The sequence below is a fragment of the Lactobacillus sp. ESL0681 genome (assembly GCF_029392835.1).
Classification (GTDB): Bacteria; Bacillota; Bacilli; order Lactobacillales; family Lactobacillaceae; genus Lactobacillus.
In genome coordinates, this window is sequence record NZ_CP113943.1 from 1,786,358 (window position 1) to 1,844,028 (window position 57,671).

The following is a 57,671-nucleotide window of genomic DNA, read 5'->3' on the forward strand; positions in this document are numbered from 1 at the left end:
TAGGAATTGGCGGAACCTATGCATCAGCTATGCAAGCAACTGTACATATGAAAGAAAAAACTGCCTTAGAAACTTTCTATCAAAATGCCGCTGAATATTTAACAACTGGTAATAAGCGCATTACTAGTGATTCATTGGTGATTATTTCTTCAGTGACTGGTAATACTCAAGAGATGGTTGATGCTGTTAAAAAGTTAAATGAGGTTGGAGCAACAGTTTTAGGTTTTATGGATGATCCTAAAGCAAAATTAGCTTCAATGTTAACTTACTGTATTTCATATCCAGAAAATGAACAACTTAAGTTCTTTATGGTAGGTGACCGCTTAATGTATTTGAATGGTGAATTTCCTGATTATGATGAATTTTATCAAGAAATGGATAATCATTTTGCCCAAGATATAGCTGACATTGCGGAAAGTTCAGATGACTTTGCTCAAAAATTTGCTGAAAAACATCATGACGATGAAATGCATTATTTTGTAGGTGCTGGTAATCAATGGGGAGCCGTGTATTCATACGCAATGTGTTACTGGGAAGAGCAACACTGGATTAGAACTCGGGCCATTGAAGCTGGAGAATTCTTCCATGGTGTGCTTGAAGTGATTGATCGTGATACTCCAGTGACGGTTTATGTTGGTGAGGATTCACAGCGTTCATTAAGTGAACGTGTTGCTAAATTTTTACCAGAAATTTGTGGCAATTACACAATTATCGATTCTAAAGACTATGATTTACCAGGAATTTCAGAAAAATATCGTGGAACTTTAAGTCCGTTTGTCTTCCATGCTATTAATAATCGGATTGATGTCCATATTGAACACATTAACCGTCATCCAATGGATATTCGTCGTTACTATCGTGCATTGCCTTATTAAAGAGATTTTAAAATGGGAATATTAATCTGTACGCATGGTAATTCTGCTAAAGAATTATTGCAATCAGCGGAAATGATTTGTGGTACTCAAAAAGATTGTCAAACTGTTAAATTTGAAATGGGAGAATCTTTAGATCAACTTCAAAATGATTTAAAAGCAAAATTAGATTTACTGCAAGGTCCTGTTTTGTGCCTCACCGATTTGAAGGGCGGTACTCCTTTTAACACCTTAGTTAAATTGATTAAGGATTATCCGGACATGGAAATTGTTACTGGAGTAAATATTCCTATGTTGCTGCAATTATTTATCAATCGTGAGCAAATGCCATTGGAAAAATTACTCGATTCAGTTATTGAAGCTGGGCAAACTGGTATATATCGTTACTCGAATACTACTTCAGGAGATAACGAAGAATTTTAAAAATGATTGGTGCTTTGAATTAGATTTTTGCAAATACTAAATTTATAGGATAAAAAGCAGATTAAGAATTCCTTTTTAGGGAAACTTGATCTGCTTTTATTTTCAAGGTATCAGGATAATAAGGTAATATCACCGATAAATGGCTATTTTAGGGCTTTTATCGATAAATAGAGCTAATAACTTAAATTTGAACTTGAATTCTATTTGTAAAACCGCTAACATTGTTTAAGGAAGATAAGACTTATAAATTAGGATTTTTTAAAGAAGGGAATTTTAAAATGATTGTGCTAACGAGGGTAGATCACAGATTATTACATGGTCAAGTTGCTGTGTCATGGACTTCACATCTTTCTACTGATTGTATTCTAATTGCTAACGATAATGTTGCTAATGATAATACTGAAAAAACGATTATGAAATTAGCTAAACCCACAGGAGTTAAGTTAGTTATTAAAACAATTGCTGATTCGATCAAGGCGATTAATAGTGGTGTAACTGATAAATACAAATTGTTTATCGTTGTTAAAAGTATTGACGATGTCTATAAATTAGCTGAAGCTGTACCAGCAATTAAAGAAATAAATCTTGGTGGTACACAAGCTGCAGATGGCAAGGAGTCGCTATCATCAGCTGTTTTTGTTACTTCAGATGAGCGACAAGAATTAGATAAATTAGTTGCAAATGGAGTGCAAGTGTATTGCCAGCAGGTACCAACTGAAAAGAAGAAAATTTTTGGCTAAAATATAGGAGCTATTATGAAGACTTTTCTAATTTTTTTAGTGGCGATTTTTGGTTATGCAGAATATTTTTTATTCGGACGTTCTCAAACTTATCGTCCAATAGTTATGTGTGCCTTGACAGGTTTAGTCCTAGGACAGCTATCAACTGGGATTATTATTGGTGCGCAAATGGAGTTATCTTTTATCGGAGTACAAGAGATAGGATTGTCGACTCCGCAAGATATGGTTTCGGCAAGTATCGTTGGTACTAGTGTAGCCCTACAAACCAATGGCAATTTTGCGACAGCTATAACTTTTGGCTTGCCTGTATCAATGGTAGTTTTATTTGTGCAAAATCTAGTATATGTGTTAGTTTCACCGGTTTTTGTAAAAAAGTGTGAAGAAATTGCTGCTAGAGGCAAGACCAAATTATATAGTCAGTTTACTTTTTGGGGTGGTACACTGCTTCACTTTGCACCATCGATTCTTTTAGTTACTTTGACCTATGTATTAGGTAATCATTTTGCTAAATCAATTGTTAGTCTAATTCCAAAATTTGTTCAAGATGGATTAGTAGTAGCGAGTGAGATTTTGCCTGCATTTGGATTTGCTATGCTACTTGAAGTAATTATGAAAAAAGACGTTTTCCCATTCTTTTTCCTTGGCTTTTTGGTAGCTGCATACTTAAAAGTGCCAATTATGGGAATTGCTTTCTTTGGAGTGGTTCTAGTGGTAATTATGTACTTTCGAGATGAACAAGCTGAAAAAAATAATGCAAGTAATGCAGGGGTGAGTGATGATGACGACTTCTAATAAGTTAACAAATAAGGATTTTAGAAAATCTTTCTGGCGTACGTTTGCAATGGGAGCTTCTTGGGAATACAGTAAGCAGCTTGGACCAGGATATGCATATGCAATGGTTCCATTATTAGAGAAAATTTTTAAGAATAAACCTGAGAAGTTAAAAGAATCTTTAGAACGGAATACTGAATTCTTTAATGTGTCGAATTTCTGTGCTTCTACTGTTATGGGAATATCGGCTTCAATGGAAGAAAGATATGCTGAGGACGATGAGTTCGATCCAACCACGATTAGTAACATTAAAGCGAGTTTAATGGGCCCCTTTTCAGCCATTGGTGATTCATTGATGATGGGAACTTGGAGAATTATCTGTACTACCATTGCTGCTACATTTGCCTTAAAGGGTAATATAATTGGACCATTAGTTTTTATTCTTGCATATAATATTCCAACAACGTTAATTAGATGGTACGGCTTAAAATATGGTTACAAGTTTGGAGTTGGCTTTTTAGATAAACTAAATTCTTCTGGAACTATTGAAAAATTATCCTATTATTCTTCAATACTAGGAATGATTGTAATTGGGGCGATGACTTCTAATTATGTTGTGATCAATACTCCGATAAGTTTTGGACAAGGTAAAGCCAAGCTAACTTTGCAAGCTGATGTGTTTGACCAAATTGTTCCTGGGTTATTGCCACTGGTAGCTGTTTATATAATGTATAAATTGCTTAAAAAGGGTGTCAGTGTGGGATGGATAATGTTAGGCACTTTTGTACTAGGAATAGTTTGTTCATATTTTAAGATTTTAGTTCCATAAAATAATTTTTAATTTAGGAGAAAAACAAATGTTAAATGAAAAAGAATTAATTAAAGAAATTATTGATAGTAAAAAAGAAATTACAGATGTTTATTTTGCTGCATGTGGTGGTTCGATGAATGATTTGTATCCTGGTCACTATTTTATCGAAAAGGAAAGTACTAAACTTCATTCTACATGGAAACCAGCTCGTGAATTAACAATGATTAATTCTCCACATTGGAATGAACACAGTATTACATTTGCATTATCACACAGTGGTAATACTCCAGAAGTTATTGAAGCTGCAAAATTAGCTAAGAAAAAAGGCTCATTTGTGATTGCTATTACCAATGATCCTAATTCAGATATTACAGATCCTGCATTGTCTGATGAACTTTACGTTTATGATTGGGGTAAAGAAACTTCACATAAGGATGTCCCAATGGGAATGGATTATCGGATTTTAAATGAATTTTTACATCAAACTGAAGAGTCTTACCAAAAATATGATCAGATGATCGCTGGTTTAAATAAAATTGATCAAATTGTAGATAATGCTCGTAAAGTGCAAAGACCTGCAGCTCAAAAATTTGCCCAAAAATATCGTAAACAAGATTTTATGTATATCTTAGGTTCAGGTGCCAATATGTCACAAGCTTATGGCTTTGCAATTTGTTCATTAATGGAAATGCAGTGGATGGATTGTGCGTTTATTGACTCTGCTGAATTCTTCCATGGACCATTTGAAGTATTGCAGGATGATCACTTATTTATTCAGTGTGTCAATACTGGAGATACACGTGCTTTGGATACTCGTTCAAGAGACTTTATTAAAAAATATCATGGTCAGTTGGAAGTTATTGATTCAAAAGATTTTGGAATGGAAGAAATTGATAATTCAGTTGTAGACTACTTCAATCCAATAGTCTTTTATGAAATGGGTGTTTTATACCGCGATGAACTTGGTGAAAAACGTGCTCATGATACAGACTTTAGACAATATATGGGAAAAGTGGATTATAGCTATAAACCATCAATTTAAAAAAGTTTAAAAGTCATTGGAAGTTGAAAGTGCTTCTAATTGTTAGATAAATGACTAACAATTAGAAGCACTTTTTGTATACCTAAAATAAATGGGTAACTAGTTAGCTGAAAAAACGCTTTCTAATTTAAGATTAAAAGTGGTATGATTATTTATAATTAGTATAAGTATATTTTACTTACTAGAGTATTTTATAGTTAGTTTAGGAAGGAATTTAAATGAATGCTTTAATTAAATGGCTAAATAAATATGTAGTGCCGGTTGCAGCTAAGATTGGGTCGATAAGATGGCTGGTTGCTTTGCGTGATGCCTTTATTGCTATTATGCCAGCAATGATGGCTGGCTCGGTTGCTTCGGTTCTTAATTCGCTTGTAAGAGATATTCCAACTTCTTTTGGCTGGACTGGTTTTGTAAACTCAATGCAATGGCTTATCGGGATTAATTCGATGGTTTGGACAGGATCGTTAGCAATTTTAGGGTTATTGTTTTCCTATACTTTTGGCTATCATTTGTGTATTCAATACAAAGTTGAACCAGTAACTGGTGGAATAGTTACCTTAGGAACCTTCATTATGTGTTTACCTCAAAACTTTACTTTGACTTTAAAGCATACTTTGTCAAAGAACACTATCAAGGATATTGTTGCATCAGGAGCAGCTTCTGATGGAAAGAGTATCAATAGTTGGGGTTACTTTAATTTTGGTAAGTACTTTGGTTCTGCTGGTTTCTTTACTGTCATGATTATGGGAGCAGTTGCTGTTACCATTTATATTTGGTTAATGAAAAAACATATTACAATTAAAATGCCTGATAGTGTTCCTCCTGCAGTTGCAAATGCCTTTACAGGAATTATTCCAGCTGCAGCAGGTTTATATACAGTTGGAATAATTAATTATCTTTTTAGTCTTAACAATACGACAGTGATTGACTTTATTTCTAAAACAATTCAAGATCCATTGCTTAAGATGAGTCAAGGATATGGTTCAGTCGTTTTAATGGTATTACTTGTGCAAGTATTTTGGTTCTTTGGTATACATGGAACCAATGTCTTAGCTCCGGTAATGAATGGGGTTTGGTTGACTGCACAAGTAGCTAATATTAATGCTGCTCAAAAAGGTCAAACTTTGCCTTATACTTGGACCAGTAGTGACTTTGATCTGTATGCTTGGATAGGTGGAGCAGGTTCAACTCTTTTATTGTTAATTGCAATTCTGATTTTCTCTAAACGTGAAGATCAAAAAGCAGTTGCCAAATTATCAATTGTTCCTGGCTTTTTTAACATTAATGAACCAACGATGTTTGGTTTGCCAGTTGTTTTAGATCCAATTTATTTTATTCCTTTTGTGTTAGCACCTTTGGTTATGGTTTCTATTGCCTATGGGGCAGTAACTATGGGACTTGTGGCGCCAGTAAGAAACAATATAGTTTGGTCTATGCCACCAATTCTTAATGCCATTGTTGCAACAATGGATTGGCGTTCAGTTGTGTTGCAATTGTTTAATATGTTTGTTGGCTTTTTAATTTACGTTCCATTTGTTAAAGCTGCTAATAGGATTAAACCTGAAGATATTTCGTAATTATTAATTTAAGCAATTTCTTGTATTTTTATAAAATTCAGGTAGAAGATGGCAAGTATTTAATTTTAACTAAAAGCCAACACTGTAAACTAACTGTTGTCTGCATGAATATCTTAATTTTAAAGTATTTGCTATCTTTAAAAAGCGCTTTATAATATAATCTAATTAAGGATAAATTATATAAAATATAATTGTAGTAATAATGACTAAAGGAAATAAATATGACTGAAGAAAAGGAAAATAAGGTATCTAAATCAGAAGATAAAGAACAGGCAACCTTAATGGCTGCTATGGGATTAATAGCTAATGGTGGCAATGCTAAAAGCTTGGCCTTTGAGGCAATTAGGGAAGCAAAAAAGGGTAATATAGAAGCAGCAAGAGCAAAGCTTAAGGAGTCTGATGCTTCATTGCTAGATGCTCATAATTCTCAAACTGATATGCTAACTAAAGAGGCGCAAGGTGATCATATGGATGTTACGCTGTTAGTGGTTCATTCACAAGATCATTTGATGAATGCGATCACTTTTAGAGATTTGGCTGGTGAAATGGTTGATTTATATGAAAAATTATATAAATCGCGTGCTTTAAAAGATGATAATTCTAATTTGTAAAAATATTAAACTAAAAAAATAAGGTTTCCATTAATTGGAAACTTTATTTTTATGCTAGATCTTGACCATTTGTCTTAATTACCTTTTGGTACCAATAAAATGAATCTTTACGAGAACGCTCTAAGGTACCTTTTCCAGCATCATTCTTGTCAACATAGATAAAACCATATCTTTTATCCATTTGCCCCGTACCAGCCGAAACGAGATCAATTGGTCCCCATGGAAGATATCCCATTAAATTTACCCCATCAATTGCAACGGCTTTTTCCATCTCTGAGATATGTTTTCTTAAGTAGTCAACACGATAATCATCGTGAATAGCACCATCCGCTTCGACCTTGTCATAAGCTCCCAGACCATTCTCAACGATGAATAATGGTAAATGGTATCGATCAGTCAGTTGATTTAATGCAATTCGCAAACCTGCTGGATCAATTTCCCAACCCCAATCACTTCGTTCTAAAGTAGGATTTTGCGCTATCGAATTGGTTAGGTCGTTTAGGGCATCTGGTTTGACGTTTTTGGCAGAAACGGTGGTAGTTTGATAATAGCTAAAGCCAACATAATCAACTGTTCCTTCCTTGAGTACTATCCTATCTTCATCGGTAATGTCAGGGCGATAACCATTTCGGTTAATGTAAGACTCAACTTCTTTAGGATATTCACCAAAGACATGGACATCTGAGAACCAATCACGGCGTTGCTCAAATTTATCAGCTAACAAGACATCTTCAGAAGAAGGTGTCAATGAGCGAACTGGTGAATAATTAATCATGCAGCCAATTTGGAAATCAGGATTTATTTTGTGACTAACTTTTACAGCTAATGCTGATGCGACCAATTCGTAGTGAGCTGCTTGGTACATTGCTGCTTCTTTTTCTTTATCAGTCATGTCATCCTTGAAAAAAATACCAGAGTTGGTAGCCATTAAGAAGTCATCGTTATATGAAGATTGGTTATCAATTTCATTAAAAGTCATCCAGTATTTAACTGTGTCCTTATACCGTTTAAAGCAAACGGTAGCGAAGCGGATAAAAAAGTCAATTAATTTACGATTGGTAAAACCACCATATTTATGCACTAAATGCAACGGAATTTCAAAATGGGATAGAGTAACAACGGGTTCAATTCCATAATGATGACAAGTGTCAAATAAATCGTCATAAAATTTCAAACCTGCTTCATTTGGCTCTGCTTCATCACCTTGAGGAAAAATTCTAGTCCAAGCAATTGAAGTTCTGAAAGCTTTAAAGCCCATTTCAGCCATTAATTTAATATCTTCTTTGTAGTGATGATAAAAATCAATCGCACTATGATTAGGATAGTTTTTGCCTTCAAGAACTTCACTAGTAATTTCTCGATGCTTGGTTGCTGATCCAACAGTCATTACATCGGCTACAGAGGGACCTTTACCGTCTTCATTCCATGCACCTTCTAGCTGGTGGGCAGCAACGGCACCACCCCACAAGAAATTTTTGGGCATTTTAGCTGAATACATACACATTACCTCTCTAAATAATCTGTTAACGTTTCCATAATGTAATTTTACAATACATTAATATCATCCAGCAAGTTAAATATAAAATAAAAAAAGGTTTGCGATTTTTCTGTAAGCGCTTATAATAGTAACTATAGAAATTTTAAAAATGTATAGGAGATTTTGAATTATGGCAGAACAAACAATAATGTTGAATTGTGCAGCAGGAATGAGTACTTCTTTATTAGTAACAAAAATGCAAGAAGCAGCTAAGAATCAAGGGCTTGATGTAAAGATCTTTGCTTGTCCCGCTTCAGAGGCTACTCAGCATCTTGAGCAAGAGCCGATCGATTGTTTACTTCTTGGACCACAAGTTAGATATATGGAAGCCGATTTTAAGGATAAGGTTAAAGGGGCTGGCAGAGATGGTAAAGATGTACCACTAGGAGTAATTGATATGCAAGCCTATGGAATGATGAATGGCGAAAAAGTTTTAAAGCAAGCAGAAGATTTGATTAACGGTTAAACATTTTTCAGTATGGTTAAACACATCTAAGGAAAGATTTTGTATAAATGGCCAAAGATAAAGCGTATGATATTCAACAAAAAAACAAGCGAAAAGATAATTTAAAATATTTATATTTCAGTCGTTATTTAATGACACGATATATCGTAACTATCTTTTTATTTGTAAATATTTTTTGGCTGACTTTTTCATTGCCATATAAACACTGGCTAGGGATTGCTGCAGCATTGTGTATGACTCTTTGTTCAGCAGTTGCAGCTATTGAGCAATTAACTAAAATGCATAACCAAGAACTAGATGTTCCCCTGACTAGGAAGTATTTTTGGCTACAATTGGGTGTAAATTTAATTTTATTAGTACTAAATTTATTTCCGTTTGGGCGAGTATTTTTTCCTTTTTCATCTAAAAAAATAGTTACCCAATTTATTTCGTTGATTTTAATAGCTGGAATAATTTTGTGCTTAATTTGTGAATGGCGAATTGCCAAAATTAGAAAAAATCAAGATCGCTATGCTAGCGTTATTGAGACGTTTAAGAAAAATCATTAATTTATTTTAGGAGAGGTTTATCATGACAAATACTACAAATCAGTCATTTAAGGATAAAATGGCTGCTGTAATTGGAAAATTTGCCGGATCACGCTTTGTTAGAGCAATTATGGATGCAGGGTATAGTGTTATCTCGTTTTCAATTGTTGGTGCAATCTTCTTGATTTTGACAGTACTTCCTCAGGCTTTTCCAGTTCCGGGTTTTGCTGAACTGTATGCAAGCACAATAGGACGTTTTTCCAATATCTTTCAAGCGGTTTATAACGCAACAATGGGGATTTTGGCATTAGTATTTTCTGGAACATTTGCTTATTCATATACTAAAATTTATCGCGATGAAGAACATATTAACTTAGTTCCAATGAATGGATTAATGATGTTCTTGATGGGATTTTTTATTACAGTACCTGAATTAGTTTGGAAAAATGGTTCAATTCAATTTGTACAACTGTTTACCAAAACTAAGATGGTTGCGGGCGGATATGAAGCCTCAACTGGAGGTATTTATCGAATTGGGGCCGTTGGAATTTTTATTGGATTGGTCATCGCTTGGCTGACAGTGCAGGTATATCGCTATACGGTAAAGCATAATTGGCAAATTAAAATGCCAGCAGCAGTCCCTACAGGAGTGGCCAATTCGTTTAGTGCAATAATACCAGCATTCTGTATCGCAGCATTAATTACAGTGATAAACTTAGCATTGGTTTTGCTAGGTACCGATTTATTTAAAGTGTTATTTGTACCATTTTCATTCATTAGTAAGATTGCGGATACTTGGTGGGGTTTCTTAATAATTATCTTTTTAATTCACTTTTTATGGTGGTTTGGTATTCATGGTGCGACAATTATTAGCTCTTTTTACACACCAATTGCGTTAGCCAATATGGCTGCGAATGTTCAAGGCAGTTCACATGTTTTTGCAGGAGAATTTTTAAATGGTTTTATTACTCTTGGAGGTTCTGGTGCCACACTGGGGTTGGCTATTTGGCTAGTATCACGAGCCAAATCGTCACAACTAAAGGAAATGGGAAAAGTTGAAATTGTTCCGGCAATCTTTAATATTAATGAACCAATCTTATTTGGATTGCCAATTGTTTATAATATTCAATTAATGATTCCATTCATTTGTGCGCCACTAGCCTCAGGAATAGTAACATATGCAGGCTTTGCAACGGGTTTAGTCCCTAAAATCAGAGTTCAACAACCATGGCCAACACCAGTTGGACTAGGTGGATACCTTGCAACAGTTAGTTGGAAAGGTGCAGTTCTTGCAATAGTATCAGCTTTGGTAGCATTTTTGGTTTGGTATCCATTTATTAAGCATTATGATAATAAGTTACTAAAGGAAGAAAAGGAAGCTACTGTTGCACCTAAAAATTAATTATTAACAATATATTGAAAAATATTTTAGGATTATAGAAGGATACCAGAATGGTTAGTAATAAAAAATCTGACTTTTTAAATCAAAAGTTAATTCCCTTTTTTGCCAAAATATCAGGTGCGCGACACATGGTGGCTTTGCGTGATGGGATGACAGCTGCTGTTCCAATGATCATTATTGGGTCAGTCTTTATGATTATTGGTCAGTTTCCTTGGCCAGGATATCTTAAGTTTATGGCCAATATCTTTGGACCTAATTGGGCAAATGTAGTCCAGTATGTCACAAATGCATCTTTTCATATTATGGGGTTAGTGGCAGTAGCAGGTATATCATATAGCTTGGCTAAGAGTTATAAAGTTGATGCCTTTTCTGCGATGATTGTCGCAATTGCAGCATTTATCTTAACAATCCCGATGCAAACAGCCAAAGATGGTAGTTTGCTGATTCCGTTGAAAGACTTTGATTCATCTGGTTTGTTTGTAGCTTTGCTAGTGGGACTATTTGTAACGGATTTATATGTTTGGTTAGTACATAAAAATTTAATTTTTAAAATGCCAGATAGTGTTCCACCAGCTGTAAGTAATTCTTTTGCAGCACTATTTCCAGGTGGTATCTCGTTATTTGTGGTTTGGTTAATTCGGATTGGCGTTGAAGCAACACCAATGAAGAGTATTCCCAATGTGGTTACTTTCTTTTTACAGGAGCCAATGAGTAAAGTTGGCAATACTTTAGGTGGAGCAATTGTAATTGAACTAGTTATCTGTATTTTATGGATTTTTGGGATTCATGGTGCCAATGCAATTTCGGGAATTATCGATCCGGTTTTGTATGCTGCACTAGCCTCAAATGCGACTGCATTGAAAGCCGGTAAGCCAATTCCTAACATTGTAACTAAAACTTTCTTTGATGAATTTGTTAGAATTGGTGGATGTGGTGCTACCTTAGGCTTGGTGATTTTGATGGCATTTTTTGCTAAGAGTAAGGAACTGAAAGCTTTAGGAAAGCTGGCAATTGGACCTTCGATTTTCAATATTAACGAGCCAGTAGTTTTTGGTTTGCCAATCGTGTTAAATTATAAAATCATTTTACCTTTTATTTTTGCTCCAATGGCTAATATTATTGTGACTTATTTTGCAATGAAGACTGGTTTAGTAGCTAAAACAATTGGAATTTATCCACCTTGGACTACACCACCGATCTTGTCTGGGATACTAGCTACTGGTCACCTTTCGGGTGGGTTAATGCAGCTATTCAGCTTGATAATGGATACTTTAATTTACTTTGGTTTCTTCAAGAGCATTGATCGAGATAAGTTGAAGTTAGAAAAATAATTATTCTTGAGTAAGACCTGATTTGCTACTAAAAATCGGGTCTTATTTTTGTTATACTAAGTAAATTAATTTATATTATGATTGTAGGGGATAAAGTTGAAATTAGCAGTTTTTGATATCGGTGGTACTACAGTAAAAACTGGGACGTTTGTCGATGGTAAGTTAACTAATCTAAGTAGTTTCCAGACGCCGAAAACACTTGGTGATTTATTTGAGCAAATGCATCGTTTTATCGATGGCAATGATATTCAAGGAATAGCTCTTAGTGCACCCGGGGATGTCGATTGCGAGAAAGGAGAAATTAAAGGCTTCAGTGCCGTACCATATTTGCATAAGCGGCCAATTTTTGCCGAAATAAAAGCTGAGTTTGGCTTACCAGTAGCTATTGAAAATGATGCTAATTGTGCTGGAATTGGTGAAATGAAAGTTGGCAGTGGCAAGAATTTTAAAAATGTGGCCTTTATTGTGATTGGCACAGGAATCGGTGGCGCTATCTTTTTTGATGGGAAATTATATCGAGGTACGCATTTGACTGGTGGCGAATTTGGGTTTATGACCACGGCTTCTGGGAAACTATTTGCTCAAGATGGCACCGTAGTTAATGCGACTAAGTCTTACCAAGCAGAAACCGGTAAACAAATTGATGGTAAAATGCTTTTTTCATTAGCTAATCAGGGTGATAAAACTGCGCAAAAGTTGATTAATCATGTTTATGATGTTTTAGCTGAGGCAATTACTAATTTGCAGGTTGCATTTGATTTTGATGCTTTTATCTTAGGTGGCGGTGTTTCTGCTAGAGCTGATCTTGCTATTGAAGTTAGCAAGCGGGTTAAAGCAAGACTAAGCAGGTTTCAACTAAATGAAATTATGCCAGCGATTAAGAATTGTCAACAACACAATGCAGCAAATTTGTATGGCGCAGCTTATAATTTTTTGGCTGGAAATAATAATGCGTGATAGAGTTTTTTACTTTTTCATAAACAACTTCTTAGAAAAATCTGTCCCATTCTGTTAGTATAAAAATGTAAACAGAACTGTTGGAATAGGAGGAATTTTCAATGAAGTATCCTAAGACAAAAGAAGTTTTAAATCAATTGGTTGCTGATTTAACCCAAATGCATATGGTGGTTCACCAACATCATTGGTATATGCGTGGTGAACGCTTTTTGAAATTGCATCCATATCTTGATAAGGTAATGGATGAACTAGCCAATCAACAAGATTTGGTAGCTGAACGATTGATCACTCTTGATGGTGATCCAGTTTCAACTTTAAGTGATATTGCTAAAAAGACGAAGATCAAGGATGAAGAGCCTAATTGGAACGAAACGATTGATGAACGCTATGCTAAGATAATTGCTGGTTATCGTCAATTAGAGCAAGATTACCAAGAGGGCTTGGAAGTTAGCGATGAGGAAGGCGACTACTCAACTAATGACATGTTCACGACTTGTCACACTGAAGTTGAAAAACGAATTTGGATGATGTCGGCTGAAATTAATCAAGCCCCTAATATTGATAAGTAAAATAAAAATATTAAAAAGGTCAGCTTTAATTAGCTGATTTTTTAATGTCTAGCCGTAGGTTAGATTTGCTATAATAGAACTAATTTATTAATTATTTAGAAAGCAGAAAAATGGACAAGCAAGAACAAGATAAACTCAAACAAAAAGCCGCAGTTAAAGCAGCAGATCTCGTGAGATCAAAAATGAAGCTAGGCATTGGTACTGGTTCGACAGTAGCATTTTTGATTGATGAACTTGGGAAACGAAAGCAACAAGGTAATTTGAATTTATCGGCTGTGGTCACTACTTCTACTAGAAGTCAGAAGCAGTTGGAGAGCTGGGGCTTTGAAGTTGACCAGCTTGCCGCAGTTGATGAGCTTGATTTAATTATCGATGGTGCTGATCGTGTTGACGATAATTTTAACGGCATCAAAGGCGGCGGCGGCGCTCTCACTCTTGAAAAAAATGTTGCTGTAAATGCCAAAAAAGTAGTTTGGATTGTTGATGAATCCAAGCTAGTTCAGAAGTTAAGTGGCTTCGCTTTACCAGTGGAAGTTTTGCCTGTTTCGTGTGAGCAGAACTTTCAACGTTTTGCTAAGCAGGGATTGAAACCGCAATGGCGCATGGCAAACGGCGGACGTTTTGTAACGCATTATGGCAATTATATTATTGATTTAAATGTTGATCCAATTCCGGTTCCTGACGGATTAGCTGATTACTTAGATCATACTGTTGGAGTAGTTGAGCATGGACTTTTCTTGAATATGTGTGATGAAGTAGTTATTGCTAAAGCAGATGGCTCGATTGTGCAACGCCAAAAAGCATAAAATTTACCAGAGTATATAGCAATTTCAGGTCTTAATTTATAATTATTAACAAGCAACAACTGTTAAGATTTGGTATGATGGTCTTAGCAAATAATTAAAAGAGGAAAATACATGACGAAAAAACCATTGATCATTAGTACCGATCCGGGAATTGACGACGCAGTTGCAATCACGATTGCCTTATTTTCAGCACAATTGGATGTTAAATTGCTTGCTGCGACCTGGGGCAATGTAGGCTTAGATAAAACCTTAGCGAATACATTAAAATTAGAAACTTTTTTGCAGACTAAGGTACCAGTTGTTGCCGGAGCAAAACGTCCCTTATTAAGGAAGCAAATTGATGCTTCAAGTGTTCATGGTGAGTCGGGAATGGCAGGTTTTGATTTTCCAGATCCTGATCAGACTTTGTTAAAACCTGGAATTGCCGCTAACGCAATTCATGAAGTTGTAGCAAGTAGCTCAGAAAAAGTAACTTTAATGCAAATTGGTCCAGCAACTGATTTTGCGCTATATTTTAGACAATATCCTGGTGATTTAGCTAAGATTGAGCAATTAGTAATCATGGGTGGTGCAATTGGACGTGGTAACTGGGGTCCATATAGTGAGTATAATGTTGCTGGTGATCCCGAAGCTGCCCAGATAGTTTTTAGTAGTGGTATCAAGATTTTACTGGCACCACTTGAATTAGGACATCAAGCGTTTATCACGCAAGCTACACTCCAAAAAATCGCCAAGTTTGGTAAGACTGGGCAAATGCTTTACCATATCTTGACTAACTTGCATGATGAAACTGATAGTGATGGCCGCGAAATTTATGACGCTTTAGCGGCTGGAATGCTGCTTAATCCAGCAATGTATGAATTTAAGCCAGCGTTTCTTGAAGTTGATACGGGGAACTCTAAGGCCTATGGTGCATCAATCATTGATTTTGATAGCTTCTTTGGTAAGCCTAATAATGTATTAGTTGGAGTCAAGGTAGATCAAGCCGTGTTTACGGATTGGTTTGTTAAAGCGATCAGTAGAGCGAATTAGCGAGGAAACAAATGGCAGACTTTGTTTATCGTACGGTAATGCACGATATTAAACAAAATATTTTGGATAACAAATATGAAGGAATGCGTTTGCCAGATGAACGAAGTTTGGCAGAATATTATCATGTTAGTCGTTCGTCAATGAAGCGGGCGATGGAATTGTTGTCACAGCAGGGAATAGTTTTCAAAAAGCGGGGAAGTGGCACTTTTATCAATCCCTTATATTTGAAGAACCAATCGTTGTTTCGTTATGAAGGATCTAATCTGGGACTAACCGATAGTTTGAAGGTTCCAGGTAAGAAATTGGGGATTAAATTGCTCGATTTTCATGTAGTTGAGGCGACAGCTGAAATTGCTCAAGACCTGTTTTTAAATAAAAATGAGTTTGTTTATGAATTTCATCGGTTACGATTAATTGATCAGCAACCATTTTTGCTGGAAACTGGGTATGTACCAATTAAGATTGTACCTGAGTTAAAAGCAGAGCACTTAAAAAGTTCGTTGTTCAATTATTTAGAAGATACTCAAAATAAAGTAGTTACCAAAGCTTTTTTGAATATTACAGTTGAACCTTCAAGTATAGAAGATCAAAAGCTGCTTAAATTGCAGACTACAGAACCAGTTGGTGTAATGGCGGGAATCTTTTTTTTAGATGACGGCACACCATTTGAATTTTCAACAATGCGGATTCACTATCGGTACATGCGATTTAATACTTTTGTTAACTTGAATCAATAAAAAAGCGTTAGGATTTTGTCCTGACGCTTTTTATATAGAGTTTCCAGTAACTCTTAAATTTGGATACATTTATATTAAAAGAGGGGGGTATTAGTTAGCTCTTTTTTTGAGTACTGGAATAATTTGCGTATTTGTCGCAAAGTTTTGTCTAATTTCTGTTGATAACGGTGTGTCTGTAATCAACACATCAATGTTATCTAAGGGAATTGACAGGTAGGGAGAAGTATTTTGGTTGTTGAACTTGTACGATTCGGCAATTACTACAACTCGATTGGCTCGTTGAGCAGCGATTCTGATTAATTCGGCATCACTCATTTTGGTTAAATATAAGCCATCGCTTTTAACGTTGGAGGTACCGATAAATGCAGTATTGAAATTCATTCTTTTTAGAATTTCAAGGGCACTGATAGAATAACTGAAGCGGTGTTGCTTATCAATTTTACCACCTAATAAACGTACACTTGGCAGATTTGAACGCATCAATTCCAATGAATTATCGATGGAATTGGTGACAATTTGTAAATCCATCCCATTAATCAATTGTGATAATTTTTTAAGAGTAGTCGATGGACCGATAAAGTCACATTGATTTGGATGAACGAAGTGCTTTGCCATTTGCGCCATTTGGGTTTTGACTGGCGAATCAATCTGGTTTCTAGTTAAAAAATTGGGTACGTCATCGTGGCTTATTTCAAGTAAACCACCGTGTACGCGGATTGCTTGACCTGTTGAGGTCAGGCGCAATACGTCTCGGCGGGCCGTATCAAAGGAAACATTGAAGTATTTAGCAAGATCCTTAGTATCAAGTTGATGTTTTTTAGTTAATAATTGTTTAATTGCTCGTAATCGTTCTTCTTGCTTCATTGATTTTCTCCCTCAAAGTAATTTAGCATTTTTAGATCTGAAGTTTAATGGTTTACTAAGTAAACTTAGCATTTTTGTAAGTACTTTTCAGCATTTGCGTATAGTAACCATTAAGTTTATCTGCTGGATGTTTAACTTTATCACTTCGCAAAAAAATTGGAACGCACCAATTTACTAAATGGTTGAATTTTAAATAAAATTTGTTATACTGTAAGTATTGAAAAGAAGTTAAGCAATTAATTGCTAAAGGAGAAAGTAAATGGCAGTTGACTACGATTCAAAGAAATACTTAGCAAGTGTAGACGCACAATGGCGTGCAGCTAATTACTTATCAGTTGGACAACTCTTCTTAATGAGTAATCCGTTATTAAAGCGTGAACTAACAGCTAGTGATGTTAAACCCAAACCAATCGGTCACTGGGGGACGATTTCACCACAAAACTTTATTTATGCCCATCTTAATCGTGCAATTAAAAAATATGATTTAGACATGTTCTATATTGAAGGTTCGGGTCACGGCGGCCAGGTAATGGTTTCTAATGCTTATTTAGACGGTTCTTATACCGAGCGTTATCCGGAAATTGCCCAAAATGAAACGGGTATGGCTAAATTATTCAAGCGGTTTAGTTTTCCAGGAGGCTCGGCTTCACACGCGGCTCCTGAAACTCCAGGTTCAATTCATGAAGGTGGCGAGCTTGGTTATTCGATTTCTCATGCGACAGGTGCAATTTTAGATAATCCTGATGTAATTGCTGCAGTTGAGGTTGGTGATGGCGAGGCGGAAACTGGTCCGCTTGCAGCAAGTTGGTTTAGTGATAAGTTCATTAATCCTATTAAAGATGGTGCGATTTTACCAATTTTACAAATTAATGGTTTTAAGATTTCTAATCCGACTATTCTGTCAAGGATGTCTGATGAAGAATTGACCAAGTACTTTGAAGGTATGGGCTGGAAGCCATATATTGTTTCTGCATACGATGGTGGCGAATTTGCCGGTTATAAAGACCACATGCAAGTGCATGAAGACATGGCACATATCATGGATACTGTTATTGAAGAAATCAAGGCAATCCAAGCAAATGCGCGCCAAAATAATGATGATACCTTGCCGCACTGGCCAATGATCATCTTCCGTGTACCTAAAGGTTGGACCGGTCCTAAGACCGATCTTGATGGTAATCCAATTGAAAATTCTTTCAGGGCTCACCAAATTCCAATTCCTGTTGCTCAAGCTGACATGGAGCACAAGCAAATGCTGATTGATTGGCTCGAAAGCTATCACCCAGAGGAATTATTCGATGAAAATGGTGCGCCAACTGAGATTGTTAAGCAAAATTTGGTTCATGGCGATCGCAGAATGGCGATGAATCCAATTACTAACGGCGGTAAGAGTCCTAAACGTTTGAATCTACCTGACTATCGTAAATTTGCCTTAGATTTTGATAAGCCAGGATCTGTTGAGGCTCAGGATATGAGTGAATGGGCTAATTATCTAAATGAAATTGCGGAATTGAACCCAACTACATTTCGTGGTTTTGGTCCAGATGAAACTAAGTCAAACCGCTTATTTAAACTATTAGACGAACAAAAGCGGCAATGGGAAGCTGATATTCATGCACCAAATGATGAGGACTTGGCTCCAAGTGGTCGTGTGATTGATTCACAATTGTCTGAGCACCAAGATGAAGGCTGGTTAGAGGGTTACGTGTTAACTGGACGTCATGGTTTCTTTGCGACCTATGAGTCATTTGGACGTGTAGTTGATTCAATGCTTACTCAACATATGAAGTGGCTGAAGAAAGCTAAAGACCAATATTGGCGTAATGATTATCCAGCGCTTAACTTTGTGGCTACTTCGACTGTTTTTCAGCAAGATCATAATGGTTATACTCACCAAGATCCAGGTGTATTAACGCATTTATATGAAAAGAATCGTCCGGATTTAATTCATGAATACTTACCAGCTGATACTAATTCCTTACTGGCTATTTCGCAAAAAGCTTTTAGCGATCGGGAATGTATTAATGTATTGGTAACTTCGAAACAACCTCGTCCGCAGTGGTTCTCAATTGATGAAGCAACCCGGATAGCTGAACATGGTTTGTCATACATTGATTGGGCGTCTACTGATCAAAACGCCAAGCCTGATGTTGTCTTTGCTTCAACTGAAACTGAACCAACCATGGAAACTTTGGCTGCAATTGATTTATTACATCATGAATTTCCAGATTTAAAAATGCGCTATATCAACGTAATTGATGTCATGAAGTTAATGAGTCCTGAAGACAATTCTGCAGCGATTTCTGATGCAGAATTTGAGCAATTGTTCCCAAGTGATGTGCCAGTAATCTTTGCTTGGCATGGGTTCAAGGCAATGATGCAGTCAATTTGGTTTGGCCGTAAACGGAACAATGTCCATATTCACTGTTATGAAGAAGAGGGTGATATTACTACGCCATTTGATATGCGGGTGGTAAATGAGCTTGATCGCTTCCATCTAGCTAAGGACGCAGTAGAAAGTATCCCTCGCTTAGCGGATAAGAGTGCCGGTTTCATCAATAAGATGGATGCATTGCTTGCTAAGCATCACCAATATATCCGTGATCATGGTGAAGATATGCCAGAAGTTACTAACTGGCAATGGACTGGCTTAAAGTAGGTAGGATAACGAATCACTAATTTTCCCTTGTGTAAATTAGTGATTTTCTTTATAATGAACTTAACCATAAGGGAGTAACAGCAATTACTTGCGATAAGCCCAACAGCCGAAAGATTAACTTTCTGGACTTATCTTAATTAGTGAGACTTGTGTGCGTCATGCATGTAAGTCTCATTTTTATTATAGGAGGAAAAAATGCCACAGAGTTTTTATGATCAGCCAATTGAGCAGGTTGAGGCCAAGTTAGAAACCAGTACTGCTAATGGACTAAGCACTGACCAAGTTGACCAACGTCAGCAAAAATATGGTCCCAATAGTTTGGCAGGTAAAAAGAAAACCAGTATTTGGCAGCGATTCTTGGCCCAATTCAAAGACTTTATGATTATCGTGTTGATTATTGCTGCCGTATTATCTGGATTTGTTGCTCAAGAGTGGACTGATGCGGTCATTATCATGGTAGTGGTAATGTTAAATGCGATTTTGGGAGTATTCCAAGAAACCCGTTCAGAAGAAGCCATCGACGCACTTAAAGAAATGTCGACACCCAATGCTCATGTTCGCCGCGATTCGCAGATCGTCAAGATTCCTAGTACGGAATTGGTACCTGGGGATATTGTTTTACTTGAAGCTGGAGATGTTGTACCGGCTGATTTGCGGTTAATTAGCTCAAATAGTCTAAAGATTGAAGAATCAGCGCTAACAGGAGAGTCAGTACCCGTTGATAAAAGTAGTACAACTTTACAAGATGAAAAAGTTGCGTTAGCTGACCAAGTTAATATGGCCTTTTCCAATACCAATGTCACTTACGGTCGCGGCGAAGGTGTTGTCACTGAAACTGGAATGAAAACTGAAGTCGGTAAAATTGCAACTATGCTTAATAACACCGATGAAACTGATACGCCTTTGAAGCAAAATCTGAATCAATTAGGTAAGACCTTGACGATTATGATTTTGATTATCTGTGCGGTTGTCTTTGTAGTTGGCTTCTTCACTAAGCAGGGCAGTCAACCAGCTGATAAATTGGCAATTGAAATGTTCTTAGTGGCGGTTTCTTTAGCCGTTGCTGCTATCCCAGAAGGTCTACCTGCAATTGTGACAATTATTCTGGCACTTGGTACTCAGGTAATGGCCAAACACAACTCAATTGTCCGGAAACTGCCTGCAGTTGAAACTCTCGGTGCAACAGACGTCATTTGTTCTGATAAGACTGGAACATTGACTCAAAATAAAATGACTGTAGAGCAACTTTTCTATGATGGACAGACGCATTCTACGCAGCAAAAAATATCAGATACTGAGCCTGCATTACTAGCAATGATTTTGGCAAATGATACTAAAATTGGTGATGACCAAAACTTATTAGGTGATCCAACAGAAACTGCCTTAATTCAATATGCTTTTGATCAGCAGCTTGATGTATTGCAATTATTGCATGATTATCAGCGTGTACAAGAAGTGCCTTTTGATTCTGAACGTAAGCTAATGAGTACGGTTAATCAGGCAGATGATAAGTATTTTGTAGCTGTCAAAGGGGCACCGGATCAATTACTAAAACGGATCACTAAAATTGATCAATCTGGTCAAATTACACCTATTACTGATGAGCAAAAAGCTGAAATTGCAGCGGTTAATGAACAAATGGCCCAAAAAGCATTGCGGGTGCTGGGACTTGCTTATAAAGTTGTTGATCAGACATATACTGATCCAAAAACTGATAATGTTGAACAAGACTTGATTTTTGCAGGATTAGTAGGGATGATTGATCCTGAAAGACCTGAAGCCAAAACTGCTATTGCTCAAGCTAAAGCAGCAGGAATTAAAACGGTGATGATTACTGGTGATTTCCAGGTAACTGCTCAAGCAATTGCTGAGCGGTTAGGAATCTTAAATCCTGGTGAAGACGATCGAGTAATTACAGGAGCCCAACTTGACGAATTAAGTGATGCCGATTTGAGTGCGCATGTTGAAGATTACAGCGTTTATACTCGAGTATCACCTGAACATAAGGTGCGTATTGTTAAGGCTTGGCAAGCTAACGGCAAGATCGTAGCTATGACCGGTGATGGGGTTAATGACGCGCCAAGTTTGAAACAAGCTGATATTGGAATTGGGATGGGAATTACTGGGACTGAAGTTTCTAAGGGCGCTAGTGACATGGTACTAGCCGATGACAACTTCGCAACGATTGTTGAAGCAGTTAAGCAAGGTAGAAAAGTCTTCAGTAATATTCAAAAAGCCATTTTGTATTTGATGAGTTGTAATGTCGGAGAAGTTCTGACGGTATTTATGATGACTATGCTTGGTTGGGACATTTTGGCACCAGTGCAACTATTATGGATTAACCTGGTTACTGATACACTACCGGCAATTGCATTAGGACTTGAACCGGTAGAAAAAGGGATTATGGAGCGCCAACCAAGAGGAAAGAAATCTAACTTCTTTAGCGGTGGAGTTGCTAGTTCAATTGTTTATCAAGGAATCTTAGAAGGGGTAATTGTCTTAATTACTTACCAATTGGGCTTGAACTTTGGTCCTCATGTGGGTAATCCAAGCTTACAACATGGTGATGCTTTGACGATGGCCTTCTTAACTTTAGGCTTGATCCAGCTTTTCCATGCGATCAATTCTAAGTATGTTCACCAATCAATCTTTACTAAAAGAACTTTAGCTAATAAGTGGTTTAATTGGGCGATTTTAGTTTCTGCTATCATCATGGCTGCAGTTGAATTGCCATTTATGACTAAGTTTTTCGCGGTTACAGAACTTAACGGTTTACAATGGGGAATTGTTTTAGCAGCAGGAGTTAGCATGATTATTATTGTTGAAATAGTAAAATTATTTGAGCGTAAGCTAGGTAAGAAATAGAAATGTGAGCAACTCTCTTAGATAGAGAGTTGTTTTTATTTTGACGAAAGAAAAAAGCCAGCGTCTTAAAACGCTGGCTAATAATAAGTTGAGCTATTCACAAACTCCCATCATATGCAGGTGCTTCAATTTCTGTCGACCATGCATAGTAAAGAAGTCTTTTGGAGCAATGATATAGTTATTTCCTCCCTGAATACTTGATAAATCAGCAATACTTAAAGTCTTATATTTTTTCATCTAAATCATCTCCTTAATAAAAATATAGTTAGACAGCAAGTAAACCATGCTGTCTTAAATTGTCTTCTACTACTTTTTTACGCTTGCCACTAATTAAGAAATACGCTAAAGCAAGATAAATAATTGCAAAAAATAATGTTAGTTGCCAATCATAAGTTGCAGGTGCAGACATAACCATTGTTCCAGCAGTAGTGAATCCAGAAATATCAAATAAAGTATGATAGATAATACTAATTAGTAATGAACCAGTATATAAATAAATTGCAGCATATAAAATACCGGAAGTGGCAGCAGATAAAGCTTGTTGAATAGTGGCATTAAATGATTGAGTACTTAAATTTGTTAGGTGCAGGAAACCAAAAATTAAAGCGTTAAAAAATAATGCGATAATAATTTGATTTTTTTGGTCTTAAACAATTGAAGTAATAGATTTAAAATAACAAATCTTAGTAAAAATTCTTCACCTATTCCTGCTTGAATTCCTCCCAGGATAAAGTTCCATTTTAAATAAGGGACTTTGAAAGACCAACTGGTTAAAAAATTATTCCAAGAACTTGATTCGTTGAATCCATTAAATAGGCAATGATAGATGATAAAGGTAATAATCAAGACCATAGGAATAAGAGATACTTTGGAATTTATTTCCCGAATTTAAAATTGAAGTGCAACGTTAATTGTTAAACAAAAAAGGTCATGAAGACCTAAACTTGAATTGTATCAAAAAGCAAGAAAGGAAAATCTTCATGACCAATTCAAATTCTAGCATGTCTAGCCGTTATCATCAATTAACCAGTGTGCAACGTGGCCAAATTCAAGCGTTGCTTGATGCTGGCATCACTTCTCGTACAGTTATTGCCCAAGAGGTTGGTTGTCATAAGTCAACGATTAGCCGTGAAATCAAACGTGGCAGTGTACTTCAACGTGATCATAATTATTTTCTCTACAAGCATTACTATGCCGATACTGCCCAAATTTATCATGATCAAAAACGTTTAAATTGCTATAAACGCGATCCACTTAGGCATTTTTCAGTCTTCTTCAAAATGCTCTCAAGACGCTTTAAGACTAAGTTTGACGCAACCAGCATCGATGAATTCGTTGGTGAATTCAAACTGACTATGCCTGGCTATCCTTGTCCTAGTACCCCAACAGTCTATCGCTATATCGATCAAGGATTGCTCGATATAAGCAATATTGATCTACCAATGAAACTGAAGAGGCGTAGAAGCAAACGTCGTCACAATCATGGTGGACATGCGCTGCACAAGAAGCATCTAGGTGATTCGATTGAAGATCGTCCAGCAGAAGTGGAAGATCGAAAAACGCTGTTGCACTGGGAAGGTGACCTAGTTAAAGGTGTTAGGCGTAAGAATCAGCCGGCTTTAATGACCTTGACCGAACGTGTAACTCGTTTTGAAGTGGTTATCAAGATTCCAGATTACCGTGCTGCTACTTGCTTGAGGCTTCTGCAAGAAGAAATTGATCAGCATCCAAGCTGGTACAAGACGATCACGTTTGATAATGGTTCAGAGTTTGCGGATATGGTTCAAATACAGCACTGCAAGATTTACTTTGCACATCCGTATTCGCCTTGGGAAAGAGGAACCAACGAAAACTGCAATGGTTTACTTAGGCAGTTCTTTCCTAAAGGTCAAAGTATGCAAGATAAGACAGATGACTATGTTCAAAAAGCAACTAAAGCAATTAATCGTAAACATCGTCGAATCCTCCATTATCAAACAGCAGAAAAGTTATTCAAGCAATATGTATCTTCATAGACCAATAACTGTTGCACTTAATTTGACAATTCAGGTTTGGAATTTATTTTAAAAGTTGATAATTTATATCCCCAACTCTTCATGGCAAATAAGGCTATGATAGCAAAGCTAATCGTACCAAGTATGCCACTATTGCTAATGGTGGTAAGCCAGTTAGAAGTCGAACTATTGAAAATTGTGGGAGCAGAAAGAACTAAAAAATAAATTATTATTGATATTAATATTCGTCCCCAAAGATTCTTTATCTTAACTAATGATAGCTGTGTCATTGGAAGATACATAATAAGAGAGTAAAGCATGACAATAACTATACAAAAATCTAGATTTAATACATGTGATTTTTTAATGGAGATTAGTATACTAGATAAGATTGTTTGTAAAGTAAATGGAATAATACAACACTCAAAGTAGAAATTCAATTGCATCAATGTTTTATGTTTAGTTGTATTTTTTAGAAGAGTAAACTGTAATCCAGTTAACAAGAGAATAACTAAAGATATAATAAGAGAACTTTTCAAATTATTTTTTGACGCATAGTAAAAATTCAGTATAGTTATGCAAATTGCTAAAATAAATTGTATTGAAGTTTGAACTAAATGCCATTTTCTGATTATTTTATTACTAATCATGTATTTTCCTTTTTATTTTAAAAAGAAAGTGACAAGAAAAACTTTTTTTCTTGTCACTTAAATTCTCTTTTAGATACGTAACAATTCTTTACTTATTCACATATGCCTTGAGCTCAACTTTGTAATTATACTATTTTGTCTATGTCATCTTTTGGTGGCTAGCCTTAATAGGAAATTACTGGTTTAGCTTTTTTTAAATATGATTGTATCGATCCTCTGCTTAATGAAGATTGTTCGTTTGAAGTATTTATTGGCTTATCTATCTGTTTAAGTTGATGTACAGTCACTGGATACCCGATTAACATGTTTTGAATTTTATTGTTTCGGAAAAAAGCAAATGTTGGAGTACCTGAAAAAGTATAGGGCTCTAATGACTCATCAATTTTTTGTAAATCATCTTGTGTTGCATCAACAAGACTTTCTTCCATATTAATATAATAAACTGGATAATTATTTTTCCTCATGTATCTATTTATATATTTTGATTCAGCTCGACAATACTGACAATCTTTGTATCCAAAGTATACAATGAAATCTTGGTTTTGCTCTTTATTATTTACTAAACTTAAGTACTGTTGTGCAGTTATTTGTTTTGTCCGTCTGATGTTCCATTTATACTTAATAATTGAAATTTGTTGTACAAAATCCTCTATTCTACTAGCTGAAACTTCTTTAGTAGGTTCTAATGTAAAACAACCAATTAAAGTAATAAAACATAGTAAAATGAGACTTATAATTTTTTTCATTCGCCATTCTCCTCGTATTATAAATTAGATATGTAACAATTTAGTAGCTTATTTGATTAGATATTTGCGTCAGTTATTTTTTGTAATTATCAGTATTAGGTGAGAGTAGGAACATAATTCCTAAATCAAGAAGAGATAACCCCACTCCTTTTTGTTTTGGAATAAGCAAATTTAATACTCCAATACAAATCAGAAGTAGTCCTAGTAAATAATTCCAATTTTTAGCTGGTAGGGCTTGAACTTTATGATCCCTTTTTATAAAAGATGAAAGAAAAAGTAAAAGTCCAAAAATAAAGTAAATAATTGGGAAGAGAAATCTGATCTGTTTGTTAACTAAAAAATAGCTGATAATACCAATTAGAATTTGTAATATTCCAAAAACTTGCAGTCGTTGCTTATTAGTTAATCTATGTTCAAACATAATTATCTTTTTCATAATTTCAAGTTAACTGTTACCGTCTTTATCACCATGAGTTGGCGGTATAATTAAAGAAAAAATGCCAATGTCGATAAATGATAAGCTAATAATAATATTTTGTTCTAAAAATATAAATGGAAGTAATCCTGTACAAATTAAGATTACTCCCATAATTTGATCCCACTTTTGGGCAAAAGTCATTTCTTCCTTTTTAGCCGTCTTTGCTTTAACGATTTTTTTAGAAAAGGATAAAATAAAAACAAAGACACCGAAACCAAGCGCACTAACTAAATACATTAATCTAAATTCTGAATTCATATTAAAGTACCCAACTATTCCAATTGGAACTTGCAAAATACTAAAAGCTTTAAATGACTGAGCTAAGCTTAGTTTGTTTTCAAACATAAATTCACCAATTCATTAATTATAAGTGATTTTTACTAAATACTTAAATCTTATTATCACTATTTACCGTTAATGGGCACCTTGGTAACATATTTTAAATTTACTGAAGAAGGTAAAAATTTTTTCATACTTTCTTCCATTATATAAGAATATTATTTGTTATATTCCCAATAGGCACCAATTCCTGCTCCTGCAACACCACAAATGGCCATGCCCCAAGCTCCCAAGCCCTTGCAAGCTTTCAGTCCTGCTGTTGCACCAGAAAGACCTCCCAGCACAGCATCGCCCCACTTGTTTCCACCGACAATATTTAATAGACTTTGTTCGTCAATTATTTGATATTTATTCATATTTTTACCTCTCATTACTATTTAATTATTTATGATGTTTACCAAATCCGCCAGAAAGTCCTGTCGCTGCAACCCATGCAATTGCACCATAATGTGCCCCTACAAATCCGCAAGCTGGACCACAAATAGCTGCTCCTAATGCTGCACCTCCACTGGCCGAACCAGCTATACCTGAAACATTGTCCATCCAAGAATTCTTTTTGCCACCAGTAAAATGTGATAATTCATCATTATTTAGGATGGAGTAGTTCAATAAAGTTTTACCGTTTTTCATGATAAGCTCCTTTTTATATAAATTATAAATTAAAATAAAAATAAATTTTTAAGTTTTCGAAAACTTGATTTTATTGTAAGCCTTTTCAATTACACTGTCAACATTTTTTAGGAATAAATTGTTTTTTTTTTTTTATTAGTATAATTAGGAATATAAAAAGAAAGCGATTTAAGAAGTTGGGTATTTATGTATAATAAAATTTATATACAACAGGTTGATGAGACCGATTGTGGGGTAGCGGCTCTGGCGATGTTGTTCAAGCACTTTGGAATTCAAGTTTCTTTAGCCAAGTTGCGTAACTTGGCCAAGACTGATCAAATGGGAACGACAGCACTTGGCTTGGTCAAGACTGCTCAGAAGTTTGGTTTTGAAACTAAAGCAATTAAGGCAGATATGTCATTATTTGATGTCAAAGACTTACCACTACCATTTATTGCACATGTGATTAAAAATCAAGAACTTGAACATTACTATGTTGTGCTAAAAGTGGGTAAAAAAACGGTGACGATAGCTGACCCAGATGGGTCAGTTGGCGTTGTGAAAATATCCAAGGCTAAGTTCGAACAAGAGTGGACTGGGGTGGCAATCTTTATTGCACCTAAGGCTACCTATGAACCGGTGAAAGAAAAGAAAAATTCTTTATTCTCTTTTATTCCAGGCTTACTTAAGCAAAAGAAGCTGCTACTTAACATTGTGCTAGCAGCTTTATTGACCACACTTATCAGTATTGTTGGCTCGTATTTCTTACAAGCGATCATTGATACTTACATTCCGAATAACTTACAGAATACTTTGGCAATTATTGCAATCGGATTAATCGTGTTCTATGTTTTTCAAGCGATTTTCACCTATGCGCAGAATTTCCTCTTAGCAATTCTGGGGCAACGGCTATCGATTGAAATTATTCTGGGTTACATTAAGCACATTTTTAAGTTGCCTATGGAATTCTTCGCCACTCGCAATACTGGTGAGATTGTCTCCCGTTTCTCAGATGCTAGTAAGATTATTGATGCACTTGCTAGTGCTGTCTTATCCATGTTACTAGATGTTGGTATTGTGGTCATTATGGGGGTCATTCTAGGAATTCAAAGTAGCAAACTATTTTTAATTACGTTAATTTCTCTTCCTATTTATGTCGTAATTATCCTTGCCTTTACTAAACCGTTTGAACGCCTTAATCAAAAGGAAATGGAAGCTAATAGTGTAGTTAGTTCTTCAATTATTGAAGATATTCGTGGAATTGAAACGATTAAGGGCCTAAATAGTGAAGATACCCGTTATCAAAAGATTGATAGTGAGTTTGTTGACTTCCTTAAGAAGAGTTTGGCTTATACTAAGTCAGATACGTTGCAACAGGCAATTAAGTTGTTCGTCCAGTTAGCCTTAGAAGTTGTTATCTTATGGACTGGGGCTGGCTTAGTCATTCATAACGAATTGTCGGTTGGTCAATTGATGACTTACAATGCTTTATTATCCTTTTTCGTTAATCCTTTACAGAATATTATTAACTTACAACCTAAGTTGCAGAGCGCCCAAGTAGCTAATAATCGGTTAAATGAGGTCTTTTTGGTCGAGAGTGAATTTAAACAGACTAGACCAGTCAAGCAGGTTAGTCAGTTGGCAGGACCAATTGAATTAAAGAATGTCTCCTACCAATATGGCTATGGCGCAGATGTCCTACACCAGATTAATTTAACGATTCCAGCTAATGAAAAGTTAACCATTGTTGGTATGAGTGGATCGGGTAAGTCCACGTTGGTTAAGTTGCTAGTTAATTTCTTTGAGCCAAAGTCAGGCCAAATTTTGATTAATGGTCATGATTTACAGAATATTGATAAGCATACTTTGCGCAGCTATGTTAATTATCTGCCTCAAGATCCGTATTTATTTTCAGGGACAATTCTTGATAACTTAAAGTTAGGTAACCGGTCAGATACTAGTCCAGATGATATTTTGGCGGCTTGTCAGACAGCATTAATTGCAGATGATATTGCGAAAATGCCAATGCAATTTGAAACTCATCTTGACGAAGACGCAACAGTTCTGTCAGGTGGACAGAAGCAGCGTTTGGCAATTGCTCGTGCATTATTATCACCAGCTAAAGTGTTGATCTTAGATGAGTCAACCAGTGGACTAGATACTATTACCGAAAAACGACTAGTTAAGAATCTCTTGAAGTTGTCTGATCGCACCATTATTTTTATTGCGCATCGTTTATCGATTGCCCGAGAAACAGACAATATCGTGGTACTTAATAATGGTAAGTTAGTGGAACAAGGTATGCATGCAGACTTGTTAGCACAGCATGGCTATTACTATGATTTGGTCAGTGAATAAGGGGAGAAGTTAATAATGGATCAAAAATACCTAGAAAGTAGCGAATTTTATACCAAACGTTTCAATAACTTCTCCACAATGATTATTATTCCAATGGCGTTAATCATTGTAGTGGTTCTGGCTTTTTCTTTTTGGGGACAAAAGGAGATTACGATTGCTGGTATGGGTACGATTGAACCTAAACACGCGGCAGCGGTCGTGCAATCATCCTCTACTAATGTAATTAAGCGTAATTTATTACATGAAGGTAAGCTGGTTAAGCGAGGAGAGTTATTATTAGTTTACAATGCTAGTGCAGATCAACATAAGCAGCAATACTATAAGCAACAGCAATCGAATTTGCAACAACAACAGACGAGTTTAAATTTATTGAAGCAGGGAATTTCGCAAAATCAAGATGTTTTTACTACTGATGATGAATATGGTTATCGCGCTATTTTGAAGGACTATTTGGCACAAAGGCAGATAGTGTTGACGCAGAATGAGCAAGCAAATCAACAACATAAAGACCATCATCAATCTAAAAAAGATACAGATTATCAATTGCAAGAAAATAACTCCAAGCTTGATTCATTACAAATGCAGGAATTAGAGAAAGTGTCTCAGCAATTAGTTGATAACCGTCAAAAGTTACAGGAAGTTGCTGCTAATATTGATAATTTGACAGATCAAGCTAAGACTTATCGGATTAAAGCACCTAAAAGTGGAGTTTTGCATATTAATGACCAATATCAAAAGGCGCAGTATATCCCAGCAGGTAGTGAAGTAGCACAAATTTATCCGGTTTTACAAAAACAGACGGAACTGCAACTTAAGTCATACGTGTCAACAGCAGATATTTCTTCAGTAAAACGAGGACAAAAAATCCGCTTTAAAATTACCCGTAATGTTCCTAAACCAGTCATCATTACGGGTAAGATTAAACAAATTAGTGTTTCACCAGTTAATATTGATAAACAACAAACTGCTTATGTTGTGACTTCGACAGCGCAAGTATCACCAGCAACTAGAAAACTTTTAAAATACGGTATGGTAGGGTCAACTTCAATTATTACAGGCAAGAGGAGTTTCTTTAATTATTATAAGGATAAATTACTAAATCAAAATTAAAGTTTTAACACAGAATACACTAACCTAGTAGTAGCTTGATATTCAATGAGATATTAAGCCACTGCTTTTTTCTTTTAAAATTGAAGATACTACTATCTATAGATTCACCATTTACTTAAAAAATAAATTTTTATTTTTTTGAAATTTATTGAAAATTATTTTCCTTTGCTATATACTGAAAGCGAATTCAAAATGTAAGCAATTTAAAATATGATATGAAGGGGATTAGAATGAAAAAAAGGATTCTTAACAAGTATTTTGTTGTATTTTCAGTTCTACTGATTGGAATTTTAATAAGTCATAGTATGGCAGCGAGTAATGTAGAGGCGAGTGTTTTGGCTACTTCAAATGATAAAAAAGACTATCAACTATCTCAGACTTTTCCAATTGATGAAAAAGATGATAATCCTGATTTTGATACTTGGTCTTTGCTTAATAATGTTACAAGAAAGTTTTATGGATTTGCTGGACAAGGGGAAGTTTCAGTTTATTCTAATAAGCCGAAAAAATTTGGTTTATATGTTAATGGTCAAAAAGTTAACTTAAGTTCGGTCAAGTCAAATACTTGGACTAAGTTAAAAATCGGATCTTTAACCAAGAATGGCAATAATTCACTACAAATTTCAGTAAATAAAGCGATTAATGAAAAAGATATTCTTAAAGTTAGGGTTCCATATCCAACTCTAACTGACGCTTCAAAGAAAAAAGCTAATTTACAGAACAATTCGTTTGAATTATTAGATACATTAATTAAACAAGAAATTAATCATGGATTTAGTTCAGCTCAATTAGTCATTGTGCATAATGGTAAGATTATCAAGAAAAGTGCATATGGATTACTAAATAGCTATTCTGAGAATGATAAGCGATTAAAAACAGGTACTAAAGTAAATAATAATAATACCCTGTATGATTTGGCTTCCAATACCAAAATGTACGCCACTAATTTTGCAATTCAAAAACTGGTTTCAGAAGGTAAATTAGACATTGATGCAAAAGTAGCAACAATTTTTCCTGATTTTCAAGATGGAGCCAATGACGCAATTAAGGGTAAATCCAATTTAACTATTCGTGATATTTTAATGCATCAAGCTGGTTTTCCAGCAGATCCGCAATACCATAACAATAATTATGATCCAACTGGTTCTGACAAAACTAGTAAAAATATCAACCCAGTCTATACACAAGAGCGGTCTGAAGTTTTGAAAAAAATAATTGCAACTCCGCTTGCTTATAAGCCAGGAACTAAAACTATTTATTCAGATGTAGATTATATGTTATTAGGATTAATTGTTGAAAAAGTAACTGGCCAGTCTGAAGATGACTATGTTGAAAATAATATATATCAGCAATTAAATTTGACGCATACTCTGTTTAACCCTTTAAAGAAAGGATTTTCTAAGAATCAAATTGCGGCAACTGAATTAAATGGTAATACTCGAGACCATACGATTAATTTTAACAACATTAGAACACATACGATTCAAGGCGAAGTTCACGATGAGAAAGCTTACTATACGATGAAAGGTGTCAGCGGACATGCCGGATTGTTTAGTAATGCGAGCGATTTAGCTGTTTTAGCACAAACTGTCATTAATCATGGCGGTTACGGTGAAAGTAAAATTTTTGATGAGGACACTTTGGATGAATTTATAAAGCCTAAATCTACAGATTCTTCATACGGTTTGGGTTGGAGGCGTGAAGCTAGTGGGAAATATTCATGGGCCTTTTCTAACTTGTCTGATGCAAATACTGTAGGTCATACAGGTTGGACAGGAACTTTAACAGTTGTTGATCCTCGTGATAATACAGCAGTTATATTGCTAACGAATTGTCGAAACACACCGATTATTAATGCTAAAGAGACTCCGAATGATTTTGCTGGCAGCCATTATTTACTTGCTAAATATGGTGATATTGTTGGACTAGCGTATGCAGGAATTAATAATGATTCCACTTCTGCTAATAATAGTAAACTAATTAGTTTAGCTACCCAACGTTATAATGAAATTCAGAAAAATTCTGGTGATCAAAGCTATGCTGATAAAAATGATCTCCATGCGATATTTGATACTTTAAAAGCTAGAAGCAAGCGTGGAAATAGCATTGATCAGTTTTTAAAATCAAAGCTTGGTAAGCAAATAAAAGATTATGTTTTAGATAACTAACATTCTTACTTTAAGAAGGAGAAAGAACAATGAAATCAAGAAAATATTGGCTTTCAGCATTAGCAGTATTACCTCTAGGATTATTGTTAACTGGTTGTGGACAGAAAAAAGCTGCTGCTGATTCTGCGGTTAAACCGAATCAAAGTCAAGTTGTAACGACAACAATGTATTCGAAAAAACTCCATATGGATTGGGATTATGATGTTTATTTGCCTGCAGGATATAACGCAAATAGTAACAAGCGTTATCCAGTCCTCTATATGATGCATGGAGTTGATGGCAATCACCGAAATTTGCTAGAACGCTTTAATTCGCAACAGATTTTGGATGGGTTAATTCACCGTAAAAATGAAAAAATGATTGTGGTTTTTATTGATGGTTTTAACAGCTTCTACATCAATCAAAAAAATGGTGGAATGCAAATGGAGAGTGCGATTGTTGATGACTTGATCCCAACAATCAATAAGCTATATAAGACTAAGACTGATCCAAATAGTACCGCAATTGGTGGTATTTCTATGGGCGGTTATGGTGCTGCTCGTTTAGCTTTGAAGTACCCAACTATTTTTAATAAAGCAGTCTTAATTTCTCCAGCGGTTTGGCGGCATTTGCCTAAAGATAATCCAATTAGAATGAGGATGCATGCTTTTATGGACGGTGATGTTAGCTGGTCTGATAAATTTTATAATTCGGTTTTTCCAACTAGATATATAAACTCTGATTCGCGCAAGGTAAAGTTATTTGTAGAATCGACTTCAGCTGATACGACTGTACCAATTAAAGATGTTTCTATATTTGTTAAAGAGCTAGAGACTAATGATGTTAATGTTAAGTTCGTTAAGGATTCTGGCGATAATCACAATTGGACTTACTGGACTAAAGTTGCACCAAATGCTTATGGTTGGGCTTTAGATCAATTAAATTAAAGGGTAACTACAATGAAGAAAGATAGCGAACAAATTTTAGCCAAAAAAATTCTGGATTCAGTGGGAGGTAAAGAAAATGTAAAAGCAGTTATTTCTTGTATGACTCGCTTGCGTCTAACTCTCATTGACAAATCTAAGGATAATATTGATGAACTAAAGAGTACAGATGGTGTTTTGGGTGTTGTTAGTCAAGATAATGATTTGCAAGTTGTACTTGGACCTGGGAAGGTAACTAAAGTGGCGGCAGAATTTTCTGCTTTGGCTAATTTGGACTTGGGACAAGACGACGATGATGTTGGCAATTTAGATGATGTTAAAGTACAAGCCCAGAAGAATAAGGCTACACAAAAGGCTAAGCATGATAAACCTCTTCAAAGAGGATTACACCATATTGCCAATGTATTTGTTCCATTACTACCAGGTATTATTGCTGCAGGACTAGTTAACGGAATAACTAACGTAATTGATTATCAGACAGGTAATGCTTTTGCTAATGATTGGTGGTATATGACCATTAAGACTATTGGTTGGGGACTATTTGCCTTTTTACCCGTCTTTGTTGGAATGAATGCTGCAAAGGAATTCAAGGGTTCAGCAATTTTAGGTGGAATTGGCGGTATTTTTTGTTTAAGTGGAATCCCTTCATTTCCATTGGCATCATTGGCTATTTCGATGCCAATTACTAATCAACCGTATGTTACAGGAATTGGCGGGTTGATGACTGCGTTATTTATGGGTATATTTATTGCTCTAACTGAAAGATGGATAAGAACGTGGATGCCAAATATTTTAGATACTTTCTTTACACCTATCTTAACGCTTGTCTTTTGTTGTCTAGTATCCGTGGTATTCTTGCAGCCTTTTGGTAGTTGGTTAACTAATATCATATATGTTGTAATGGACTTTATGTATACCAAGCTCAGTTGGATTGGCGGCTATATTCTGTCATCTTCATTCTTAGGTTTAGTATCAGTTGGGTTGCATCAGGCTTTAACGCCAATTCATGTAATGTTAAATGATCCAACAGGCCCAACACATGGTATCAATTATTTGCTGCCAATCATAACAATGGCCGGTGGTGGTCAGGTAGGGTCTGGACTAGCCTTATATTTTAGAAGTAAAAATAAGCGCTTTAAAAAATTGGCAATGAGTTCAATCCCAGTTGCAATTTTAGGTGTTGGCGAGCCACTAATGTATGCTGTAACTTTACCATTAGGTAAGTCATTTATTACCGCTTGTTTAGGTGCTGGTTTTGGTGGTGTTGCAGCATCATTGTTTCACTTAGGGACAGTGTCTCAAGGTGTATCAGGAATCTTTGGATTATTGATTATTCAACCTGGTCAGCAAGTACAATTTATCATTGCCATGCTAATTGCGTATTTAGGTGGATTTTTATTAACTTGGTTTTTCGGCTTTGATGAAAATAGAATCAATGAGCTATTTCCAGAGTAGATATGGAAGGTGTTTTAATTATGAAAAAAATAATAACTAGTCTGATAGCAGCAATTTTTGTAGCAGCTACTCCATTTAATGTTAGTCAAATAGCTTTGGCAGACTCAGCTTCGTCAAAAGCAAAAATAACTCCGTTAACTGATCAACAAGAAAAATTTTTAGATGTTGCGGCAGTTCAGGCAGAAAAATCAGCTAAAAAATATGGTGTTTATCCATCAGTAATGCTGGCCCAAGCAATTGTTGAATCAAACTGGGGACAATCTGAGTTAGCGGTTAATGCCAACAACTTATTTGGTATGAAAGCTAATGATACGTGGACAGGGGATAAATATGCTAAGAAAACTCGAGAAGAAGATGCCGACGGTAATAGTTATTATATAACTGCTGAATTTAGAAAGTATGCGACTTTCAATGATTCATTTAATGATAATGGAACTAAATTACGTCATGGCATTTCTACTGATCCATTGTTTTATCAAAAAACTTGGATTGAAAATGCACCAACTTTTCATGATGTGACTAAGGCGTTGACCGGAACTTATGCTACAGCCCACGATTATTATCAAACTCTTGATAAAAGAATTGTTGATTATGATTTAACGAAATATGATCCACAAATTTCGAATGCTAAAACAACTTATTATGTTAAAAAGAATGGTCCAACTTATCAGTGGCCAACTGATCATACTGAAACGGATAAAGCATCAACTGTTACTTCAAAGCAAAAAGTTACAGTAACTAAGACTATTACGTATTATAATGCTACGCAAAGAATGTACATTTCAGGTCAAGGTTGGATTAATGGTAGTTATCTTACTAAAAAGCAGCCTAAAGTTTCAAGAAAGTTGCAGCATAATGCTCGTATTTATAATAAAAAGGGCAAAGTAATATCCAAGAAAAAACTTAAAAAGGGGACCAAAGTTAATACAGAAAGTAATCCGACAAAAATCTCAGGAAAAAAATTCTACAAGATAGGTAAGAATAAGTATGTTAAAAAGACTGCTTTTGTTAAGTGATATCAATTCTGAAAATTAGCTAATTAAAAAAGCCTAGTTTTAGCTAGGCTTTTTGCTTGTATTAAAAATCGGTTCAATTCCCCGTTTATTTTACGACTAGTTGGGCAATTTTTTCCAAGAATTTGGCATCTATTTCATCAAAGGTATTAAAGTCGTTACTGTCAAGATCTAAGACCGCAATCAGCTGATTATCTTTGATTACTGGAACTACAATTTCCGAATTAGTAGCAGCATCGCAGGCAATGTGTCCAGCAAATTTATGAACGTTAGATACGATTTGCGTTTTTTGAGTTTTGGCAGCAACACCGCAAACTCCTTTGCCAAGCGCAATATGCATGCAAGCAACTGGTCCTTGGAATGGTCCCAAAATTAGCTCGTGATTTTGATAGCGATAAAATCCAGCATAGCTGACATTTGGTAAAGTAAATAGTAGAGCGCTAATGTTACTCATATTGGCGATTAGATCATGTTCATTCTCAAGTAAGCTGCGAGCTTGGTTAACAAGCAATTGATATTTTTCAGTTTTTTCCATAATTCTCTCCTTTCAAAATAGTGTAAACTAACTTTTTTTATTTTGGAAGTGCTATCAAACTTACACAAAAAAATTTGTTTTGCTATGATAATCGAGTCGCTCGAAAATGGAGCGCATAGGAGGAGTTTATTAAATGAAAAAAATGGATGCAATTGTCAAGGTTGAAAAGCCGTGGCTAGTCATGTCCAGCATGTTGATTGGTGCATTTGTGGGGATGCTTTCAGAAACATCTCTGAATATTGCTTTACCACAGTTAATGAAAGAATTTAATGTTGGTGCCTCGCAGGTTCAGCTACTAGTTACAGGCTATATGCTATTAATTGGCATTATTTTGCCATTTTCAAGCATTTTATCAAAATGGTTTACTACTAGACAAATTGTGATTTTTGGTTTGGTTGATTTTATCGTTGGAGCTATTGTTTCGGCAATGGCACCTAACTTTGCGATTTTGTTAACTGGTAGAATGATTCAAGGTATTGGAACCGGGTTAATTTTGCCGTTAATGTTCACAGTTGCGATGCTAATTTTTTCACCACAAAAATTGGGTACAGCCATGGGCGTTTGCGCATTAGTAATTATGCTGGCTCCCGCAATTGGGCCAACTTTAACTGGGATTGTGTTAGGAGCATTATCCTGGAACTACGTTTTTTGGATGTTTGTACCTTTTTTAGTAATTGCATTAATTTTAGCGATTTTTGCTTTGAAAAATGTGGGTCAACTGACTAAACCCAAGATTGATCTGTTGTCAGTAATTGAATCTATTATTGGTTTTTCAGCCCTAGTAATGGGTGTGAGTCTAGCAAGTGAATTAGGCTGGACTTCACCAGTAATTATTGGTCTGTTGATTATCGGAGTGATCGTTTTGATGCTTTATGCCAAACGGCAACTCAGTTTAAGTGAACCAGTCTTGAATCTTCATGTTTTCAATCAGCGTGCTTTTGCTTTGGGAGCATGCGGAGTGATGATTGATTTTGCCATTATTTTATCGGCGATGTATTTATTGCCACAATATTTGCAAAAAGGTTTATCATTACCAGTTGCGATAACGGGAATGATTATGTTACCTGGTGGTATTATCAATGCGATCGTTTCAGCATTTGCTGGTCGCTTGTATGATTCGTTTGGTGCTAAAAAGCCAGCAGTAGCCGGTTTTGCGATTGCGGTTATCGGAATCGTAATGTTGATTTTTTCTAATAGCAATTCATCACTAGGTTATGTGATTGCTGCTCATATTGTTTTAATGATTGGTTGTCCGCTGGCAATGTCGCCAGCTCAGACACACGCGCTAAATTCACTGCAGGGCGCGGAATCTGCTGATGGTAGTACGATTTTGAATACAATGCAGCAAATTATTGGTGCCGTTGCTACTGCTTTAGCTACTAGCTTTTTGAGCTGGGGACAAAATGCTTATTCAGGTGCCAATGTCGCAGCTAAGTTTACTAATGGTGTTCATTATGGACTGTACTTTACTTTAGTTCTAGCAATTATTGGAGTAATTTTAGCCTTAAACTTTGGCAAGCGAACTCCAAGTAAAGATATTAATGAATAAAATTTAACAATTAAACAACAGCTTAAGTCTTGATGCGTCTGCGTCAAGGCTTTTTTGGTGACTAATAATTATAAAAATAATATAATTTTTTATTAAAAAAAGAGAATATTTTTCTAAATTCTTTATCGGTATAGTAAAATAGAAGTCGGCGTAACCAAAAAAATTATGAAAGAAGTGATAAAATGTCGATGATAGAATTCCATAACGTGCAAAAGTATTATGGTCATTTCCATGCTTTGCACGACATTAATTTAGAAATTGACAAGGGTGAAACCGTTGTTTTGATTGGGCCTTCGGGTTCAGGAAAGAGTACACTGGTTCGAACAGTTAATGGATTAGAATCATTCCAAGAAGGTAAATTGATTGTTAATAATCATGATCTTTCTGATCCTAAGACTGACCCTAACATTTTGCGACGTGATGTTGGAATGGTATTTCAACATTTTAATCTTTATAAAAATAAAGACGTGCTAGAAAATATTATGCTAGCACCACGTATAGTTAGCCATCTGCCTGAAAAAGAAAATGAAGAGCAGGCTATGGAGCTGCTTAAGATGGTCGGCTTAGAAAAGTGGGCTCACAATATGCCTGCACAAATTTCTGGTGGACAAAAGCAACGTGTGGCAATTGCGCGAACGCTAGCAATGCGACCACAGCTCATTTTATATGATGAACCAACTTCTGCTCTTGATCCTGAAATGATTGATGATGTTTTGCAGGTTATCAAGAAAGTGGCTAATGATAGTGGCATGACTTCGCTAATTGTTACTCATGAAATGGGCTTTGCTAAAGAAGTTGCTAATCGAGTAATCTTTATGGATCAAGGTAGAGTAGTTGAAGATGACGATAGTGATATCTTCTTCAAGCAACCTAAGACAGAAAGGGCACAACAATTCTTAAGTAAAATTATCGACCATTAAGGAGGCCAATCATGAAAAAGAAATTCTGGCTATTTCCTTTGTTGTTTAGTATCTTGTTTCTAACTGGATGTGGAAATAACAAGGATCAGTCTGTTTTAAATAATGTGCGGCAATCCAATACTATTACCTGGGGTGTTAAAGGTGATGTTAAATTATTTGGGTTAATAGATGTTCGTGATGGTCAGCAAAAAGGCTTTGATGTAGATATGGCCAAGCATATTACCAAGCACATATTGGGACCTAAGGGTAAAGCCGAATTTGTTACCACTACTTCACAATCTAGAATACCGCTATTAAAAAATAATAATATTGACGCGGTAATTGCTACTTTATCAATTACACCTGAACGTAAAAAAATGATTACTTTTTCTAAACCATATTTTAGTGCAGGTCAGTCGCTGTTAGTACCCAAAGATTCCAAGATAAAGTCTACTAAGGATTTGGCAGGTAAAACCGTTATTGGTGTCGTAGGAGCTAATAATGTTGCCAATATTAAGAAAGTTGCTCCTAAAGCAAAAGTAATTGAATTACAAGATTATGCTCAGGCAATGAACGCTTTGAAGTCTGGTCAAGGTGATGTTTTGACCAGTGATAATGGTATTTTAATGGGATTAGCAGTTGAAAACCCAGGTTATGAAGTTAGAGGTGGCACATTTACCTATGAGCCTTATGGTGTAGCAGTTAATAAGGGGCAATCCTCATTTACTAAGGCTGTTGACAAAGCAGTCCTTGAAATGCAACATAATGGTGAATATAACCAGTTAATTAAAAAATGGTTTGGCAATGTTCCCGGTTTTAAATATAAGGAGCTGTATCGCCGATGATTAATATTTTTACCCATTTTAGTAATGACTTATTAGTTGGATTGGGCTGGACAGTCCTTTCTAGTATAATTGCGTTATTTTTTAGTTTGATAATTGGTACTGTTTTTGCCATTATGGAAGTGCTGCCTAATAAGGTGGCCCGAATAATTGGGCATGCCTATGTAGAAATTTTTCGTAATGTGCCACTGCTGGTAGTTACAATGTTCTTCTACCTGGTAATTCCAATGTATTTGGTAAAGATTAATGGTTTTACAGCTGGTACAATCGGATTAACTTTGTATACATCCGCTTTTATTGCTGAAACAATTCGCTCAGGGATTCAATCAGTTAGTGCTGGTCAAATGGAAGGTGCACGTTCGACAGGGATGACGTATTGGCAGGCGATGCGGTATATTATTTTACCGCAAGCCTTCAAGATTGTGATTCCGCCTTTAGGTAATCAATTTGTCAACTTGGTCAAGAATTCATCAGTGCTAGCTTTTGTAGCTGGATTTGATCTGATGTATCAGGCTAACTCAATTGCTTCAACTACTTTTGATACGATTAATACCTATTTGGTAGTAGGGGTACTGTATTTGATTATCACCTTACCAATCAGTTATTATATGCAGCACTTAGAAAAGAAGCTTAGTTAAGGAGGACAAACAATGCAAAACTGGATTAACGCGTTTTCGTGGCTTAATATACGTTTTTTGTTAATGGGCCTCTGGGTAACGATTTATATTTCTGTAATTTCTGTTATTTTAAGTTTTATTTTTGGTTCAATTTTAGGAATAATTCGCTATTCTAAGATTAAGTATTTGTCAAAAATTGTTGGTTTTATTGTCGATATTGTCCGCAATGTACCGCTGTTGTTGATTATTTTCTTTACTTATTTTGGCTTACCGAATTTTGGCTTAAGACCGGAAACCATTCCTGCAGCGATTATCGCCATGACCGTTTTTGAATCAAGCATGTTAGCCGAAATAGTTCGCTCAGGTATCCAATCTGTTGATCCGGGGCAACTGGAAGGCGCACGTTCAACTGGGATGACTTTCGTCCAGGCTTTGTGGCATGTGGTGCTTCCGCAGGCGTATAAGAATATGATTCCCACGATTATTAGTCAATTTGTTTCGTTGATCAAAGATACATCCTTAGCGACAATTATTGTGGTACCCGAGATGATGCAGCATGCTCAAGTTATTTATGGGCAAAATGCCAACTACATTTTACCAATGTTTGCGGCATTAGCGGTGCTGTACTTTGTGGTTTGTTTTACCTTATCACTTATTGGTAATCAAATCGGTAAACATTTGTCGTAAAAGATAAAGCAAAAATTAATAAATTTAAAAAAACTTTCACAAATTTGTGAAAGCTTTTTTGTTGTGAACATAACCTTTAATTCAATTCCATACAGCTAGTAAAAAGTGATTCCCTTAATTAGTCTGGATATTATATGAAATATTTTTTAAAAAAAGCTTGACAGATTAAAATAATACTACTATCTTATTATATAACATCATATAACAAGCAATCAGAAAGGAATTATTTATGAAAAAAGAATATCAACAAGAAATTAAGCAGGCAGTTGCTGCAACAAAAAAGATTATGCCCATTAATCATGTTTATTTTGCAGCCTGTGGAGGTTCTTTAGCATTTATGCAGCCAGCAGAATATATTTTAGGTCGCGAATGTGATGTTCCGGCTACAATTCTGCCTGCTCGTGAATTTATTAGTCGTGATCCCCATGATTTAGGCAAGCACAGCTTAGTAGTGACCTGTTCACATTCTGGAAGTACTCCTGAAACAGTTGAAGCTACCAAGTTTGCTAAACAAAAGGGAGCAATGACCGTAGCAATTACCTTTACAGCAGACTCCGCTTTGGAAAAAACTGCAGATTATACTTTGCACTATAGTTGGGGTAAGGGTACAGATGCTGCAGATTTAAATACTGGAGTATTGTACGGTTTTACATTTGGCTTTTTGAAAGAACTAACTGGGGATGCTAAATATGACCAAGGCTTAAAGGGTCTAGATGACTTAGAAACGATTGCAGCTCGCACGCGTAAACAATATAAATCAATTACGGATCAATGGACTAGCGAATTAAAGCGCGAGAAATTGATCTATGCAGTTGGTTCAGGAATTAATGCTGGTGAAACTTATTCGTTTTCAGCATGCTGGCTACAGGAAATGCAATGGATTAATAGTAGCTATATTAATTCAGCCGAATATTTCCATGGTCCTTTCGAAGTTACGGATTACGACGTACCATTTATTATTTGTGAAGGTATGGGTGTTTCTAGAGAAATGGATCAACGCGTAGTTGATTTTGCTAAGCAACATAGTCAAAAAGTTTATGTTATTGATAATGCTGATTTTGATATGCATGAAATTGCGGAAGACTTTAGAGATTATTATTCTCAAATTTTGTCTGGTGTTGTATATAGGCAGCTAGCAGAAGGCTTTGAATATCATCGTGGACATTCACTAGAAGCTCGTCGTTACATGTGGCATTTGGACTATTAAAGGTGTAATCCATGAAACTAATTGCAATTGGGGATAATGTTGCTGATACTTATATCCAGCAAAAAATATATTTTCCTGGTGGAAATTGTGTTAATGTTGCAGTCGATGCTAAAAGAGCAGGTGCAACTACTGCAGCATATTTGGGAATCTTTGGCAATGATGATCGTGCAACCCACATTAATGAATCGCTAAAACAAGAACAGGTTGAGTTAGTGAATTGTCGTAAAGCTTATGCACCTACAGCTCAGCCAAGAGTTGTCATTAACGATGGTGAGCGAGAATTTCAGGCAGGACCCAAAAATTCTGTACAGCATTTATTAGCTTTGCAGCTGACACCAGATGATTTTGCTGAAATCAAAAAATTTGATGTTGTCCATACTGGGATTTATGCCAGTTTAGAAAATTATTTGTCAGACTTACATGATGTAACTAAAGTAGCATTTGATTTTTCTGATTGTCGCAAGGAGCATTATTTAAAGCAAGTTTTACCTAATATTAATTATGCTTTTTTCTCTGGAGCTGATTTAAGTGATCAAGAGGCTGAAGCTTTTGCGAAATCTTGCTTAACATTAGGACCAGAAGTTATAGTCATAACTCGCGGTTCGAACAGCGCTTTTTTGCTCAATGCTGAAGGTGGATATTATCAACCAGCTCAAAGTATTACGGTAACTGATACCATGGGAGCTGGTGACAGCTTTATCGCTGGTTTTTTAGTTTCCTATTTGAATGAACCAGATTTATGTAAAGCAGCTGTGGCAGCTAGTAAGAGTGCAGCAGCTACTTGCAAGATTTCTGGTGGCTTTGGACATCAAAAATCATTTTAGAAAAGAGGGAGATTATGAAAAAAAGAGCAATATTTGCTACAGCTACGTTGGCTTGTTTGGGAATGTTACTAACAGGTTGTCAGAACAATTCCAATTCAAGTAATAAAGAGCAAAGCAAAATAACGGTCGTTCAAGATGTGCCAGTTGACTCACTTGATCCAGTATTAGCATATCAAAATACTTCATCTACTGTAGTTGACAATATCAATGAGGGACTTTATACAATTGATCCTAAGGGAAAAGCAGAATTAGCCTTAGCTTCAAAAGTAAAAAGCAGTAATCACGGCTTGACTAAGACCTACACTATTCGTAAGAATGCCAAATGGTCAAATGGAGATCCTGTCACAGCTGATGACTTTGTCTTTTCTTGGCGACGTCTAGCTGATCCTAAGATTGCTTCTGCGTTCAATTTTCAGCCTGGCGCTGCTGGAATTAAAAATGCAGATGCTATTGTGGCAGGAAAAAAGCCGGTAAAATCATTAGGTGTTTCAGCTAAAGATAAGAAAACATTAGTAGTTGAACTCGATAGAGAAGTGCCATACCTATCTAAATTATTGGCGTTTAGTGCTTTTTCGCCAGTCAATCATCAATACTTTAAAAAGGTAGGTAAGAAGTTTGCTCAAGATTCTAAGCATCTTGTATATGAGGGACCTTACCAATTAAAAGATTGGAAGTCAGGCGATAATAACGTTAATTTAGTAAAAAATCCTAAATACTGGAATGCTAAGAACGTTAACATCAAAGAAGTTAAGCTTAATGTGATTACTGATCCTGAAAAGGCAGCAATAGCTTATCAAAATGGTAGTGCCGATTATGTTCACTTAAGTGGTCAATTGGTTTCTAAGTATCGCAAGGATAAAGGCTTTAAGAATAAGGTTGGTAATTTTACCCAATATGTAATGTTTAATGTTAAAAAGCCTGGCTTAGATAATGCTGATTTACGTAAGGCAATTTCTGTAAGTATTGATCGCCAAGAGATAACAAAACATATTCTAAAAGACGGATCTGTTCCAACTCATTCAATGGTTATGAAGGATCTAGTTACCAACCCTAAAACTGGTAAAGATTTTGCAGATGAGTCAACGACAAATTATTCACAATATTCACCTGCTGAGGCTAAGCGTTATTGGAAGAAAGCTAAGTCAAGTACACAACTAAGATCGTTTACGTTACTTTATGACGATAGTGATCCTTCTTATGCGAACGTGGCAGCTTATATTAAAGCGCAAATTGAAAAGAATTTGCCAGGTATGAAAGTTAATCTGCAACAGGTTTCTAAGAAGACACGGGTTGATAAGATGATGAAGGCCAATTATGATGCAACCCTTACTCGTTGGGGACCTGACTATGCTGATCCAACAGCGATTTTAAGTATGTACCAATCCAAAAATGATAGTAACTATGGTCGCTGGTCAAATGCAGAATTTGATCAACTGTTAGCTGATTCTAATCAAATGACCAATCAGGCTAAGCGCTATGACAAGCTCCTTAAAGCTAATAATGTTTTAATTAACAGCGCTTCTTGTCCACCGCTATACCAAAATGGTTATCCAATTTTAATTAGACCTAATATTAAAGGCCTAGAGATGCACATTGCTGGTGTACCATTTGTCTTTAAATATGCATCAATTAAATAGAAATCAAGGAATTTTTAATCGGGGCTGGGAGTTAATCTCAGCTCCATTATTATATTAAATAGTTAGAAGGGATGAATTTGAAAAAATATGTTTTAAAAAGAATTCTAATTGCAATTGTTACCTTATTTTTGATTACTTTAATTCTGTTTATGATGGAAAAGGTCATGCCGGGATCACCGTTTAATGATGAAAAAATGACCCATGCTCAAGTTGCAGCACTTTATCATAAATATGGCTTAGACGGACCAGTCTGGTTGCAATTTGTGAATTATTTGAAGAATATGCTAACTGGTGATTTTGGAGTGTCATATTCAATTCAAGTTAATACACCAGTAACAACCATGATTTTGCAACATTTTACTGTGTCACTTCAAATTGGGCTGCAAGCTACTGCCTTAGGAGCAGTTACTGGTTTTTTAATGGGTGTTGTTGCTGCTTTAAAGCAAAATACCATTTGGGATAACTTAATGACTGGAGTATCAGTTTTAGGAATTAGTTTACCAAACTTTGTAGTTGCACTAATTATTTCTTTGTTATTTTCTTACAAATTGATGGTTTTCCCAAGCACTTATCAACCTAATCAGCCATTTTTATCCAGTATTTTGCCAACTGTGGCTTTGAGTACATTTACGATGGCAAGTATTGAAAAATATGTCCGTAACGATATGGTTGAAATCATGAATTCTGATTATTATCGTTTGGCTGATTCTAAGGGAATTAAAAAATATCAATTAATCGGTCATCACGTTTTACGAAATACTTTAATTTCTGTGATTACTGTTTTAGCACCATTAATGATCGATTTAATTGCTGGTAGTATGGTAATCGAGAAAGCTTTTGCAATTCCAGGATTAGGGACCTTGTATATTAGTGCAATTCAAGCAAATGACTATAACGTTGTCTTGGGTATTACGTTCTTTTATGCACTGCTTTTTATCGGAATTATGCTAGTGGTTGATATTTTATATGGCTTAATTGATCCACGAATTAGATTGGATGAGGGTGAGTAAGATGAACAATAATGAAAAGACTGATTTCGAATTTGCTCCTAAATCTACCACATCTGATCATTATGCAGGTAAGTCATATTCTTTTGGTCAGTTAGTTTGGCGACGTTTTTTAAAAAATAAGGCAGCGGTCATTAGCGTCTTTGTATTAATTATAATCGTTTTAATTGCTTTTTTGGCGCCACACTTTAGTCGATTTTCACCTAATACTCCTTATCCTAGTGATTCAAATTTAGCACCTGGAATGAAAGGACACTGGTTTGGTACGGATAATCTGGGTCGAGATATTTTTGTCCGGGTAGCAGCAGGTACTTCAGTTTCTTTAGAAGTGGCTATGGTTGCCATGATAATTGATTTGGTAATTGGGACTAGCTTTGGCTTAATTTCAGGCTATTTTGGCGGTAAAGTTGATCTATTTATGCAGCGGATTACTGAAATTCTAAGCACCATACCAATGATTATTATTGTTACTTTGCTGGTTTTAGTAATGAAGCCAGGTTTAGTTAGTATTATTATGGCCATGGTATTAGTTGGTTGGATTAACATGAGCCGAATTGTACGTGCACAAGTCTTGGAGCTGAAAACTAGTGAGTACGTTTTGTCTGCTAGAACTATGGGGGAAAGTAATTTAAAAATTATTTTTTCACAAATTTTGCCTAATGCGCTCGGACAAATTATTACCACTTTCATGTTGTCTGTACCTAATGCTATTTTCTTGGAAGCCTTTTTGGCCTTTATTGGGTTGGGAGTCCCTGCACCTTTAGCATCACTTGGGACAATGATTAATGATGGCTACACTCAAGCAATTGTTTATCCATATATGGTGATTTTCCCGGTGCTATTTTTAGCAGCAATTATGTTGACATTTAATATAATTGCCGATGGCTTGCGCGATGCGATTGAAGGAAACTAGGTGAGATGATGAAACAAACTGTTTTAGAAATAAAAAATTTACGAGTAGTTTACCATACTGACCGTGGTGATGTTCAGGCTGTTAGGGGAATTAGTTATCAAGTTAAACAGGGGGAGACTGTTGCTTTAGTTGGTGAATCTGGCTGCGGTAAATCTGCTAGTGTTAAACCAATTATGGGACAGCCAGAGGCTAATCAATCTGTTAGCGCGGATGCTATCAACTTTACCTATCAAACAGCTGCAGGACAAAAAACGATTAATTTGCTTAAAACTAAATCTAAAGTTCTGCAAAATCAAATTAAAGGCAAAGAAATTGCCATGGTTTTTCAAGATCCAATGACCTCTCTTGATCCAACAATGAGAATTAAGCAACAAATTGCTGAAGCTGTTAAGGCAGCTAATCCACGACTTGAGCGAACGGAAATAAACAAAAGGGTTTTGGATCTAATTACGACAGTTGGAATTCATAATGCAAAGGTTGTCCAAAACCAATACCCACACCAACTCTCTGGTGGTATGCGGCAGAGAATTGTAATTGCAATTGCATTAGCTGGGGATCCAAGATTATTGATTTGTGATGAGCCAACTACTGGTCTCGATGTGACAATTCAAGCTCGTATTTTGAACTTAATTAAAGAAATTCAGCGCAATCGACAATTGTCAGTAATTTTTATAACTCATAATCTGGGAGTGGTAGCTAACATTGCTAACTATGTAAATGTGATGTATGCTGGCAAGATTGTTGAAACAGGTACAAGTAAAGATATCTTTTTTGATCCAAGGCATCCCTATACTTGGGGACTACTTGAATCTGTACCAGATATTAATGAAGATGTGTCTGTATTACCGACAATTTCAGGAACGATCCCTGACTTGACTCAACCAATTGTTGGTGATGCCTTTGCACCACGTAATCCTTATGCATTAAATGTAGATTTTAAACAAGAACCACCAATGTTTAAGATCAATGATCATCATTATGCGGCAACTTGGTTACTTGATTCACGTGCACCTAAAGTAGCAGTTCCAGCAATCTTGCAAAAGCGTATCCGAAAAATGAAAGAAGCTGATCTAAATGACTGATAATATTCTTGAAGTGCGCCATCTGAAGCAATACTTTCCGATGGCAAATAAAAAAATTGTTAAAGCCGTTGATGATGTTTCTTTTAATATTAAGGGTGGCGAAACTTATGGTTTAGTAGGTGAATCGGGGAGTGGAAAAACTACGATTGGCAGATCAATTATCCGTTTGTATCAACCAACTAGTGGTGAAGTCTCATTTGAAGGGATGCCAATTGCTGGTAAGCTTACTAAAGTTCAAACAACGAAGTTGCGTAAAGATATGCAAATGATCTTTCAGGATCCGATGTCGTCTTTAAATCCGCGTAAAAAAGTTGGCGAAATTATTAAATTGGGACTAGATATTCATTTTCCTGAATTGACTGATGATGAAAAAGTGCAACGTGTGGTAGATATGCTGCAAGTGGTAGGACTGGATAGTTCATTTATTAATCGTTATCCAAGAGAACTTTCTGGAGGGCAAAGACAGCGAATTGGGATTGCTCGCGTGGTAATTATGCGTCCAAGGCTAATTATTGCTGATGAAGCAATTTCGGCGTTAGATGTTTCTGTTCAGGCACAAGTGGTTAATTTGCTGCAAAAAATTCAGCAAGAAACTGGAAGTGCAATGCTATTTATAGCCCATGATTTGGCAATGGTCAAACATATTTCAAGTCATCTTGGAGTAATTCATTTAGGTCATATCGTTGAATCGGGTCCAACTGCAGAAATTTTTGCTCATCCAACTCACCCCTATACCAAGAGTTTATTAGCTGCCATTCCTACTACAAATCCAATTGCAGAACAAAATAAAAAGCTGCCTAATTATCAGGCAACCAGAAAACAATATGAAGCCAAAGCCATGATCAATCTTGGCAATGATCATTTTGTTTTAGATGATGGCTCATGGAGTTAACTAATTATTACTTATCATTTAAGTGAATATGGCTATCAGAAGTCGAATCGATAGTGTAGGTCATTTTATCGCCGCGAACCACATAGTGTGAATATTCCAGCGGCTGCTTAAACTGATCGTAAGCCAGCTTTTCGACTTCAAATAAAGGAACTGTTTTAGTCAGACTAAGCAGTTCTTTTTGTGTGGGTGAGGGTAAAACACTATTAATTTCACGATGAGAACTGGTGGCAATTTCGTGATATTTGCTTTCAAGGTATTCGTAAAGTGGCGTCTGTTCATTGATATTGAATAGCAGATCAGGGTAGTGTTCTGCTGAAAGCCAGGCTTCATCAATTGCGATTGAGACTTCATCGACTTGAAATAACCGTTTAATATAAATTAAATCTGCTTGTTCAGGTAGAAGCAATGCTTTAGCAATTGCAGGATCTTTTAAGATTTCTCGTTTAAGAATAGTTTGTTTACTGGCTTTGTCGCGTGAAACGGCAAATTCTGAGAATCCTTGAACTCGGTTTAATTTACCCGTCATCTTTGTAGAAGAAACATACGAACCTTTACCTTGAACTGAGACGATTAATTTTTCATCACCTAATAGTTTCAATGCCTTGCGTACAGTAATTCTACTGACATGATAATTTTGACAGAGAAAATGCTCACTAGGTAACTTTTGTTGTGGCTTGAGACTGCCATTAGTAATTTGTTGTTTCAAATCAAGATAGATTTTTTTATAAAGTGGAATGGCAGAAAATGCTTGCTCAGAATTCACGACAGATACTCCTTAATTATTTTTACTAGATTAATTTTAGTAAATAGTCACAGAAATAACAAATGCAAACTTACCTGGTACAGTTTTAAGTTTAAAAAAATAAAAAATATCCTAAAAGTACTTGAGTTTGCTTAGGCTTTTTTTGTACTCTTAAGTTAATAGATTATTTAGGAAGTTAGTTAATGAAAAGTTTTTTATTTCGGCTCTATTTAAGTTTGATGAAATTTTGTGCGCGTTTTGTCAAAATAAATGCAACAAAAATTGTGGTGCTAAATGGTTCGGGAAGGTCTGGGTCTAATGGGTATCTATTTGCCAAATATCTAAAAAATGCACACCCAGAATATACGGTTACACTAGTTGAGCCGTGGCCATCTGCTCACTTATCTTGGCAAACTTGGTATGAAATTGGCGCGGCTAAATTTGTGTTAACGACTCACCAACCATTTAAGGTGCACAAAAGGCAAGTAAATTTACAGTTTTGGCATGGGATTCCGCTCAAGCGCATGGGACTAGCTGCTTATAATACTCAAGCTAAAGATAATCAGCGTAATGCAAGATTATGGCTTAAGACAACAGATGTAGTTTGCTCAAGTTCTGATTTATACGAAACGTTGATGAGCGCTTGTATTCCGATTAGCGCTCCTAAGTATCAGCAGTTGGGTTTTCCGCGATGGGATGTTCTGCAGCAAGCGGCAGTTTCTAAACAACAAATTTTACAAGATTTGTTTAACCAACATGATGAACAAGCTGAGCTTGGAATATATGTGCCAACTTTTCGTGAAGAATTAGCTGATGAGCAGCTGATAGAGGCAATTAAGAATGGAAATTTTTTGGGATTATCGGATTTTGATGCGGCAAAATTGAATGACTCTCTTAAAAAGCGGCACCAATATTTAATCATTAAATTACATCCTTACGAAATGCAGTTAGTTGAACAGTTAACTAGCAGCTATTCTAATTTGGCACTCTTGAAAAATGACTATTTATTTGCTAATGATATTGATTTATATGAATTATTAGGTGCCACCGATTTTTTAATGACCGATTTTTCCTCGATTTATTTTGATTATCTTCATTTAGATCGGCCAATCATCTTTTTAACCAATTATCTACTGCAATATGAAAAAGTTCGTGGATTACTAATCGGACCTTATCAGCAGGTTGTTCCTGGACCGTGTGTTAATAATCAAATGGAGCTAATTCAAAGTCTGCAGCAATTGCCGCAAAATCACGAGAATTATGAATCGTCAAGGCAATATTGGTTAGCATTAACTAACCAAGTTGATAGCTCCAATTATTGCGAGGATATCTTTAACTACCTGACTAGTAATTTTTAGAGGGAAAACTGTGAAAAAAACTTTTTTAAATATCTTATATAATGCAGTTTACCAGATTTTTCTTGTGTTAGTACCGCTGATTACAGTGCCATATTTGTCAAGAATACTGGGTCCCAAAACTTACGGGATATACAGCAATGTCAATAACACTGTGCAATTCTTGATGATTTTTTGTACCTTATCAGTTTCTTATATTGGAATGCGAACGATTTCTCAAAAGCGTGCTTTTGGTAATCGTCAGCAATTGACTGAAGCCTTTTGGGGATTGTGGTACTTTCAAGCTTTGGCAGGGATTGCTACTATTATAATTGTGGTAACGGTTGCTAGCTTTTTCAGGGTCAAATATTGGCAGTATTTATTATTAATGGTGCCATACCTTATTTCAGCCCAGGTTGATATTTCCTGGTTTTTTCAAGGATTAGCAGAATTTGGTCGGGTAGTATTAAAGAATACTGCTGTTAAATTGGTTTCTGTGGTGTTAATTTTATTATGGGTCAAGCAGCCAAAGGACTTATGGAAGTACATGTTAATTATGTCAGTATCGACTATGCTTGGTTCACTAGTTTTTTGGTTTGAAATCCATCGTTATGTAGACCGGCCAGTAGGTCATTTTTATCAATTTCAAACAACGGTCAAAACCATCATTACGTTGTTAATTCCGCAAATCGCCACGCAAATCTACACTTCTCTTGATAAGCCGATTTTAGGTTTTTTTCAAAACTCCACTCAAGTAGCATATTATGATAACTCACAGCGAATTTCTAATATGGTTTTAGGCGTGATTACTAGCATTTCTTTGGTGATCATGCCCAAAATGGCTAGTGAAAGTCAAAAAGAGCAGCGAGTTGTTTTAAAAAAATCATTGGAAGCCACAGTTTGGCTCGGAACTATGTTTGCAGTGGTGATTATGGCTAATACTAAAGAGTTTGTGCCCTTCTTTTTTGGTGAAAAATTTACACCGATGATTCCATTGATGTTTTTCTTTACTTTAACTATTATTATGATCCCAACTGGTGGTGTGTTCGCTAATCAATTCGCGCTAGCCAATCACCGTGATCGTGATTATGCACTTCCTGTAATTATTGGTGCAATTTTAGAAGTGATTTTAAGCTTTTTCTTGGATCAACTGTATGGCGCCACTGGAGCAATGTGTGCGATTTTGATAACGGAATTTGTTGTGCTAATTTTACGATTATGGATTGTACGAGATGGATATGATTTTAAGTATTCTTTTCAAGAGATCCCGAAGTATTTTTTAATTGCTGCAGTAGTATTAGTGGTCGGCATGTTGTTGCCACAACTGGCTTCATCAGCTTTTATCAACATGGTTTTGAAATCAATAATTATGTTGGTCTTGTATATGGCTTTAATGTTTTTACTGAAACTGGACTTTAATCAAGATATAATTGAATTAGTTAAGAACTTTTGTAAGCGAGGTTAAAATGATCCCCAAGATTATTCATTATGTTTGGGTTGGCGGCAATCCGAAGCCTAAAAATATTCAGCGTTGTATGCGCACTTGGCAAAAACATTTACCAGATTATCAAATAATAGAGTGGAATGAAACTAATTTTGATATTCATGAAAATAAGTATGTTGAGCAAGCTTATCAAGCAAAAAAATGGGCCTTTGTGTCAGATTATATTCGTGCCAAAGCAGTTTATGAAATGGGTGGTATTTATTTAGATACTGATGTATTAGTACTAGATAATTTACATTCATTACTAGCAAATCAAGCTTTTGTTGGCTTTGAAAATTCTGATAATCCTTTTACTGCAGTTTTTGGTGCGCAAAAAGGGCATCCGCTACTTAAGGACATGCTAGACTATTATGATGATCGCGATTTTACTTTTGATAAAGACCATCAGCTAGCTGGAGTTAACACATTATCGGTTGCTGATATCCTCAAAAATAAGTATGGCGCTAAGCCTAACAATCAAGCTCAAATGCTCAAAACTGGTATTCAAGTTTATCCAGATGGGGTTTTATGTAATCCCTCTGCTGATTCTAAAACGATTCATGTTTTTACAGGTACTTGGATGGAAGGCGCTAAGCCGTTTAAACGCAAATTGGTAACAGCACTTAAAGTTAGAATTAAAACTAAACGGCAAGCGGCTTTGTATGCTCGGCTTTTCAGATAAATGAAGCAATTGGAGTTAGAACAGTTAGTGCGGCAAATTTCATTGGCAGCTTTTGGACAGCCGTTTACTCACCAAGTTAAAATTAATACGAGGATGACAACTACTGGTAGCCGTTATCATTTAACTGATCATCATCTTGAAATTAATGCGCATTTTCTGGCAAAAAAATATCGGACTGATTTAATTGGGATTATTAAGCATGAATTAACGCATTATCATCTCCATTTATCAGGACAGGGATATCGGCATTGTGATCGTGATTTTCAAGTTTTGCTAAAACAAGTTGGTGGTTTACGATATACACCTGATATCGGGTTAAGACAGCGCAGGAAAACAATATACAATTATATTTGTCAAAGTTGTGGACAAAAATATGCTAGGGTTCGCCGAGTTAATCTGCATCGTTACCGATGTGGACGCTGCGGCGGTCAACTTAAGTTAATTAATTCTGATGTTACAAAATAAATTTTGCATAACGATATGGATGCAATATAATTAATCAAGTATACTTAGTGTTTTTTATTTAGAAAATATGATTAAGACCAAAAAGAGAAAGTCGGTAAAGTAATGACGTTTAAGTCACGTAAAGATGAGTTAGATCGCGTAAAATTAAAAGATTTTTTCCATCTGCTTAATGAATTACAACTGAAAAAAGTGTTATTTTTTGTTGGGATTGGTTTTAGCATGATTACGAGCGGCGTTAATTTAATTTTGCCGCTTATGACCCGTAATTTAGTTGATACTAGCAGTTTTAGTAAGTTTAACTTTACGATTTTAATCGCGTTAATCGCCATTTTTGTGGCTCAATTAATTTTGGGTACGATTAGTGGCTATATTTTGCGTTATTTTGGTGAAGATGCTGTTAAAAGACTGCGGGAAAAGCTCTGGTCACATTTGTTAAAATTACCACTAAGCTATTTTGACTCCACTAAAGCTGGTGAAAGTAGTTCACGGTTGGTCAATGATACTGGCGTAATTAAGGATTTGATTGCTTCACAATTCCCTAATTTTATTACTGGGGCAATCCAGTTGCTGTTTTCATTAATAATTCTCTTTGTAATGGATTGGCAAATGGCAGCGTTGATGTTTGTTTTGGTACCAATTGTTGTAGCGATTTTATTACCAGTAGGTCGGATTATGGCCCACCTTGGGCGTAAATTACAGACGGCAACGGCAAAGTTTAATGGTGATGTGAGTGAAAAATTATCCGAGGTACGTTTGATTAAAGCCAGTAATGGTGAAAAATTTGAGCAACAGCGTGGTCAAGGTTTAATTAACCAAATTTTTGGGATTGGGATTAAAAGTGCACGAGTTGAGGCAATTTTGCAGCCAGTTATGACTACGGTCATGATGGCGGTCTTTGCTGGAATTTTGGCGTATGGCATTTTCCGAATCAGTCAAGGAACCCTATCTAACGGGACTTTGGTTGCTTTTTTGCTATATTTGTTCAATGTAATCGAGCCAGTAGCCAACTTTGCGACATTCTTTTCCCAATTACAAAAGGCGATGGGTTCAACTGAGCGAATTCAGTCTATTCTGAGGTTGGCTCCTGAAAAAGAAGGGTTGGCTAATCATAAAATTAATGTTGAGGGTAAAACTTTAACTGCAAACGATATTAGTTTTAGTTATCATTCTGGTGAACCAGTTTTGCATAGCATTACTTTTAGCGCTCAGCCCAATACGGTAATTGCTTTTGCTGGTCCTAGTGGTGGCGGAAAGTCAACGATTTTTGCTCTGCTAGAACGTTTCTATCAGCCTGATCAGGGGCAATTCAAGGTAGGCGACCAGGATATTGCTGAAGTTGATTTACATAACTGGCGTTCTCAAATTGGTTATGTGTCTCAGAATAGTGCAATTTTTTCTGGTACTATTCACGATAATTTGGAATATGGCTTAGGTAAAAGTTTAAGTGATGCTGAACTTTGGCATGGTTTAAGTTTGGCTTATGCAGATCAATTTGTGCGTGAATTTCCAGATCAATTAGAAACTAAGATTGGTGAGCGTGGCATTAACTTATCTGGTGGTCAAAAGCAACGAATTGCGATTGCACGTGCTTTTTTACGGGATCCTAAAATTCTAATGTTGGATGAGGCTACGGCTAGTTTAGATTCTGAATCAGAAAGCAAGGTTCAACAAGCGCTTGATCAATTGATGGTGGGCAGAACAACTCTGGTAATTGCGCATCGGCTAGCAACGATTGTGAATGCTGATCAGATTTACTTTATTGAGCACGGACAAATTACTGGTCAGGGAACGCACCAATATTTGATGCAGCACCATCAATTATATGCACGCTATGTCAATGAACAAATGGTTAATTAATTTTCTTATTGGAAGAGGTTAAGAGTTATAATTTAATTTTTGGAATTTGATAAAAAAACATGTATTTGCGAACGGGCAAATACATGTTTTTTGATTATTCATCAAAGATTATTTAGTTAATATCTATTAGTTATTCTGACTGTATACTTTCATAAAGAATGTTCTTTATATCTCATTATTAGCCAAGTTTAGTTCAATTGTCTTTTTGCGTTTTCCTGAAATTAGGAAATAGGCAACAGAGGCATAAATAAAGAAAAGTAAAATATCAATCTGCCAAGTAAAAGCATCGGGAACAGCTTCATGAACTGAGCCGCTGGTATAAAATGCCAGCATGTCATAGATTCCATGATAAACCATATTAATTGCCAAAGAATCTGTATACAGGTAAATTGCAGTCATCAATAATGCCCATGAGGCGGCAGAGAACATCTGCTCAAACGTTGCACTAGCAGGTTGTCCAGCAATATTGCCAAAGTGAAAAAGACCGAAAAGTATGCCATTACCTATGACACTCCACATAATCATATTTTTACTATTGCTGAATTGCCGCATTAGCAGGCGACTCATGCAGTAACGCATAAGCCATTCCTCGGCAATACCGGCTTCGCAAGCTTCTAATGTGAACATCCAACTGACTTTGACGAACTTGAAATCCCAAGCTGTGAAGAGGTTTTTGAATGATGATGAAACATTGAAGCTGTTGAACATAATGTCAACAAAGATTACCAGCACAATAAATGCCAATACTCCTAGACCGGCATTCCTACTTATTTTAAAATGAGGACTGGCGAATCCCCATTCGTGCATTACAGGTAATGTGATTAAAAGCAGAGCAATAGTTCCCGTGACGCCAGAGTTATTTAGCAGTTGCAATGGCTGTAAGTATAAGTGAGAACTGTTGCCAGCCAAAGTGGGTCCACTAAGCGCAAATGAAAAGATGACAAATGCCAGCATAAACATGCGACCCCAATTGTTTTTGATCTTAGCCAGAGCAAGCTGGGCTAGTGGCAAGTACATTATAAGAGAATAAAGGGTTGCTAAAATAGCCCAAAAATTAAAGTTTAAAATATGGTACTTATGAACAAATGCTAAAAAGGTACTCACGCTACCTTGGAGGGTGATACCGATTAGAAAAATCTGTAGGTAGTGGTTAAACTGTATCCAATGGCTGTCTCGTTTTTCTGGTTTTGCTATTGTTAATTGTAAGATCAGCATTGCTAAAAGCATTAAACACATTACCCAATTAGACAGCCGCTTTTTAAAAATAAGATGGTTAGGATTAATTATAGTAAAAATCCCAATAGCGATCCAAAAAATCATTTGAGCTATGGTTTGAAAAACATGCCACTTACGAAAAAAATTTTCTTTCAAAATTTATACTTCCTTACAAATTTTAACAAGCCAACTAACTCTAGCTTGTGCAATTATTACTTTATTCAGTATAGCACTGAGATATCAATTTTTTCTAAACGATTGATGATTTTGCTTGTTGTAATCGTTTAGTGTGCCTCCAATTTTTAGATACTGTTGTACATTTCTTTAGGAAAAAGTGGTCGCAACACCTTGTGCTGAATCGATTTTTAGGGTATAGTAATACATGTATTGCGGGCATGGCGGAATGGCAGACGCGCAAGACTAAGGATCTTGTGATCGTTTTTAGATCGTGGAAGTTCGAGTCTTCTTGCCCGCATGATGTAATAGAGCTATTGGCTCTATTTTTTTTGCCTAAAAAACCCTCAAAGCAAAACTTTTTGGTTAAAAATTGTTTACAGTAATCAACAATTACCCGCAGTCGGGTTATACTTAAGACAGGATTTTTAAAGCAAGGAAAATTTCATGGCAAAAAAGCGTAAACGTAAAAAACAATCTAGTTGGCGGATTATAATTACTGCCTTTATTATCTTATTTTTATTAATTGTAGTTTTAGCTGGTGCACGATATTATCGCAATCAAGCGATTGAATCAGAACAAATTC

At 35.9% G+C, this 57,671-nt stretch carries 56 protein-coding genes and 1 tRNA gene (2 of these 57 running past the window's edge); 45 read left to right on the top strand and 12 right to left on the bottom strand.

Going from position 1 to position 57,671, the window contains the following annotated elements:
• From OZX59_RS08610 to OZX59_RS08645, 8 genes are all read left to right on the top strand, one after another.
• On the top strand, positions 1-875 hold the 3' portion of the coding sequence (locus OZX59_RS08610; RefSeq protein ID WP_277125946.1) for an SIS domain-containing protein. It extends 121 nt beyond the left edge of the window; the window shows 875 of its 996 coding nt (coding positions 122-996); the start codon falls outside the window, past its left edge; it ends in the stop codon at positions 873-875.
• 12 nt (positions 876-887) lie between these two features.
• Positions 888-1,295 carry a PTS sugar transporter subunit IIA gene (locus OZX59_RS08615; protein ID WP_277125947.1) on the top strand — a complete coding sequence of 136 codons (408 nt, stop codon included), beginning with the start codon at positions 888-890 and terminating at the stop codon, positions 1,293-1,295.
• A gap of 278 nt (positions 1,296-1,573) precedes the next feature.
• Complete coding sequence (locus OZX59_RS08620; protein ID WP_277125948.1) at positions 1,574-2,035, top strand: PTS sugar transporter subunit IIB; 462 nt, start codon at positions 1,574-1,576, stop codon at positions 2,033-2,035.
• 15 nt (positions 2,036-2,050) lie between these two features.
• On the top strand, positions 2,051-2,827 hold the full coding sequence (locus tag OZX59_RS08625; RefSeq protein ID WP_277125950.1) for a PTS sugar transporter subunit IIC: 777 nt from the start codon (positions 2,051-2,053) through the stop codon (positions 2,825-2,827).
• Complete coding sequence (locus tag OZX59_RS08630; protein ID WP_277125951.1) at positions 2,814-3,635, top strand: PTS system mannose/fructose/sorbose family transporter subunit IID; 822 nt, start codon at positions 2,814-2,816, stop codon at positions 3,633-3,635. The genes OZX59_RS08625 and OZX59_RS08630 overlap by 14 nt, the downstream gene beginning before the upstream one ends.
• Positions 3,636-3,663: 28 nt before the next feature.
• Positions 3,664-4,659 (top strand): SIS domain-containing protein, encoded by a 996-nt coding sequence (locus OZX59_RS08635; RefSeq protein ID WP_277125953.1) that lies wholly within the window; start codon positions 3,664-3,666, stop codon positions 4,657-4,659.
• 218 nt (positions 4,660-4,877) lie between these two features.
• Positions 4,878-6,236, top strand: a complete 1,359-nt coding sequence (locus OZX59_RS08640) for a PTS sugar transporter subunit IIC (protein ID WP_277125955.1) — start codon at positions 4,878-4,880, stop codon at positions 6,234-6,236.
• A gap of 221 nt (positions 6,237-6,457) precedes the next feature.
• A complete protein-coding gene (locus tag OZX59_RS08645) occupies positions 6,458-6,847 on the top strand; it encodes a PTS lactose/cellobiose transporter subunit IIA (protein ID WP_277125957.1) in 390 nt (129 codons plus the stop codon).
• Between the two features lie 49 nt (positions 6,848-6,896).
• On the opposite strand, the gene OZX59_RS08650 is transcribed toward OZX59_RS08645, so the two are convergent.
• Positions 6,897-8,345 carry a 6-phospho-beta-glucosidase gene (locus OZX59_RS08650; protein WP_277125959.1) on the bottom strand — a complete coding sequence of 483 codons (1,449 nt, stop codon included), beginning with the start codon at positions 8,343-8,345 and terminating at the stop codon, positions 6,897-6,899.
• Positions 8,346-8,514: 169 nt separating this feature from the next.
• On the opposite strand from OZX59_RS08650, the gene OZX59_RS08655 reads away from it, so the two are divergent.
• The 9 genes from OZX59_RS08655 to OZX59_RS08695 all read left to right on the top strand — a co-directional run bounded on the left by OZX59_RS08655 (position 8,515) and on the right by OZX59_RS08695 (position 16,211).
• A complete protein-coding gene (locus OZX59_RS08655; RefSeq protein ID WP_277125961.1) occupies positions 8,515-8,850 on the top strand; it encodes a PTS sugar transporter subunit IIB in 336 nt (111 codons plus the stop codon).
• A gap of 47 nt (positions 8,851-8,897) precedes the next feature.
• Positions 8,898-9,398, top strand: coding sequence for a PTS cellobiose transporter subunit IIA (locus OZX59_RS08660; RefSeq protein ID WP_277125962.1), 501 nt, complete (start codon positions 8,898-8,900; stop codon positions 9,396-9,398).
• Between the two features lie 22 nt (positions 9,399-9,420).
• Positions 9,421-10,779 carry a PTS cellobiose transporter subunit IIC gene (celB, locus tag OZX59_RS08665; RefSeq protein ID WP_277125963.1) on the top strand — a complete coding sequence of 453 codons (1,359 nt, stop codon included), beginning with the start codon at positions 9,421-9,423 and terminating at the stop codon, positions 10,777-10,779.
• A 50-nt stretch (positions 10,780-10,829) separates the two neighbouring features.
• Positions 10,830-12,110, top strand: a complete 1,281-nt coding sequence (gene celB, locus OZX59_RS08670; protein ID WP_277125964.1) for a PTS cellobiose transporter subunit IIC — start codon at positions 10,830-10,832, stop codon at positions 12,108-12,110.
• 96 nt (positions 12,111-12,206) lie between these two features.
• Positions 12,207-13,067, top strand: a complete 861-nt coding sequence (locus tag OZX59_RS08675) for an ROK family protein (RefSeq protein WP_277125965.1) — start codon at positions 12,207-12,209, stop codon at positions 13,065-13,067.
• A gap of 101 nt (positions 13,068-13,168) precedes the next feature.
• Positions 13,169-13,636: a DNA starvation/stationary phase protection protein gene (locus OZX59_RS08680; protein WP_277125966.1), complete on the top strand. Its 468-nt coding sequence runs from the start codon at positions 13,169-13,171 to the stop codon at positions 13,634-13,636.
• A gap of 110 nt (positions 13,637-13,746) precedes the next feature.
• Positions 13,747-14,442: a ribose-5-phosphate isomerase RpiA gene (gene rpiA, locus OZX59_RS08685; protein ID WP_277125968.1), complete on the top strand. Its 696-nt coding sequence runs from the start codon at positions 13,747-13,749 to the stop codon at positions 14,440-14,442.
• A gap of 111 nt (positions 14,443-14,553) precedes the next feature.
• Positions 14,554-15,474: a nucleoside hydrolase gene (locus OZX59_RS08690; protein WP_277125969.1), complete on the top strand. Its 921-nt coding sequence runs from the start codon at positions 14,554-14,556 to the stop codon at positions 15,472-15,474.
• Positions 15,475-15,485: 11 nt separating this feature from the next.
• Positions 15,486-16,211 carry a GntR family transcriptional regulator gene (locus tag OZX59_RS08695; RefSeq protein WP_277125971.1) on the top strand — a complete coding sequence of 242 codons (726 nt, stop codon included), beginning with the start codon at positions 15,486-15,488 and terminating at the stop codon, positions 16,209-16,211.
• A gap of 90 nt (positions 16,212-16,301) precedes the next feature.
• On the opposite strand, the gene OZX59_RS08700 is transcribed toward OZX59_RS08695, so the two are convergent.
• Entirely contained in the window at positions 16,302-17,075 is a 774-nt protein-coding gene (locus tag OZX59_RS08700) for a DeoR/GlpR family DNA-binding transcription regulator (RefSeq protein WP_277125973.1), read from the bottom strand.
• A 259-nt stretch (positions 17,076-17,334) separates the two neighbouring features.
• On the opposite strand from OZX59_RS08700, the gene OZX59_RS08705 reads away from it, so the two are divergent.
• Both OZX59_RS08705 and OZX59_RS08710 read left to right on the top strand, forming a co-directional pair.
• The gene (locus OZX59_RS08705; RefSeq protein WP_277125976.1) at positions 17,335-19,734 is read left to right on the top strand and encodes a phosphoketolase family protein; all 2,400 of its coding nucleotides are present in this window, start codon (positions 17,335-17,337) and stop codon (positions 19,732-19,734) included.
• Positions 19,735-19,929: 195 nt separating this feature from the next.
• Positions 19,930-22,599: a calcium-translocating P-type ATPase, PMCA-type gene (locus OZX59_RS08710; RefSeq protein WP_277125978.1), complete on the top strand. Its 2,670-nt coding sequence runs from the start codon at positions 19,930-19,932 to the stop codon at positions 22,597-22,599.
• A gap of 93 nt (positions 22,600-22,692) precedes the next feature.
• On the opposite strand, the gene OZX59_RS08715 is transcribed toward OZX59_RS08710, so the two are convergent.
• Together OZX59_RS08715 and OZX59_RS08720 are read right to left on the bottom strand one after the other, a co-directional pair.
• A complete protein-coding gene (locus OZX59_RS08715; protein WP_277125980.1) occupies positions 22,693-22,836 on the bottom strand; it encodes a bacteriocin in 144 nt (47 codons plus the stop codon).
• A 28-nt stretch (positions 22,837-22,864) separates the two neighbouring features.
• Positions 22,865-23,008 (bottom strand): hypothetical protein, encoded by a 144-nt coding sequence (locus OZX59_RS08720; RefSeq protein ID WP_277125981.1) that lies wholly within the window; start codon positions 23,006-23,008, stop codon positions 22,865-22,867.
• 571 nt (positions 23,009-23,579) lie between these two features.
• Between OZX59_RS08720 and OZX59_RS08725 the strand changes: the two genes are divergently transcribed.
• Positions 23,580-24,614 carry an IS30 family transposase gene (locus OZX59_RS08725; RefSeq protein WP_277125983.1) on the top strand — a complete coding sequence of 345 codons (1,035 nt, stop codon included), beginning with the start codon at positions 23,580-23,582 and terminating at the stop codon, positions 24,612-24,614.
• Positions 24,615-25,407: 793 nt separating this feature from the next.
• Here OZX59_RS08725 and OZX59_RS08730 read toward each other — a convergent pair.
• From OZX59_RS08730 to OZX59_RS08750, 5 genes are all read right to left on the bottom strand, one after another.
• A complete protein-coding gene (locus tag OZX59_RS08730; protein ID WP_277125984.1) occupies positions 25,408-25,989 on the bottom strand; it encodes a thioredoxin fold domain-containing protein in 582 nt (193 codons plus the stop codon).
• Positions 25,990-26,062: 73 nt separating this feature from the next.
• Entirely contained in the window at positions 26,063-26,410 is a 348-nt protein-coding gene (locus tag OZX59_RS08735) for a hypothetical protein (protein WP_277125985.1), read from the bottom strand.
• A 24-nt stretch (positions 26,411-26,434) separates the two neighbouring features.
• Entirely contained in the window at positions 26,435-26,812 is a 378-nt protein-coding gene (locus OZX59_RS08740; RefSeq protein WP_277125987.1) for a hypothetical protein, read from the bottom strand.
• A gap of 152 nt (positions 26,813-26,964) precedes the next feature.
• Positions 26,965-27,162, bottom strand: coding sequence for a Blp family class II bacteriocin (locus tag OZX59_RS08745; RefSeq protein ID WP_277125989.1), 198 nt, complete (start codon positions 27,160-27,162; stop codon positions 26,965-26,967).
• A 25-nt stretch (positions 27,163-27,187) separates the two neighbouring features.
• On the bottom strand, positions 27,188-27,436 hold the full coding sequence (locus OZX59_RS08750; protein ID WP_277125991.1) for a Blp family class II bacteriocin: 249 nt from the start codon (positions 27,434-27,436) through the stop codon (positions 27,188-27,190).
• Positions 27,437-27,622: 186 nt separating this feature from the next.
• Here OZX59_RS08750 and OZX59_RS08755 point away from each other — a divergent pair, with 186 nt between their 5' ends.
• The 6 genes from OZX59_RS08755 (at position 27,623) to OZX59_RS08780 (ending at position 36,445) form a co-directional block, all read left to right on the top strand.
• Positions 27,623-29,773, top strand: a complete 2,151-nt coding sequence (locus tag OZX59_RS08755) for a peptide cleavage/export ABC transporter (RefSeq protein WP_277125993.1) — start codon at positions 27,623-27,625, stop codon at positions 29,771-29,773.
• A 15-nt stretch (positions 29,774-29,788) separates the two neighbouring features.
• Positions 29,789-30,883, top strand: coding sequence for an HlyD family efflux transporter periplasmic adaptor subunit (locus OZX59_RS08760; protein ID WP_277125995.1), 1,095 nt, complete (start codon positions 29,789-29,791; stop codon positions 30,881-30,883).
• A 230-nt stretch (positions 30,884-31,113) separates the two neighbouring features.
• Positions 31,114-33,051, top strand: coding sequence for a penicillin binding protein PBP4B (gene pbp4b, locus OZX59_RS08765; protein WP_277125997.1), 1,938 nt, complete (start codon positions 31,114-31,116; stop codon positions 33,049-33,051).
• A 29-nt stretch (positions 33,052-33,080) separates the two neighbouring features.
• The gene (locus OZX59_RS08770) at positions 33,081-33,977 is read left to right on the top strand and encodes an alpha/beta fold hydrolase (RefSeq protein ID WP_277125999.1); all 897 of its coding nucleotides are present in this window, start codon (positions 33,081-33,083) and stop codon (positions 33,975-33,977) included.
• 12 nt (positions 33,978-33,989) lie between these two features.
• Entirely contained in the window at positions 33,990-35,429 is a 1,440-nt protein-coding gene (locus OZX59_RS08775; protein WP_277126001.1) for a PTS transporter subunit EIIC, read from the top strand.
• 20 nt (positions 35,430-35,449) lie between these two features.
• Positions 35,450-36,445: a glucosaminidase domain-containing protein gene (locus OZX59_RS08780; protein WP_277126002.1), complete on the top strand. Its 996-nt coding sequence runs from the start codon at positions 35,450-35,452 to the stop codon at positions 36,443-36,445.
• A gap of 85 nt (positions 36,446-36,530) precedes the next feature.
• On the opposite strand, the gene OZX59_RS08785 is transcribed toward OZX59_RS08780, so the two are convergent.
• A complete protein-coding gene (locus tag OZX59_RS08785) occupies positions 36,531-36,977 on the bottom strand; it encodes a GAF domain-containing protein (protein WP_277126005.1) in 447 nt (148 codons plus the stop codon).
• A 142-nt stretch (positions 36,978-37,119) separates the two neighbouring features.
• Between OZX59_RS08785 and OZX59_RS08790 the strand changes: the two genes are divergently transcribed.
• The 12 genes from OZX59_RS08790 (at position 37,120) to OZX59_RS08845 (ending at position 49,133) form a co-directional block, all read left to right on the top strand.
• The gene (locus OZX59_RS08790) at positions 37,120-38,526 is read left to right on the top strand and encodes a DHA2 family efflux MFS transporter permease subunit (RefSeq protein WP_277127016.1); all 1,407 of its coding nucleotides are present in this window, start codon (positions 37,120-37,122) and stop codon (positions 38,524-38,526) included.
• Between the two features lie 182 nt (positions 38,527-38,708).
• Positions 38,709-39,446 carry an amino acid ABC transporter ATP-binding protein gene (locus OZX59_RS08795; RefSeq protein ID WP_277126008.1) on the top strand — a complete coding sequence of 246 codons (738 nt, stop codon included), beginning with the start codon at positions 38,709-38,711 and terminating at the stop codon, positions 39,444-39,446.
• Between the two features lie 11 nt (positions 39,447-39,457).
• Complete coding sequence (locus tag OZX59_RS08800; protein ID WP_277126010.1) at positions 39,458-40,270, top strand: transporter substrate-binding domain-containing protein; 813 nt, start codon at positions 39,458-39,460, stop codon at positions 40,268-40,270.
• Positions 40,267-40,905, top strand: a complete 639-nt coding sequence (locus tag OZX59_RS08805) for an amino acid ABC transporter permease (RefSeq protein ID WP_277126012.1) — start codon at positions 40,267-40,269, stop codon at positions 40,903-40,905. The genes OZX59_RS08800 and OZX59_RS08805 overlap by 4 nt, the downstream gene beginning before the upstream one ends.
• 12 nt (positions 40,906-40,917) lie before the next feature.
• Positions 40,918-41,571, top strand: a complete 654-nt coding sequence (locus tag OZX59_RS08810) for an amino acid ABC transporter permease (RefSeq protein WP_277126014.1) — start codon at positions 40,918-40,920, stop codon at positions 41,569-41,571.
• A 229-nt stretch (positions 41,572-41,800) separates the two neighbouring features.
• Positions 41,801-42,778: an SIS domain-containing protein gene (locus OZX59_RS08815; RefSeq protein ID WP_277126016.1), complete on the top strand. Its 978-nt coding sequence runs from the start codon at positions 41,801-41,803 to the stop codon at positions 42,776-42,778.
• Positions 42,779-42,789: 11 nt separating this feature from the next.
• Positions 42,790-43,602 carry a PfkB family carbohydrate kinase gene (locus tag OZX59_RS08820; protein WP_277126017.1) on the top strand — a complete coding sequence of 271 codons (813 nt, stop codon included), beginning with the start codon at positions 42,790-42,792 and terminating at the stop codon, positions 43,600-43,602.
• Between the two features lie 14 nt (positions 43,603-43,616).
• Positions 43,617-45,239 (top strand): peptide ABC transporter substrate-binding protein, encoded by a 1,623-nt coding sequence (locus OZX59_RS08825; protein WP_277126019.1) that lies wholly within the window; start codon positions 43,617-43,619, stop codon positions 45,237-45,239.
• Between the two features lie 77 nt (positions 45,240-45,316).
• Complete coding sequence (locus OZX59_RS08830) at positions 45,317-46,249, top strand: ABC transporter permease (RefSeq protein ID WP_277126021.1); 933 nt, start codon at positions 45,317-45,319, stop codon at positions 46,247-46,249.
• 1 nt (position 46,250) lies between these two features.
• The gene (locus tag OZX59_RS08835) at positions 46,251-47,159 is read left to right on the top strand and encodes an ABC transporter permease (RefSeq protein WP_277126023.1); all 909 of its coding nucleotides are present in this window, start codon (positions 46,251-46,253) and stop codon (positions 47,157-47,159) included.
• A gap of 5 nt (positions 47,160-47,164) precedes the next feature.
• The gene (locus tag OZX59_RS08840) at positions 47,165-48,241 is read left to right on the top strand and encodes an ABC transporter ATP-binding protein (RefSeq protein WP_277126025.1); all 1,077 of its coding nucleotides are present in this window, start codon (positions 47,165-47,167) and stop codon (positions 48,239-48,241) included.
• Positions 48,234-49,133, top strand: coding sequence for an ATP-binding cassette domain-containing protein (locus OZX59_RS08845; RefSeq protein WP_277126027.1), 900 nt, complete (start codon positions 48,234-48,236; stop codon positions 49,131-49,133). The genes OZX59_RS08840 and OZX59_RS08845 overlap by 8 nt, the downstream gene beginning before the upstream one ends.
• Positions 49,134-49,140: 7 nt before the next feature.
• On the opposite strand, the gene OZX59_RS08850 is transcribed toward OZX59_RS08845, so the two are convergent.
• On the bottom strand, positions 49,141-49,896 hold the full coding sequence (locus tag OZX59_RS08850) for a GntR family transcriptional regulator (protein ID WP_277126029.1): 756 nt from the start codon (positions 49,894-49,896) through the stop codon (positions 49,141-49,143).
• Between the two features lie 182 nt (positions 49,897-50,078).
• Here OZX59_RS08850 and OZX59_RS08855 point away from each other — a divergent pair, with 182 nt between their 5' ends.
• The 5 genes from OZX59_RS08855 to OZX59_RS08875 all read left to right on the top strand — a co-directional run bounded on the left by OZX59_RS08855 (position 50,079) and on the right by OZX59_RS08875 (position 55,696).
• Complete coding sequence (locus tag OZX59_RS08855; RefSeq protein ID WP_277126030.1) at positions 50,079-51,233, top strand: CDP-glycerol glycerophosphotransferase family protein; 1,155 nt, start codon at positions 50,079-50,081, stop codon at positions 51,231-51,233.
• A gap of 10 nt (positions 51,234-51,243) precedes the next feature.
• Positions 51,244-52,674: an oligosaccharide flippase family protein gene (locus tag OZX59_RS08860; RefSeq protein WP_277126031.1), complete on the top strand. Its 1,431-nt coding sequence runs from the start codon at positions 51,244-51,246 to the stop codon at positions 52,672-52,674.
• A gap of 1 nt (position 52,675) precedes the next feature.
• A complete protein-coding gene (locus OZX59_RS08865) occupies positions 52,676-53,374 on the top strand; it encodes a glycosyltransferase (RefSeq protein WP_277126032.1) in 699 nt (232 codons plus the stop codon).
• Positions 53,375-53,839 (top strand): SprT family protein, encoded by a 465-nt coding sequence (locus OZX59_RS08870; protein WP_277126033.1) that lies wholly within the window; start codon positions 53,375-53,377, stop codon positions 53,837-53,839.
• 102 nt (positions 53,840-53,941) lie between these two features.
• Positions 53,942-55,696 (top strand): ABC transporter ATP-binding protein, encoded by a 1,755-nt coding sequence (locus tag OZX59_RS08875; protein ID WP_277126035.1) that lies wholly within the window; start codon positions 53,942-53,944, stop codon positions 55,694-55,696.
• Between the two features lie 165 nt (positions 55,697-55,861).
• Here OZX59_RS08875 and OZX59_RS08880 read toward each other — a convergent pair whose 3' ends face one another.
• Positions 55,862-57,067: a CPBP family intramembrane glutamic endopeptidase gene (locus tag OZX59_RS08880; protein ID WP_277126037.1), complete on the bottom strand. Its 1,206-nt coding sequence runs from the start codon at positions 57,065-57,067 to the stop codon at positions 55,862-55,864.
• A gap of 233 nt (positions 57,068-57,300) precedes the next feature.
• Between OZX59_RS08880 and OZX59_RS08885 the strand changes: the two genes are divergently transcribed.
• Together OZX59_RS08885 and OZX59_RS08890 are read left to right on the top strand one after the other, a co-directional pair.
• Positions 57,301-57,386 (top strand) — tRNA-Leu (locus OZX59_RS08885).
• Between the two features lie 146 nt (positions 57,387-57,532).
• On the top strand, positions 57,533-57,671 hold the 5' portion of the coding sequence (locus OZX59_RS08890) for a glycoside hydrolase family 73 protein (RefSeq protein WP_277126039.1). 509 nt of this gene lie beyond the right edge of the window; the window shows 139 of its 648 coding nt (coding positions 1-139); it begins with the start codon at positions 57,533-57,535; its stop codon lies off the right edge, out of view.

Excerpts from the sequence above, each read along its gene's own strand:
- OZX59_RS08645 (WP_277125957.1), top strand. The coding sequence starts at position 6,458 with ATGACTGAAGAAAAGGAAAATAAGGTATCTAAATCAGAAGATAAAGAA.
- OZX59_RS08705 (WP_277125976.1), top strand. The coding sequence starts at position 17,335 with ATGGCAGTTGACTACGATTCAAAGAAATACTTAGCAAGTGTAGACGCA.
- OZX59_RS08655 (WP_277125961.1), top strand. The coding sequence starts at position 8,515 with ATGGCAGAACAAACAATAATGTTGAATTGTGCAGCAGGAATGAGTACT.
- OZX59_RS08840 (WP_277126025.1), top strand. The coding sequence starts at position 47,165 with ATGATGAAACAAACTGTTTTAGAAATAAAAAATTTACGAGTAGTTTAC.
- OZX59_RS08680 (WP_277125966.1), top strand. The coding sequence starts at position 13,169 with ATGAAGTATCCTAAGACAAAAGAAGTTTTAAATCAATTGGTTGCTGAT.
- OZX59_RS08785 (WP_277126005.1), bottom strand. The coding sequence starts at position 36,977 with ATGGAAAAAACTGAAAAATATCAATTGCTTGTTAACCAAGCTCGCAGC.
- pbp4b (WP_277125997.1), top strand. The coding sequence starts at position 31,114 with ATGAAAAAAAGGATTCTTAACAAGTATTTTGTTGTATTTTCAGTTCTA.
- OZX59_RS08710 (WP_277125978.1), top strand. The coding sequence starts at position 19,930 with ATGCCACAGAGTTTTTATGATCAGCCAATTGAGCAGGTTGAGGCCAAG.
- OZX59_RS08640 (WP_277125955.1), top strand. The coding sequence starts at position 4,878 with ATGAATGCTTTAATTAAATGGCTAAATAAATATGTAGTGCCGGTTGCA.
- OZX59_RS08700 (WP_277125973.1), bottom strand. The coding sequence starts at position 17,075 with ATGAAGCAAGAAGAACGATTACGAGCAATTAAACAATTATTAACTAAA.
- OZX59_RS08750 (WP_277125991.1), bottom strand. The coding sequence starts at position 27,436 with ATGAAAAACGGTAAAACTTTATTGAACTACTCCATCCTAAATAATGAT.
- OZX59_RS08780 (WP_277126002.1), top strand. The coding sequence starts at position 35,450 with ATGAAAAAAATAATAACTAGTCTGATAGCAGCAATTTTTGTAGCAGCT.
- OZX59_RS08650 (WP_277125959.1), bottom strand. The coding sequence starts at position 8,345 with ATGTATTCAGCTAAAATGCCCAAAAATTTCTTGTGGGGTGGTGCCGTT.
- OZX59_RS08815 (WP_277126016.1), top strand. The coding sequence starts at position 41,801 with ATGAAAAAAGAATATCAACAAGAAATTAAGCAGGCAGTTGCTGCAACA.
- OZX59_RS08615 (WP_277125947.1), top strand. The coding sequence starts at position 888 with ATGGGAATATTAATCTGTACGCATGGTAATTCTGCTAAAGAATTATTG.
- OZX59_RS08755 (WP_277125993.1), top strand. The coding sequence starts at position 27,623 with ATGTATAATAAAATTTATATACAACAGGTTGATGAGACCGATTGTGGG.
- OZX59_RS08790 (WP_277127016.1), top strand. The coding sequence starts at position 37,120 with ATGGATGCAATTGTCAAGGTTGAAAAGCCGTGGCTAGTCATGTCCAGC.
- OZX59_RS08760 (WP_277125995.1), top strand. The coding sequence starts at position 29,789 with ATGGATCAAAAATACCTAGAAAGTAGCGAATTTTATACCAAACGTTTC.
- OZX59_RS08810 (WP_277126014.1), top strand. The coding sequence starts at position 40,918 with ATGCAAAACTGGATTAACGCGTTTTCGTGGCTTAATATACGTTTTTTG.
- OZX59_RS08875 (WP_277126035.1), top strand. The coding sequence starts at position 53,942 with ATGACGTTTAAGTCACGTAAAGATGAGTTAGATCGCGTAAAATTAAAA.
- OZX59_RS08825 (WP_277126019.1), top strand. The coding sequence starts at position 43,617 with ATGAAAAAAAGAGCAATATTTGCTACAGCTACGTTGGCTTGTTTGGGA.
- OZX59_RS08730 (WP_277125984.1), bottom strand. The coding sequence starts at position 25,989 with ATGAAAAAAATTATAAGTCTCATTTTACTATGTTTTATTACTTTAATT.
- OZX59_RS08820 (WP_277126017.1), top strand. The coding sequence starts at position 42,790 with ATGAAACTAATTGCAATTGGGGATAATGTTGCTGATACTTATATCCAG.
- OZX59_RS08745 (WP_277125989.1), bottom strand. The coding sequence starts at position 27,162 with ATGAATAAATATCAAATAATTGACGAACAAAGTCTATTAAATATTGTC.
- OZX59_RS08800 (WP_277126010.1), top strand. The coding sequence starts at position 39,458 with ATGAAAAAGAAATTCTGGCTATTTCCTTTGTTGTTTAGTATCTTGTTT.
- OZX59_RS08855 (WP_277126030.1), top strand. The coding sequence starts at position 50,079 with ATGAAAAGTTTTTTATTTCGGCTCTATTTAAGTTTGATGAAATTTTGT.
- OZX59_RS08720 (WP_277125981.1), bottom strand. The coding sequence starts at position 23,008 with ATGTCTGCACCTGCAACTTATGATTGGCAACTAACATTATTTTTTGCA.
- OZX59_RS08865 (WP_277126032.1), top strand. The coding sequence starts at position 52,676 with ATGATCCCCAAGATTATTCATTATGTTTGGGTTGGCGGCAATCCGAAG.
- OZX59_RS08630 (WP_277125951.1), top strand. The coding sequence starts at position 2,814 with ATGACGACTTCTAATAAGTTAACAAATAAGGATTTTAGAAAATCTTTC.
- OZX59_RS08625 (WP_277125950.1), top strand. The coding sequence starts at position 2,051 with ATGAAGACTTTTCTAATTTTTTTAGTGGCGATTTTTGGTTATGCAGAA.
- OZX59_RS08635 (WP_277125953.1), top strand. The coding sequence starts at position 3,664 with ATGTTAAATGAAAAAGAATTAATTAAAGAAATTATTGATAGTAAAAAA.
- OZX59_RS08620 (WP_277125948.1), top strand. The coding sequence starts at position 1,574 with ATGATTGTGCTAACGAGGGTAGATCACAGATTATTACATGGTCAAGTT.
- OZX59_RS08870 (WP_277126033.1), top strand. The coding sequence starts at position 53,375 with ATGAAGCAATTGGAGTTAGAACAGTTAGTGCGGCAAATTTCATTGGCA.
- OZX59_RS08835 (WP_277126023.1), top strand. The coding sequence starts at position 46,251 with ATGAACAATAATGAAAAGACTGATTTCGAATTTGCTCCTAAATCTACC.
- OZX59_RS08770 (WP_277125999.1), top strand. The coding sequence starts at position 33,081 with ATGAAATCAAGAAAATATTGGCTTTCAGCATTAGCAGTATTACCTCTA.
- OZX59_RS08805 (WP_277126012.1), top strand. The coding sequence starts at position 40,267 with ATGATTAATATTTTTACCCATTTTAGTAATGACTTATTAGTTGGATTG.
- OZX59_RS08795 (WP_277126008.1), top strand. The coding sequence starts at position 38,709 with ATGTCGATGATAGAATTCCATAACGTGCAAAAGTATTATGGTCATTTC.
- OZX59_RS08740 (WP_277125987.1), bottom strand. The coding sequence starts at position 26,812 with ATGTTTGAAAACAAACTAAGCTTAGCTCAGTCATTTAAAGCTTTTAGT.
- OZX59_RS08845 (WP_277126027.1), top strand. The coding sequence starts at position 48,234 with ATGACTGATAATATTCTTGAAGTGCGCCATCTGAAGCAATACTTTCCG.
- OZX59_RS08660 (WP_277125962.1), top strand. The coding sequence starts at position 8,898 with ATGGCCAAAGATAAAGCGTATGATATTCAACAAAAAAACAAGCGAAAA.
- celB (WP_277125963.1), top strand. The coding sequence starts at position 9,421 with ATGACAAATACTACAAATCAGTCATTTAAGGATAAAATGGCTGCTGTA.
- OZX59_RS08715 (WP_277125980.1), bottom strand. The coding sequence starts at position 22,836 with ATGAAAAAATATAAGACTTTAAGTATTGCTGATTTATCAAGTATTCAG.
- OZX59_RS08735 (WP_277125985.1), bottom strand. The coding sequence starts at position 26,410 with ATGTTTGAACATAGATTAACTAATAAGCAACGACTGCAAGTTTTTGGA.
- OZX59_RS08775 (WP_277126001.1), top strand. The coding sequence starts at position 33,990 with ATGAAGAAAGATAGCGAACAAATTTTAGCCAAAAAAATTCTGGATTCA.
- celB (WP_277125964.1), top strand. The coding sequence starts at position 10,830 with ATGGTTAGTAATAAAAAATCTGACTTTTTAAATCAAAAGTTAATTCCC.
- OZX59_RS08725 (WP_277125983.1), top strand. The coding sequence starts at position 23,580 with ATGACCAATTCAAATTCTAGCATGTCTAGCCGTTATCATCAATTAACC.
- rpiA (WP_277125968.1), top strand. The coding sequence starts at position 13,747 with ATGGACAAGCAAGAACAAGATAAACTCAAACAAAAAGCCGCAGTTAAA.
- OZX59_RS08690 (WP_277125969.1), top strand. The coding sequence starts at position 14,554 with ATGACGAAAAAACCATTGATCATTAGTACCGATCCGGGAATTGACGAC.
- OZX59_RS08695 (WP_277125971.1), top strand. The coding sequence starts at position 15,486 with ATGGCAGACTTTGTTTATCGTACGGTAATGCACGATATTAAACAAAAT.